Source organism: Polaromonas glacialis, from assembly GCF_000709345.1.
In the GTDB taxonomy this organism is placed as follows: domain Bacteria; phylum Pseudomonadota; class Gammaproteobacteria; order Burkholderiales; family Burkholderiaceae_C; genus Polaromonas; species Polaromonas glacialis.
In genome coordinates this window covers 1,488,080-1,543,968 of record NZ_KL448323.1, presented here as the reverse complement: position 1 = coordinate 1,543,968, position 55,889 = coordinate 1,488,080, and the positions used below count along the sequence as shown (strand labels likewise).

57 protein-coding genes and 1 pseudogene (2 of these 58 running past the window's edge) are annotated in these 55,889 nt (G+C 63.4%); 40 read left to right on the top strand and 18 right to left on the bottom strand.

Features of this window, described 5'->3' with window-relative positions; all coding sequences use genetic code 11:
• On the top strand, positions 1–1,143 hold the 3' portion of the coding sequence (locus tag EC86_RS0107725; protein WP_036771969.1) for an L-aspartate oxidase. Its footprint begins 594 nt before the window's first position; only the last 1,143 of its 1,737 coding nucleotides appear in the window; its start codon lies off the left edge, out of view; its stop codon occupies positions 1,141–1,143.
• A 117-nt stretch (positions 1,144–1,260) separates the two neighbouring features.
• The gene (locus EC86_RS0107720) at positions 1,261–2,010 is read left to right on the top strand and encodes a sulfite exporter TauE/SafE family protein (protein WP_029525092.1); all 750 of its coding nucleotides are present in this window, start codon (positions 1,261–1,263) and stop codon (positions 2,008–2,010) included.
• A 50-nt stretch (positions 2,011–2,060) separates the two neighbouring features.
• Here the strand turns inward: EC86_RS0107720 and EC86_RS0107715 are convergent, their stop codons facing one another.
• Positions 2,061–3,098: a LacI family DNA-binding transcriptional regulator gene (locus EC86_RS0107715; RefSeq protein ID WP_029525091.1), complete on the bottom strand. Its 1,038-nt coding sequence runs from the start codon at positions 3,096–3,098 to the stop codon at positions 2,061–2,063.
• 147 nt (positions 3,099–3,245) lie between these two features.
• Between EC86_RS0107715 and EC86_RS0107710 the strand changes: the two genes are divergently transcribed.
• From EC86_RS0107710 to sorU, 9 genes are all read left to right on the top strand, one after another.
• On the top strand, positions 3,246–4,082 hold the full coding sequence (locus EC86_RS0107710; RefSeq protein ID WP_036772926.1) for an ABC transporter permease: 837 nt from the start codon (positions 3,246–3,248) through the stop codon (positions 4,080–4,082).
• Positions 4,082–4,864 (top strand): ABC transporter permease, encoded by a 783-nt coding sequence (locus EC86_RS0107705; RefSeq protein WP_029525089.1) that lies wholly within the window; start codon positions 4,082–4,084, stop codon positions 4,862–4,864. Before EC86_RS0107710 ends, EC86_RS0107705 begins: the two co-directional genes overlap by 1 nt.
• Positions 4,865–4,913: 49 nt before the next feature.
• Positions 4,914–5,711, top strand: a complete 798-nt coding sequence (locus tag EC86_RS0107700) for an ABC transporter ATP-binding protein (RefSeq protein ID WP_029525088.1) — start codon at positions 4,914–4,916, stop codon at positions 5,709–5,711.
• Between the two features lie 45 nt (positions 5,712–5,756).
• Positions 5,757–6,806: an ABC transporter substrate-binding protein gene (locus EC86_RS0107695; protein WP_029525087.1), complete on the top strand. Its 1,050-nt coding sequence runs from the start codon at positions 5,757–5,759 to the stop codon at positions 6,804–6,806.
• Between the two features lie 120 nt (positions 6,807–6,926).
• Positions 6,927–8,240 (top strand): sulfopropanediol 3-dehydrogenase, encoded by a 1,314-nt coding sequence (gene hpsN / locus EC86_RS0107690; RefSeq protein WP_029525086.1) that lies wholly within the window; start codon positions 6,927–6,929, stop codon positions 8,238–8,240.
• Positions 8,237–9,004: an SDR family NAD(P)-dependent oxidoreductase gene (locus EC86_RS0107685; RefSeq protein ID WP_029525085.1), complete on the top strand. Its 768-nt coding sequence runs from the start codon at positions 8,237–8,239 to the stop codon at positions 9,002–9,004. The genes hpsN and EC86_RS0107685 overlap by 4 nt, the downstream gene beginning before the upstream one ends.
• Before the next feature lie 32 nt (positions 9,005–9,036).
• Entirely contained in the window at positions 9,037–10,038 is a 1,002-nt protein-coding gene (locus EC86_RS0107680) for an alcohol dehydrogenase catalytic domain-containing protein (protein ID WP_029525084.1), read from the top strand.
• A gap of 91 nt (positions 10,039–10,129) precedes the next feature.
• Entirely contained in the window at positions 10,130–11,335 is a 1,206-nt protein-coding gene (gene sorT / locus EC86_RS0107675; protein WP_029525083.1) for a SorT family sulfite dehydrogenase catalytic subunit, read from the top strand.
• On the top strand, positions 11,332–11,670 hold the full coding sequence (sorU, locus tag EC86_RS0107670) for a SorU family sulfite dehydrogenase c-type cytochrome subunit (protein WP_029525082.1): 339 nt from the start codon (positions 11,332–11,334) through the stop codon (positions 11,668–11,670). The genes sorT and sorU overlap by 4 nt, the downstream gene beginning before the upstream one ends.
• Before the next feature lie 154 nt (positions 11,671–11,824).
• Here sorU and EC86_RS0107665 read toward each other — a convergent pair whose 3' ends face one another.
• From EC86_RS0107665 to EC86_RS0107635, 7 genes are all read right to left on the bottom strand, one after another.
• Positions 11,825–12,535, bottom strand: coding sequence for a GntR family transcriptional regulator (locus EC86_RS0107665; protein WP_051675782.1), 711 nt, complete (start codon positions 12,533–12,535; stop codon positions 11,825–11,827).
• A 273-nt stretch (positions 12,536–12,808) separates the two neighbouring features.
• On the bottom strand, positions 12,809–13,831 hold the full coding sequence (locus tag EC86_RS0107660) for a YeiH family protein (protein WP_029525080.1): 1,023 nt from the start codon (positions 13,829–13,831) through the stop codon (positions 12,809–12,811).
• A gap of 19 nt (positions 13,832–13,850) precedes the next feature.
• On the bottom strand, positions 13,851–14,846 hold the full coding sequence (locus EC86_RS0107655) for an Ldh family oxidoreductase (RefSeq protein ID WP_029525079.1): 996 nt from the start codon (positions 14,844–14,846) through the stop codon (positions 13,851–13,853).
• Positions 14,847–14,851: 5 nt separating this feature from the next.
• Complete coding sequence (locus EC86_RS0107650; RefSeq protein WP_029525078.1) at positions 14,852–15,781, bottom strand: hydroxyacid dehydrogenase; 930 nt, start codon at positions 15,779–15,781, stop codon at positions 14,852–14,854.
• Positions 15,782–15,793: 12 nt separating this feature from the next.
• Complete coding sequence (locus EC86_RS0107645) at positions 15,794–16,774, bottom strand: Bug family tripartite tricarboxylate transporter substrate binding protein (protein WP_029525077.1); 981 nt, start codon at positions 16,772–16,774, stop codon at positions 15,794–15,796.
• Between the two features lie 149 nt (positions 16,775–16,923).
• Positions 16,924–18,099 carry a UxaA family hydrolase gene (locus EC86_RS0107640; protein WP_029525076.1) on the bottom strand — a complete coding sequence of 392 codons (1,176 nt, stop codon included), beginning with the start codon at positions 18,097–18,099 and terminating at the stop codon, positions 16,924–16,926.
• 52 nt (positions 18,100–18,151) lie between these two features.
• A complete protein-coding gene (locus tag EC86_RS0107635; RefSeq protein ID WP_029525075.1) occupies positions 18,152–18,433 on the bottom strand; it encodes a UxaA family hydrolase in 282 nt (93 codons plus the stop codon).
• A gap of 421 nt (positions 18,434–18,854) precedes the next feature.
• Here EC86_RS0107635 and pcaD point away from each other — a divergent pair, with 421 nt between their 5' ends.
• Positions 18,855–19,625, top strand: a complete 771-nt coding sequence (gene pcaD, locus EC86_RS0107630; protein ID WP_029525074.1) for a 3-oxoadipate enol-lactonase — start codon at positions 18,855–18,857, stop codon at positions 19,623–19,625.
• 34 nt (positions 19,626–19,659) lie between these two features.
• Here the strand turns inward: pcaD and cynR are convergent, their stop codons facing one another.
• Positions 19,660–20,538 (bottom strand): transcriptional regulator CynR, encoded by an 879-nt coding sequence (cynR, locus tag EC86_RS0107625; RefSeq protein WP_029525073.1) that lies wholly within the window; start codon positions 20,536–20,538, stop codon positions 19,660–19,662.
• Positions 20,539–20,662: 124 nt separating this feature from the next.
• On the opposite strand from cynR, the gene EC86_RS0107620 reads away from it, so the two are divergent.
• The 5 genes from EC86_RS0107620 to EC86_RS0107600 all read left to right on the top strand — a co-directional run bounded on the left by EC86_RS0107620 (position 20,663) and on the right by EC86_RS0107600 (position 24,959).
• The gene (locus tag EC86_RS0107620) at positions 20,663–21,847 is read left to right on the top strand and encodes a muconate cycloisomerase family protein (RefSeq protein ID WP_029525072.1); all 1,185 of its coding nucleotides are present in this window, start codon (positions 20,663–20,665) and stop codon (positions 21,845–21,847) included.
• Between the two features lie 11 nt (positions 21,848–21,858).
• The gene (gene catC, locus EC86_RS0107615; protein WP_029525071.1) at positions 21,859–22,137 is read left to right on the top strand and encodes a muconolactone Delta-isomerase; all 279 of its coding nucleotides are present in this window, start codon (positions 21,859–21,861) and stop codon (positions 22,135–22,137) included.
• A 41-nt stretch (positions 22,138–22,178) separates the two neighbouring features.
• The gene (locus tag EC86_RS0107610; RefSeq protein ID WP_029525070.1) at positions 22,179–23,162 is read left to right on the top strand and encodes a tripartite tricarboxylate transporter substrate binding protein; all 984 of its coding nucleotides are present in this window, start codon (positions 22,179–22,181) and stop codon (positions 23,160–23,162) included.
• A gap of 73 nt (positions 23,163–23,235) precedes the next feature.
• Positions 23,236–24,156: a dioxygenase family protein gene (locus EC86_RS0107605; RefSeq protein WP_029525069.1), complete on the top strand. Its 921-nt coding sequence runs from the start codon at positions 23,236–23,238 to the stop codon at positions 24,154–24,156.
• 344 nt (positions 24,157–24,500) lie between these two features.
• Positions 24,501–24,959, top strand: coding sequence for a bacteriohemerythrin (locus tag EC86_RS0107600; protein ID WP_029525068.1), 459 nt, complete (start codon positions 24,501–24,503; stop codon positions 24,957–24,959).
• A gap of 160 nt (positions 24,960–25,119) precedes the next feature.
• Here the strand turns inward: EC86_RS0107600 and EC86_RS0107595 are convergent, their stop codons facing one another.
• Positions 25,120–26,061, bottom strand: coding sequence for a LysR family transcriptional regulator (locus tag EC86_RS0107595; RefSeq protein ID WP_029525067.1), 942 nt, complete (start codon positions 26,059–26,061; stop codon positions 25,120–25,122).
• 426 nt (positions 26,062–26,487) lie between these two features.
• Between EC86_RS0107595 and benA the strand changes: the two genes are divergently transcribed.
• The 9 genes from benA to pcaF all read left to right on the top strand — a co-directional run bounded on the left by benA (position 26,488) and on the right by pcaF (position 35,789).
• On the top strand, positions 26,488–27,852 hold the full coding sequence (gene benA / locus EC86_RS0107585; protein ID WP_029525066.1) for a benzoate 1,2-dioxygenase large subunit: 1,365 nt from the start codon (positions 26,488–26,490) through the stop codon (positions 27,850–27,852).
• Positions 27,853–27,882: 30 nt separating this feature from the next.
• Positions 27,883–28,371, top strand: coding sequence for a benzoate 1,2-dioxygenase small subunit (gene benB / locus EC86_RS0107580; protein WP_029525065.1), 489 nt, complete (start codon positions 27,883–27,885; stop codon positions 28,369–28,371).
• Between the two features lie 18 nt (positions 28,372–28,389).
• Positions 28,390–29,397, top strand: coding sequence for a benzoate 1,2-dioxygenase electron transfer component BenC (gene benC / locus EC86_RS0107575; RefSeq protein WP_029525064.1), 1,008 nt, complete (start codon positions 28,390–28,392; stop codon positions 29,395–29,397).
• Between the two features lie 37 nt (positions 29,398–29,434).
• Complete coding sequence (locus tag EC86_RS0107570) at positions 29,435–30,214, top strand: 1,6-dihydroxycyclohexa-2,4-diene-1-carboxylate dehydrogenase (protein WP_029525063.1); 780 nt, start codon at positions 29,435–29,437, stop codon at positions 30,212–30,214.
• A 76-nt stretch (positions 30,215–30,290) separates the two neighbouring features.
• Positions 30,291–31,655: an MFS transporter gene (locus tag EC86_RS0107565; protein ID WP_029525062.1), complete on the top strand. Its 1,365-nt coding sequence runs from the start codon at positions 30,291–30,293 to the stop codon at positions 31,653–31,655.
• Positions 31,656–31,851: 196 nt separating this feature from the next.
• On the top strand, positions 31,852–33,033 hold the full coding sequence (locus EC86_RS0107560) for a benzoate/H(+) symporter BenE family transporter (protein WP_029525061.1): 1,182 nt from the start codon (positions 31,852–31,854) through the stop codon (positions 33,031–33,033).
• Between the two features lie 146 nt (positions 33,034–33,179).
• Complete coding sequence (locus EC86_RS0107555) at positions 33,180–33,896, top strand: 3-oxoacid CoA-transferase subunit A (RefSeq protein ID WP_029525060.1); 717 nt, start codon at positions 33,180–33,182, stop codon at positions 33,894–33,896.
• A 14-nt stretch (positions 33,897–33,910) separates the two neighbouring features.
• Positions 33,911–34,555, top strand: coding sequence for a 3-oxoacid CoA-transferase subunit B (locus EC86_RS0107550; protein WP_029525059.1), 645 nt, complete (start codon positions 33,911–33,913; stop codon positions 34,553–34,555).
• 31 nt (positions 34,556–34,586) lie between these two features.
• Entirely contained in the window at positions 34,587–35,789 is a 1,203-nt protein-coding gene (pcaF, locus tag EC86_RS0107545; protein WP_029525058.1) for a 3-oxoadipyl-CoA thiolase, read from the top strand.
• A 141-nt stretch (positions 35,790–35,930) separates the two neighbouring features.
• Here the strand turns inward: pcaF and EC86_RS0107540 are convergent, their stop codons facing one another.
• From EC86_RS0107540 to EC86_RS0107510, 7 genes are all read right to left on the bottom strand, one after another.
• Entirely contained in the window at positions 35,931–36,887 is a 957-nt protein-coding gene (locus tag EC86_RS0107540) for a Gfo/Idh/MocA family oxidoreductase (protein ID WP_029525057.1), read from the bottom strand.
• Entirely contained in the window at positions 36,888–37,805 is a 918-nt protein-coding gene (locus EC86_RS0107535; protein ID WP_029525056.1) for a class III extradiol dioxygenase subunit beta, read from the bottom strand.
• A complete protein-coding gene (gene ligA / locus EC86_RS0107530) occupies positions 37,806–38,249 on the bottom strand; it encodes a protocatechuate 4,5-dioxygenase subunit alpha (RefSeq protein WP_029525055.1) in 444 nt (147 codons plus the stop codon).
• 68 nt (positions 38,250–38,317) lie between these two features.
• Positions 38,318–39,232 carry an amidohydrolase family protein gene (locus EC86_RS0107525; protein ID WP_029525054.1) on the bottom strand — a complete coding sequence of 305 codons (915 nt, stop codon included), beginning with the start codon at positions 39,230–39,232 and terminating at the stop codon, positions 38,318–38,320.
• 37 nt (positions 39,233–39,269) lie between these two features.
• Complete coding sequence (ligK, locus tag EC86_RS0107520; RefSeq protein WP_408633916.1) at positions 39,270–39,953, bottom strand: 4-carboxy-4-hydroxy-2-oxoadipate aldolase/oxaloacetate decarboxylase; 684 nt, start codon at positions 39,951–39,953, stop codon at positions 39,270–39,272.
• A 23-nt stretch (positions 39,954–39,976) separates the two neighbouring features.
• Positions 39,977–41,005: an amidohydrolase family protein gene (locus tag EC86_RS0107515; protein ID WP_029525052.1), complete on the bottom strand. Its 1,029-nt coding sequence runs from the start codon at positions 41,003–41,005 to the stop codon at positions 39,977–39,979.
• A gap of 124 nt (positions 41,006–41,129) precedes the next feature.
• Positions 41,130–41,819 carry a substrate-binding domain-containing protein gene (locus EC86_RS0107510; protein ID WP_029525051.1) on the bottom strand — a complete coding sequence of 230 codons (690 nt, stop codon included), beginning with the start codon at positions 41,817–41,819 and terminating at the stop codon, positions 41,130–41,132.
• A gap of 135 nt (positions 41,820–41,954) precedes the next feature.
• On the opposite strand from EC86_RS0107510, the gene EC86_RS0107505 reads away from it, so the two are divergent.
• The 11 genes and pseudogenes from EC86_RS0107505 (at position 41,955) to EC86_RS0107455 (ending at position 52,253) form a co-directional block, all read left to right on the top strand.
• Positions 41,955–42,866, top strand: a complete 912-nt coding sequence (locus EC86_RS0107505; RefSeq protein WP_029525050.1) for a LysR substrate-binding domain-containing protein — start codon at positions 41,955–41,957, stop codon at positions 42,864–42,866.
• 118 nt (positions 42,867–42,984) lie between these two features.
• Positions 42,985–43,092, top strand: a pseudogene (gene aroE, locus EC86_RS28670) (shikimate dehydrogenase); the annotation flags it as partial.
• A 40-nt stretch (positions 43,093–43,132) separates the two neighbouring features.
• A complete protein-coding gene (locus tag EC86_RS0107495; RefSeq protein ID WP_029525049.1) occupies positions 43,133–43,867 on the top strand; it encodes a TetR/AcrR family transcriptional regulator in 735 nt (244 codons plus the stop codon).
• 111 nt (positions 43,868–43,978) lie between these two features.
• Complete coding sequence (locus EC86_RS0107490; protein ID WP_029525048.1) at positions 43,979–44,515, top strand: TRAP transporter small permease; 537 nt, start codon at positions 43,979–43,981, stop codon at positions 44,513–44,515.
• Between the two features lie 18 nt (positions 44,516–44,533).
• Positions 44,534–45,814 (top strand): TRAP transporter large permease subunit, encoded by a 1,281-nt coding sequence (locus EC86_RS0107485; RefSeq protein WP_029525047.1) that lies wholly within the window; start codon positions 44,534–44,536, stop codon positions 45,812–45,814.
• Between the two features lie 101 nt (positions 45,815–45,915).
• Positions 45,916–46,923 carry a TRAP transporter substrate-binding protein gene (locus tag EC86_RS0107480; protein ID WP_029525046.1) on the top strand — a complete coding sequence of 336 codons (1,008 nt, stop codon included), beginning with the start codon at positions 45,916–45,918 and terminating at the stop codon, positions 46,921–46,923.
• Positions 46,924–47,017: 94 nt separating this feature from the next.
• Positions 47,018–47,467 (top strand): type II 3-dehydroquinate dehydratase, encoded by a 450-nt coding sequence (aroQ, locus tag EC86_RS0107475; RefSeq protein WP_029525045.1) that lies wholly within the window; start codon positions 47,018–47,020, stop codon positions 47,465–47,467.
• 33 nt (positions 47,468–47,500) lie between these two features.
• The gene (locus EC86_RS0107470) at positions 47,501–49,417 is read left to right on the top strand and encodes a bifunctional sugar phosphate isomerase/epimerase/4-hydroxyphenylpyruvate dioxygenase family protein (protein WP_029525044.1); all 1,917 of its coding nucleotides are present in this window, start codon (positions 47,501–47,503) and stop codon (positions 49,415–49,417) included.
• Between the two features lie 79 nt (positions 49,418–49,496).
• Positions 49,497–50,330, top strand: coding sequence for a shikimate dehydrogenase family protein (locus EC86_RS0107465; protein ID WP_029525043.1), 834 nt, complete (start codon positions 49,497–49,499; stop codon positions 50,328–50,330).
• A gap of 100 nt (positions 50,331–50,430) precedes the next feature.
• Positions 50,431–51,339 (top strand): 4-hydroxyphenylpyruvate dioxygenase, encoded by a 909-nt coding sequence (locus tag EC86_RS0107460; protein ID WP_029525042.1) that lies wholly within the window; start codon positions 50,431–50,433, stop codon positions 51,337–51,339.
• A 20-nt stretch (positions 51,340–51,359) separates the two neighbouring features.
• Complete coding sequence (locus tag EC86_RS0107455) at positions 51,360–52,253, top strand: sugar phosphate isomerase/epimerase family protein (RefSeq protein ID WP_029525041.1); 894 nt, start codon at positions 51,360–51,362, stop codon at positions 52,251–52,253.
• Between the two features lie 68 nt (positions 52,254–52,321).
• On the opposite strand, the gene EC86_RS0107450 is transcribed toward EC86_RS0107455, so the two are convergent.
• Positions 52,322–53,161 carry an IclR family transcriptional regulator domain-containing protein gene (locus EC86_RS0107450; RefSeq protein WP_029525040.1) on the bottom strand — a complete coding sequence of 280 codons (840 nt, stop codon included), beginning with the start codon at positions 53,159–53,161 and terminating at the stop codon, positions 52,322–52,324.
• Between the two features lie 152 nt (positions 53,162–53,313).
• On the opposite strand from EC86_RS0107450, the gene pobA reads away from it, so the two are divergent.
• From pobA to EC86_RS0107435, 3 genes are all read left to right on the top strand, one after another.
• Complete coding sequence (gene pobA, locus EC86_RS0107445; RefSeq protein WP_029525039.1) at positions 53,314–54,498, top strand: 4-hydroxybenzoate 3-monooxygenase; 1,185 nt, start codon at positions 53,314–53,316, stop codon at positions 54,496–54,498.
• A 245-nt stretch (positions 54,499–54,743) separates the two neighbouring features.
• Positions 54,744–55,526, top strand: coding sequence for a GntR family transcriptional regulator (locus tag EC86_RS0107440; protein ID WP_051675781.1), 783 nt, complete (start codon positions 54,744–54,746; stop codon positions 55,524–55,526).
• A gap of 64 nt (positions 55,527–55,590) precedes the next feature.
• Positions 55,591–55,889, top strand: partial view of an ABC transporter substrate-binding protein gene (locus EC86_RS0107435; protein ID WP_029525037.1) — the 5' portion only. 874 nt of this gene lie beyond the right edge of the window; only the first 299 of its 1,173 coding nucleotides appear in the window; it begins with the start codon at positions 55,591–55,593; its stop codon lies off the right edge, out of view.

Genomic DNA, 55,889 nt, shown 5'->3' with positions numbered 1-55,889 from the left:
GGCGGCGGCCCGACCATGTACAAATACCACACCCCCTCGGGCGACAAGTCCTGCGACGGCCTGGCCATGGCGCTGCGGGCCGGTCTGCCGGTCCGCGACATGGAAATGGTGCAGTTCCACCCCACGGGCCTGCTCGCCGGCACCGGCACCCGCATGACCGGCACCGTGCTGGAAGAGGGCCTGCGCGGCGCGGGCGGCTACCTGCTCAATGGCGACGGCAAGCGCTTCATGGACCGCTACGACCCCCGGCTTGAACGCGCCACGCGCGACATCGTGTCGCGCTCCATTTTTTCCGAGATGCGGGCCGGCCGCACGTCGCCCAACGGCGGCGTGTACATCCAGATGTCGCACCTGGGGACCGAGAACGTACGCAAGCAGTTCAAGGGCATGGTCGAGCGTTGCGGCGACTGCGGCTTTGACCTGGCGGGCGGCCTGGTGGAAGTGGTGCCGACGGCCCACTACATGATGGGCGGCGTAGTGTTCAAGGCCGACTGCACCACGGCGCTGACCGGGCTGTTTGCCGCTGGCGAGGACACCGGCGGTGTGCACGGCGCGAACCGGCTCGGAGGCAACGGCGTGGCCAATTCCACCGTGTTCGGCGGCATTGCCGGCGACAGCATGGCTGCCTGGGTCAAAAGACAGGGCCGCCTGCGCGACCCGGATGAAGCGTCCATCGCGCAAAGCGTTGCCTGGCATCTGGCGCCGTTCGCCCATCCGCCCGGCAACCTGGAATCGATTCGCGAAGCGCTGTTCGACTGCATGTGGCAGGACGTTGGCATCTTGCGCACCGCCGAAGGCTTGCAGCGCGCCCTGGTCACGCTGGCTGAACTGGATGCGCGGCTCTCCAGCACCGGCGTGGCCGACGGCGACCGCGCCTTCAACCTGAGCTGGCAAGACTGGCTCAATCTCCAGAGCCTGATTGCCGTGAGTCGTGTGATTGCCACCTCCGCACTGGCCCGCGAAGATTCACGCGGTGCGCACTTTCGGGAAGACCATCCCCACACCGGAGAGCTGGCAAGCTCCAGCTACATCACCGTGACCCAGGCGGGGCAAATGCTGTCGATGCGCCGTGAGCCGGTGCATTTCACCCGCGTCGTGCCTGGACAGACCATCCTGGATGAAGTGCTGGACGTTGTTCGGTGAGGGACGTCGAACAGTGGCCCGGATGCTGAACGCGTTTGTGCGCACGTGCATGGATATCTGCTTCAAACGCGTGGCGGTATCTGGCATGCGCTCGGCTGGGTGCAGTGCGGGCGGCGCATGCTAGACCTTCCCTGGATCACCCTGCTGAGTGCTGCCGCGATCGTGACGGTCGCCTATACGGTCTACGGCCTTACTGGATTTGGCGCGGCCATCATTGCCATTCCGCTGCTGGCGCACTTTTTCCCGCTGCGGTTTGCCGTGCCCATGATGCTGGTGTTTGATCTTTTTGCCGGCCTCTTGCTGGGTTTGAAAAACCGCAAGCACCTGGACCGGCGAGAGTTGCTGCGCCTGCTGCCATTTTTGCTGCTGGGCATGGCGGTCGGGGTGACCGTGCTGGTGCATGCCAGCGAACGGTGGTTGCTGCTGGTGCTGGGCGTTTTCGTGCTGGGATATGCCAGCTGGAGCCTGTTGAGCAAGGCCGTGCCCGTGCCGGTGTCGCCAGGGTGGGCCGTGCCCGCCGGCATGATTGGCGGCGCATTCACGGCGCTGTATGGCACGGGCGGACCGGTTTACATGATCTACCTGGCAAGGCGCCTGCCTGACAAAACGGTGATGCGGGCGACCATTGGCGTGCTGATTTTCGGAACGGCCCTGGTTCGCCTGGTGCTTTTCACCGGCAGCGGTTTTTACCGCCAGCAAGGGCTGCTGCCGCTAGCGTTTGCGCTGCTTCCCTGCGCCCTGCTGGGCTACGTGGCCGGCAGCCACCTGCATGCGCACATGCCCGCAAAGCGCGCGGTACAGGCCGTGTGGCTGCTGTTGATTGCAGGCAGTTCAAGCCTGATTTGGCGCGGACTGAACCTGTCATGAGAGGTACATCGCGCATGACGCGCCTTGTGGGTGATGGCGCCTTCCGTTTTTCAACCGGGCCTGCCTGCAGGAGCCGGTCCGGTGGACTGGCGCACCACGAGCGCCACGTCGATTTTCGTGCTGCGCTGCAAGGGCTCACCCCGGATGGCTGCTACCAGCCGGTCTGCGGCCGTGCTCCACATCGATTCAGTGGGCACTTGCACGGTGCTCAAGGCCGGCTGGAGGTGGCGAGCCATCTCCAGATCGTCAAAACCCACGATGGACAGATCGTGCGGAACCTGCAGGCCCAGGCTGGCTGCCTCCAGCATGGCGCCAAACGCCAGCACGTCGTTGCCGCAGATCACCGCCGTGGGCGCCGGCTCATGGGCCATCAACTGGCGCAGTCCCTGGCGCGCATCGGCCAGCGCGTAGGCGCGTTCCACCAGGCGCTCGGGGGGCAGGTCCAGTCCTGCCGACTGCATTGTCCTGCGCACGCCTTCGACGCGCTGCAGCGCACGGTCGTTAAATTGCGTTACGCCGGCGAGCATGGCGATGTGGCGGTGTCCCAGGTCGATCAGATATTGCGTCGCCTGGGCCATGGCCGCGACGTTGTCAAACCCGACGCTGATGTGCTTGCCGTCAGGCTCATGCACCATCACATGAACACAAGGCAGGTTGCGCTGCTGCATGAAACGCAGCAACTCAGGGTGCTGGCACAAGCCGCACAGCACCAGCGCATCGGTGCCCCGAGTCACCAGGTTGATGGCCTGGCGCATCTCGCTGGTCGCGTCATAGCCGCTGGTGGCAATCAGCAGCTGGATGTCCGACTGCGCCAGCCGGCGCTGGAGCGCATCAATCGCTGCGGCAAAGATGGCGTTGTCCACGGTCGGAAACACCGCGCCCACCGTGCCGGAACGGCGCAGCATCAGCGCGCGTGCGCCGGCGTGCGGGACATAGCCCAGGCGCGACACTGCCGCATTGACCTTCTTGCGCAAGGCTTCGCTGACCGATTCCGGGCGGTTCAGGGCGCGTGACACCGTGGCGGTCGAAACGCCCGCCATGCGCGCGACATCGTCCGTGGTGGGGTGGTTGTTTTCAGGAGTAGTCATAGGTTCAGAATGTACGCGCTTACAGGGTGTGCTTTCGTGGCTGAAACCCCGGGTTAACACTGATAATTTAACGATTTATACCAATTGACAGATTTTAGTGTGATGCCAAATAATGTAAGCGCTTACAAGTCAACAAAGGAGAGTTTGGTGACAACTGCGAAAACCGTTCACCCCCTGGCCGCCAGCGGCCTGAATCGCACGGGTGCGCGCCTGCATCCGGTCGCACGGGGGCTCTTGCAGGTCATGGCAGCGCTGTCCGGGCTGCTGCTGGTCTGGTGGCTGCTGACCGATGCCACCGGGTTGATTTCGAACATGCGGTTTCCTGCTCCGGCTGAAACGCTGGCGGCCTGGAAGCAAATCGTGTTTGACGGCTACAGCAATGCCCGCTGGCATGAGCATGTACTGCGCAGCGTGCGGCTGGTGACCATGGGATTCGTGGTGGCTTCCACCTTGGGCGTGGTGCTTGGACTGGCGATGGGCGCAAGCCGCACGGTGGAGGCGCTGGCAAATCCGGTTTTCCTGTTCCTGCGTCCCATTCCACCGCTGGCCTGGATTCCGCTCGCCATTGTCTGGCTGGGACTGGGCGACGCTGCCAAGGTGATGGTGATTTTCGTTGCGGCCTTTGTGCCGTCGGTCATCAACACCTTCAGCGGCGTGCGGCAGATCGACCAGCCCTTGCTCGAAGCCAGCGCCATGCTCGACATCAAGGGCTGGCGCTACTGGAAAGAAGTCCTGATTCCCGGTGCGCTGCCCAGCATCTTCACCGGTCTGCGGCTGTCGCTGCAGGCTTCCTGGACCACGCTTGTCGCCGCAGAACTGGTGGGCGCGATTGCCGGCCTGGGCCAGATCCTGAACCAAGGCTCGCAAGACATCTACCCGCCCATGATCCTGGTCGGGATGATCAGCGTGGCCCTGTGCGGCTGGCTGATGACGCTGGCCCTGGGCTGGCTTGAGAAAAAGGCAATGCCCTGGAGGACGCTGTAATGCTGCAGCCACCTTTGCCGCCCGTCCGGTTCTGGGCACTGAGCGCTGCGGGCGCCGCCGGTTTTATCTTCCTGTGGTCCGCTATGGCCCTGTCCGGCTGGGTACCGCATGCCTTTTTGCCCGCACCCTGGGAAATCATCGAGCGGCTGATTCAGCTGACCCGCGAGCCGTTTGCCGGCTACACCTTGCAAGTCCATCTGCTTTCCAGCCTGCAGCGGTTTGCCATGGGCTTTACCCTCGCGGTGATGGTCGGCATCCCTTTGGGGCTCGTGATGGCCTGGTTTGCCTGGGTTGACAGGATCGTGGGGCCCTTGTTTGAAGCCGTGCGCTTTGTGGCGCCGATTGCCTGGGTGCCGTTCGCTGCGCTCTGGTTTGGCACCGGCATCGGCGGGCCGGTGCTGATCATTTTCATGGGCGCGCTGCCGCCAGTGCTGATCAACACCTACCGCGGCGCCAAATACGTGGACCGCAAATACATCGAAGCCTCCAGCATGCTGGGCGCAGGGCCATGGCGGGGCATTACCCAGGTCATGCTGCCGGCGGCCGTGCCTTCCATCGTCGCGGGCCTGCGCATCTCGGCCGGCTTGGCCTGGCAGTCGCTGGTGGGCGCCGAACTGATCGTGGCGTCCAGCGGCGTGGGCTACCTGATGGTCAAGGGCCAGGCGGGCCTTTCCACGGCTACCGTGATGAGCGGAATGATTGCCATCGGCCTGGTCGGCCTGGTCATCGACGTGCTGCTGCGCCGCCTGCAGCAGACCATTGAAACACGCCGCGGCCTGTGAGCCCGGCCGGTACACCCTCCGAGTCAACAACAGTCAACAAAGGATGCTTATGGCCAACATTCAATTCAACAATGTCGAGCGAACCTTCAGCCAGGGGGGCCAGGACTTTGTTGCGCTCAAAGGTGTCAATCTGGAAGTGGGCGACCGCGAGTTCGTGGCCATCGTCGGGCCTTCAGGCTGCGGCAAGACCACCTGCATGCGCATGGCGGCCGGCCTGGAGCATCCGACAGGCGGCGAGGTGATGGTGGACAGCGAAGTGGTGAGGCGGCCCGGACCGGACCGGGCGGTGGTGTTTCAGCAATTTGCCCTTTTTCCCTGGAAATCCGTTTGGGACAATATTGAATTTGGTTTGCTTTCCCTGGGCATTGACTCGGCAGAGAGGAAAAAGCGCATTGAGCAGTACATCGACCTGATGGGCCTGAAGGGCTACGAAAAGGCCTTTCCCCACCAGCTGTCGGGCGGCATGCAGCAGCGGGTGGCCATTGCCCGGGCCTATGTGCTGGACCCCAAGGTATTGCTCATGGACGAGCCTTTTGGCGCGCTCGACGCGCAGACCCGTGTCGTGATGCAGGAAGAACTGGTGCGCCTGGCGCGCCGCCATCCCCGTACCGTGCTTTTCATCACCCATGCGGTGGAGGAGGCGGTTTACCTGGCCGATCGTGTGGTGGTGATGTCGCGCCGGCCCGGCACGATTCGGGAAATCATCGACATCAAGTCCGTCCGTGTAGCTGAAGGCTGGGACAGCTTGCCGTGCATCGAAGACGTGATGGACCAGCCTTCGTTCGTTCACCTGCGCACGCATATCTGGAAACTGCTGCGCGAGCAGCATGCTGGCGCCGTTCACTGAGTATCAATTTTTCATTGGCCATTCATAAAACTTCAGGAAACTCCCATGACAACCTTTTTGCGCAACATCTTGCTGAGTGCCGTTGTCGCCAGCACCAGTCTGAGCGCCCAGGCCCAGGCACCACTGACCGAAATCAAGGTCAGCTACCAGCCGGCCCTGTACTGGGCATTGCCCTTTTATGTGGCGACAGAAAAGAACTGGTGGGCCGAGTTAGGCCTCAAGCCGGTGTTCAGCATTTTTCCTGCTGGTGTTCCGCAAATGGCGGCATCAGCAGCCAAATCATGGGATGTGGGTGCTACCGGCTCAGTTCCGGCGGTGCTGGGTCATGTGCGTTTTGGCATCAAGACCATCGGCCTGACCAATGACGAGTCGGACGCCAATGCCTTGATGGTCAGCAAGGCCGTGGCAGACCAGATCACCAAGAACCCGGCTTCAATGAAGGGCCAGACCATCTTGCTCACCAGCAACTCCACCGGCGATTTCGCGGTCCAGTCGTGCCTGAAGAAATACGGCCTGACCAAACAGGACGTGATGATGAAAAACATGGGGCAGGCCGAAATCATCTCGGCGCTGGCATCGGGCGGCGCCAACCTGGCCGGGCTATGGGCGCCCAATACCTATGCGGTCGAGGAAAAAGCAGGTGCGGTCCAGCTTTGCTCGGGCAAGGACGGCGGCGCGATCGTCCCGGGCGCGCTGATTGCGCGCGGTGAATATGCAGAACAAAAACCAGAGGAGGTGGCCAAGTTTTTGTCGGTCTACCTGCGGGCCTGGTCGTGGATGAATGCCAACCGGCCAGAGGCGATTGCGATGATGCGAAAGTTCTACGAGCAGGGCGGTGTGAACATCACCGACGCGTCGCTGCAAAAAGAATTTGCAAAGCGCCCGACCTTTAACCTGGAGCAGCAGCTGGCCCGCATGGACCGCAGCCGTGGAAGTTCCGACATGGATGCCTGGTTTGGAGAGATTTCCACGTTCATGCGTGGCACTGGCGCCATCAACACCGTGCCGCAGGGCAGCGAATACATAACCGATGCCTATATGAAGCGCGTCAACGCCGACCCCAAACTGCGCGAATTTGCCAACCGGACCAAATAAATCCACAGCAAGCACCAGAACGTCTGGCATTGATGGGCTTCCTTTTTCAATTTTTCACTTGCAAGCCCTTTCACGCGTGCCGCAAGCAATGCTTTTTTATACATTCCAAAGGAGATGGACATGACCGTGAGCTATTTGAAAAAAGCCGACAAGACCCCCGAAACCGAAACGGCCAGCGCCCAGCAGGTCGTCACCACCATGCTGGCGGAGATCGGCGCCAAGGGCGAGGCGGCGGTGCGCGCCTATGCAAGCCAGCTGGACCAGTGGCAAGGCGACATCGTCGTCACACGCGACGAGATTGATCGCCGTAGCGCCGAGGTGCCCGCCCAGGTGCGCCAAGACATCGATTTCGCCATCAGGCAGGTCAGCGCCTTTGCGCTGGCGCAGCGACAGTCGCTGCAGGAATTCTCGGTGGGCCTGCATCCGGGCGTGACGGCCGGCCAGCGCGTGTTGCCTGTCAATGTGGCGGGGTGCTATGCCCCTGCCGGGCGCTATGCGCATATCGCTTCGGCCTACATGGGCGTGGCCACTGCCCGGGCGGCTGGCGTGAAGACCATCATTGCCTGCTCGGGCCCGTTTCGCGGCGGGCCCATGCATCCTTATCTGCTGTACGCCTTTGACCGGGCCGGTGCCGACGTCATCATGACCTTGGGCGGGGTCCAGGCCATTGCCTCCATGGCCTATGGCCTTTTCACCGGAAAGCCTGCCGATGTCATCGTCGGACCCGGCAATAAATTCGTTGCCGAAGCCAAGCGCACCTTGTTTGGCAAGGTCGGGATCGATGTTTTTGCCGGCCCGTCGGAAGTGGCGGTCATAGCCGACGACAGCGCCGATCCGGCCCTGGTCGCCAGCGACCTGGTGGGCCAGGCGGAGCATGGCCACGAATCGCCTGCCTGGCTGTTCACCACGTCCCGGGCACTGGCCGAACAGGTCATGCAAATGGTGCCGGCGCTCATCGAAAAATTGCCTCCCACGGCCCGCGATGCCGCCGCCTGCGCCTGGCGCGATTACGGCGAAGTGATGGTGTGTGACACCCGCGAGGAAGTGGCAGCGCTGTCAGACCGCTATGCCAGCGAGCACCTGGAAGTGCATACCCGCGACCTGGACTGGTGGCTGGCCAACCTGACGTCCTACGGCTCGCTGTTCCTGGGTGAGGAAACCACGGTGGCGTTCGGCGACAAGGCCAGCGGGCCCAACCATGTGTTGCCCACCAAGGGCGCCGCCCGGTATTCGGGAGGCCTGTCGGTGCACAAATTCATGAAGACCCTGACCTGGCAGCGCATGACGCGCGAAGGCGCCCGCGATATCGGCGAAGTCACTGCCCGAATTTCGCGGCTCGAAGGCATGGAAGCCCATGCCCGCACGGCCGATGACCGGCTGGCCAAGTATTTCCCTGGCGTCTCGTTCGAGTTGGGCGAGCCTGTGTCGGTATGAAGATCGCTCAGCTGTTCGACCTGTCGGGCCGGCGCGCGCTGGTCACCGGCGGCAATTCCGGCATCGGCGAAGCAATGGCGCGTGCGCTGGGCTTGGCGGGCGCGCAGGTGCTGCTGATGGCGCGGCGCCAGCCCGAGCTCGATTTGGCTGCCGCCCGACTGAGCGCCGAGGGGGTTGCCGTCACCGCCCTGGCGGCCAACCTGGCCAACCCCACCGAGGCACGGCAGGCGGCCCTGGCCGCCCAGGATTTGCTGGGCGGCGTCGATATCCTCGTGAATGCTGCCGGCATCAACATGCGCCAGACCTTTATGGAAGTCACGCCCGAGAGCTGGACGACCCAGTTGGCCTTGCACCTGGCTGCGCCTTTCTTCCTGACACAGGCACTCGCGCCGGCCATGAAGGCGCGTGGCTGGGGCCGCATCATCAACATTGCATCGCTGCAAAGCTGGCGCGCCTTTGCCAACAGCGCACCCTACGGCGCGGGCAAGGGCGGCGTGGTGCAACTGACCCGGGCCATTGCCCAGGAATGGTCGCCCCACGGCATCACCTGCAATGCCCTGGGGCCGGGATTTTTCCCGACCGCGCTCACCGCCGCCGTGTTCGACAACCCCGAACTGGCCCAGCGAAATGCGGCGCAAACCTGTGTCGGTCGCAATGGGGAGCTAACCGACCTGTATGGCGCCACCGTGTTTCTGGCCAGCCAGGCCAGTGCCTACATCACCGGCCAGACGCTGATGGTCGATGGCGGTTTCACGGCGCGTTAACTCCTGTTAACTCCTCCAAAAGGATGAATCCTATGAAAGCGCTTGTCTATACACAGCCCAATGAACTGCAGCTCCAGGAACGCCCCCGGCCCGAACTGGTGGCGGGCGAAGTGGTGCTGAAAATCGATGCGGTCGGCATCTGCGGCTCCGACATGCACGCCTGGCATGGGCATGACCCAAGGCGCAAGCCGGGGCTGGTGCTGGGCCACGAGTTCGTTGGCACGGTGGCCGAGTCGGCTGCTGTCGGCTTTGAGCCGGGCACGCGCTTTACCGGCAACCCGCTGATCACCTGCGGCATTTGCGACTATTGCGTGCAGGGCCGCAACAACCTGTGCATCAACCGCACCATGGTCGGCATGACCCGGCCCGGCGCCTATGCCGAGTACATGAGCATTCCGGCGGCCTCGCTGATCGCCATGCCGCAGGACATGCTTGACGTGGCAGCAGCTCTTACCGAGCCGGCCGCCACGGCCTGGCACGCCGTCAACCTGTCGCTGCGCGTGCTTCCAAGGCCTGTTCATGAATGCCGGGTACTGGTGATTGGCGGCGGCGCCATCGGGATGCTGGCTGCCTTGCTGCTCAAGCACCTGGGCGTGGTGCGGCTCACCCTGAGCGAGCCCAATGCCCTGCGCCGCGAAGCCGTGCAGCGCCATGCCAGCTGCGACACCCTGGACCCCCGCGAACAGGCGCCTGGCGAAAACGAGTACGACTATGTACTCGATGCCGTGGGCGCCAAAGTCACCCGCCAGCAGGCGTTTGCTGCCATCCGGCCCGGCGGCGTGATCATGCATGTGGGCCTGCAGGACTGGTCCAGTGAAATCGACATGCGCAAGCTGACGCTTTCAGAAATCACGCTGCTGGGCACCTACACCTACACCACCGCCGACCTGCGCGCCACCGTAGCCGCCCTGCACGCGGGCGTATTCGGTGACCTGGCCTGGGTCGAGCAGCGGCCGCTGGCCCAAGGCCAGCGTACCTTCCAGGACCTTGACGAGGGGCTTTCCGCATCGGCCAAGATCGTCCTGCGCCCCTGATTGACGGTCGCCAATGCGGCACTCGCGGGGATAACCAGCAGCGCTTATCGCCCCCTCGCAGTATTTCAGATCAACAACCACAGGAGACAAAATGCAGCAACAACCCCAATCCTTGCCACGACGCCACATGCTGGCTGGCAGTGCAGTCGCGCTGGCCAGCGTCGGGCTGGCCAGCTTTACGCGAGGCGCCGTGGCCCAGGCCGCCCCCAAACCAATGCCCGCCTATGTGAGCTGGAAAGAGCCTTCGAACTTCATCGTCCACAGCAACACTACCATTGAAACCAGACGCAGCGCCTTTGGCACAAGCGTCATCACGCCTTCTGAGCAGCTCTACATTCGCAACAACCTGCCCGCACCCGACAGCGCCATCGTGACCGACCGGGATGCCTGGGAGATCGCGGTCGAAGGCGTCAAGAACCCCCGCAAACTGAGCCTGCGCGAACTCAAGACCCTGGGCGTCGAGACCACTGCCATGGTGCTGCAGTGCTCTGGCAATGGTCGCGGTTACTTCCCCAGCAAGCCCAGCGGCACGCCCTGGCAGGTCGGCGCCGCAGGCTGCGTGATCTGGAGTGGGGTGCCTGTACGGTTGGTAGCCCAGGCATTGGGCGGCGTGGGCGAAGGCATGAAATACATGACAGGGACCGGCGGTGAAAAATTGCCTGAAGGACTCGATCCCAAAAGCGTGATCGTCGAGCGTTCGGTACCCACATCGGCCATGGCCGATGCCTTGCTGGCGTGGGAGATGAATGGTCAGCCCATTCCCCTGGCGCATGGCGGTCCGTTGCGCCTGATCGTGCCTGGCTATACCGGTGTCAACAACATCAAATACATCAAGGAACTGGCGTTTACCGCCAAGGAGACCGATGCCCGCATCATGTCGCACGGCTACCGGCTCTCACCGCCCGGCGCCAAGGGCGACCCAAGCCAGCCTTCCGTTCAGGAAATGTCCGTCAAATCCTGGATCAATTCGCCCAATGCCGACCAAGGGCCTGTCAAGGCCGGGACGGTACAGATTCTGGGCGTGGCGTTTGGGGGCTTGAACGCTGTAGCCAAAGTCGAAGTGTCGCTCGACGGCGGAAAATCCTGGGCATCGGGCCGCTTTGTGGGGCCGGATCTGGGGAAATACGCTTGGCGACAGTTTGTCTTCGTCGCCAAGATGCCTGCTGGAGAATTCACGCTGGCCAGCCGTGCCACGGACAGTGCCGGCAATGTGCAGCCCGAGCAGCGCGTGGAAAATGCCGGCGGCTTCAACAACACCAGCTGGGCCGATCACGCGGTGAAGGTGACGGTCGCATGAAACCGCTTTATCTGCTGGCCGCATCAGCCTGCCTGGGAACCGGTGCATGGATGCCCGCGGCTGCTGCCGACGACACCGCGCAACTTGAACTGGGCAAGAAGCTGTTCACCCAGCTGGCAGTTCCCGCCTGTGCGCTTTGCCATACGCTCAAGGACGCCGGAACAGAAGGCGCTGTCGGCCCCGTGCTTGACGAACTCCAGCCGGATGCCACGCGGGTGGCGACTGCGCTGCGCAATGGCATTGGGCAAATGCCTTCTTACAAAACATCGCTGAGCGAGGCACAAATACAGGCCATTTCGAGCTATGTCGCCAAGGCCAGCGGCGCCACCAAGTAAACCAACCCGCCCAGACACATTGGGTCTGGGCGATATTTTTCGACAAGCCTATTGCTTTTTTGCTTCAAGGGCTCCGGTAGCCACTACAAAATAGATAGCAAATTGCGCACGCAGTCATTGGGCTGGAGTCGCATTTCATGCTTTAATTTCATTCTCAGGCAGCATCGCGCATGCGCGAAACATAGTCGACATCGCGCGTGTCGACTACGGAAATCCGGAATTCGGCAGGCTTGCGGTCAAAGGTATAAGCCACGCGTTCGATGCGCAGCACCGGCATGCCGGCAGGCAGGTTCAGCAAACGGGCGCTCTCCAGGCTGACCAGTTCGGCGCGTACCCGTTCGTCGGCCTCCACGATCGTGATGCCGAAGGCTGACTGGTAAAGCCCGTAAATGGTGGCCGTCCGCTTGGTAAAAACGTCCTCGGTGAGGCCGGGAAACATGGTGGCCGCGATGACGATATGGTCATGAATGACGGGCCGGCCCTTGAGCAGCAGCACGTTGTCGATACAAAACACCGACTGGGTACCATGCAGGCCAAGTGCCTGCGCTTCTTCGCGCGTGGCGCGGGACCGGGTGAACGTGTGCAGGCGCACCTGCGGGAACTCGCTGACGCCGTCACGTCCGGCAATCTTGAAGAACTGGAACATGAACCGCTCGCGGTCCATCTTGCCGACAAAGGTGCCGCGTCCCTGCTGGCGCACCAGCACATGCTCGGCCACCAGTTCGTCCACCGCGCGCCGCACGGTGCCGATGGACACGTTGAAGCGCCGGGCAAGATCGGTTTCATTGGGCAGCGCCGCACCGGGCGCGGCAACGCCGGACTGAATGTCTGCAATCAACTGCCGCTTGACTTGACGGTACAGCACGGTCAGCGCCTCCCGTTTGAAACCATGACGAACTCGCCGCGCGCCACCAGGGCGATGCCTCCTGCAGCCAGGGAGCGGCTGGACTTTGAGCCGGCGTTCATGAAGTCAATGGAGCGAAATGCTCTGGGCTGGCTGCTTTTTTTTTCACGATGGGGATTTGCTCATGGGTGGTTGCGCTGGAGAGCCAGCGCTGTCTCCGCGCCAAGCGGTGAACAAGTCCTGAAGACTGTGCTGGCCGGGCTGATTGTAAAAGCCCTTGTTGCGCCCGCTTTTTCAGTGCGCTCCCAGTTTCAGCACCATGATGGCCGCCAGCACGAAGGTGGCGATCACCGCCGTTTCGGTCACCAGCATCACCACAGGCTGCCAGCCGAGCTTTTGCAGGTCTTCGAAGCTGGTCTTCACGCCCGCAGCGGAAATGGCGATCACCAGGCACCAGCGCGAAATGTCGTTGGCCGACTGCACGACAGCCGCCGGCACCATGCCGGTGCTGGCCACCAGCACCAGAACGATGAAGCCGATCAGGAAAGTGGGCACCAGCGGCACCTTGTCCCTTACCGAGCCTTCCTCTATCGCCGCCTCGGGGTTCTGGCGGTAGGCAAAGGCGATCAGCAGCACCACCGGCATCAGCAGCACGACGCGAAACAGCTTGACCACCGTGGCCGCATCGCCGGCTTCCTGGCCCATCATCATGCCGGCGGCCACCACCTGCGCCACGTCATGGATGGTGCCGCCCAGGAAAATGCCCGACTGCACCGGCGACAGATCGAGCAGATGCATGAAGAACGGGTAGAGCACCATGGCGGTGGTCGACAGCACGGTCACGCCCACCACGGCCAGCAGGGTGAAACGCTCGTTTTCCTTTGTCTGGGGAAGCACCGAAGAAATGGCCATGGCCGCCGACGCGCCGCAGATGCCAACCGAACCGCCGGACAGGATGCCTTCCTCGATGGGGCGCTTGAGCCAGCGCGCCAGCAGCAGGCCCGAACCGATCGTGAGGGCGACGGCCAGCACCAGCACCACGCCCACGCTCATGCCCAGTTGCGAGACCTGGCCCAGCGTGATGCGGATGCCCAGCAGCGCGACCCCCACCCGCAGCACCGTCTTGGCGCAGAAGTTGATGCCGATCCGGGTGCTTTCCTGCAATGACAAAAAATGCAGCGACAGCCCGATCAGCAAGGCATAAAGCAGTTGCGGGCCGCCGTAGTGTTCCGACAAAAAAGTGGCCGACAACGCGATCACGGCGCAGATCAGCGCGCCAGGGACGCACCCTTTGAAGTAGCTTCGGCTCAATTCCATCAGGTTCTTCGAGGTCGGTTCAGGTCAAGGCGTGGATCGCATCGAGGGTCGCCTGGGCCACGTCGATGCCCGAAGCATCGGCCCTGGCCATGAGGTCGAACCGGCGCTGGCCGGGCAACCGCACGCCCTCGTCCACCAGCATGGCCGACAGCAGGGCTTCGATCCGCTCGCTGTAGACGGCGGAGCCGCCCAGCGCACCCGGATCGATGACGATGAAAGCCTGGCCCAGCCGGGGCTGGTTGCCTTCATCGACAAAAAAGGTGTCAGCCTCGGCGCCAAAGTGCGCACCGGTCAGCGTGGTCACCAGCAATTCGACCATCAGGGCCAGCATCGCGCCCTTCACGCCGCCCATCGGCAGCATCGAGCCTTCCATGCCTTTTTTCGGGTCGGTGGTCGGGTTGCCGTCGGCGTCCAGCGCCCAGCCCAGCGGAATGGATTCGCCTTTTTTGGCCGCCACCATCAATTTTCCGCGCGCTACCTCGGACAGCGACAGGTCGATGCTGAGCGGATTTTTGCCTTCACGCGGGAAGATGGCCGCAATCGGGTTGGTGCCGAAAATCGGCCGCTTGCCGCCCGCCGCCGGCATGGCCGCCGGCGAGTTGCCGCAGGCAATGCCGACCATGCCGGCGCCGGCCACGGCGTCCAGGTGGTAGGAGGCCATGCCGAAGTGGTGGCTGTTGGTGACTGCGGCAATCGCAATGCCGGTCTGCGACGCACGCCGGATGGCTTCGTCGATGGCCATGCGGCAGGCCGGGAAGGCAAAACCGTTGCCGGCATCGATCAGCACGGCGCTGGCGCGCTGGTTCCTGATCACCGGCACGGCATCGCCGACCACGCGCCCCGCCTTGAGATGGCCGACATACATGGTGACGCGCGACAGGCCATGCGACGGCAGGCCGCTGGCTTCGGCGGCCACCAGGGCCAGGGCCGTGGCGCTGGCCTGCGCGGGCGAGGCGCCGGCTTGGGTCAGCGCGGCTTGCACCAGGGTATTGAGTTCTTCGTACGAGTGCAGCATGGGGGTCAGGCTTTCAGGGCGCGGGCCACGGCGGCCGCAATCAGGGTGGAAACGCGCACATTGGACTCGGCGGTGACGCCGGCCACATGCGGCGTGAGTATGGCATTCGGGCAGCCTTCCCAGGGCGTGCCGGCGCCCAGCGGCTCGGGCTCGAATACGTCGAACGCCGCGCCGCCCAGACAGCCTTCGCGCAAGGCGGCAGCCACCGCCGCTTCATCGGCAATGCCGCCGCGCGAGGTGTTGATCACGACGGCGCCGCGCTTCATCTGCGCAATGCGCTGTGCCGACAGCAGGTTGGCCGTGCCGGGCGTCAGCGGCACATGCAGGCTGACCACGTCGGCCTGCGCGATGAGTTCTTCGAGCGACGCGCATTGCACGCCGGTTTCCTGCCACACCGGGCTGCCTGGCGCGAGCATCGGGTCGTGCGCCATCACGCGCATGCCCAGGCCCTGCGCCAGCCGGGCCGTCAGCCGGCCAATGCCGCCAAAGCCGACCAGCCCCAGGCAGGTGCCTGAAATCTCGCGTCCGTTAGACAGCGCCGCCCGGGGCCATTGGCCGCTGGCAACGGTCTCGCTGGACAAATAGACGCCGCGCAGCAGCACCATCGCGGTGCCGATCACGTACTCGGCGACGGCCAAGGCGTTCGCGCCGGTGGCGGGAATTACCTGCATGCCGCGCGCTTCGCAGGCGGCCACGTCGATGTTGTCCAGACCCACGCCGAGCCGGCCAATGACTGTGGCCCGGGCGCAGGCTGCCAGTAATTCGCCGCGAATCTGGGTGCGATTGCGCACGATCACGGCATCGGCATCAGGCACTTCGACCATCAGGCGGGCCGCATCGTCCACCAGCCTGGGGTCGTAGACGACGTTGAACGCCGTGCGCAGCGAAGCGACGGCCGCTTCGTCCATGAACTCGGTAATGACAATTTTTTTCATGCTGGGTGCGCCTTAGCCGGCCTGGATGTTGCGGACCTTGACGATCTCGCGCCAGCGCGCCACGTCTTTCTTGATCAGTTCGCCAAATTCGGCCGGGCCCAGGCCCGTGGGCGTGAAGCCCATGGACGCCACGCGGTCCGCGACTTCCCTGGACTTGACCGACCGGATGGCTTCGGCCGAGACTTTGTCGATGATGGCCTTGGGCGTGCCGGCCGGCATCATCAGGCCGGTCCAGTTTTCCAGTTCAACGCCGGGCAGGCCGGCTTCGGCAAACGTTGGCACGTCGGGCAGCAGCGGATGGCGCTTGGCCGATGTCACGGCCAGTGCGCGCAGCTTGCCGGCCTTCACGTAGGTCGAGCATTCGGGCAGGTTGGAAACGATGAAATCGAGCTGCGAGCCCAGCAGGTCGTTGAGCGATGGCGCGCCGCCCTTGTATGGGATGTGCGAAACGTCGATCTTGGCATTGAGCGCCAGCAGTTCCAGGCCCAGATGGGGCGGTGTGCCATTGCCGCTGGAGCCGGCATTGAGCCGCTTGGCGCGGGCCTGCACCAGAAAATCGGCCAGCGTCCTGGCGGGGTTACTTTCATTCACGACCAGCACCAGCGGGCTGGTGGCCAGGTGGGCCACAGGCGCGAGGTTTTTTTCAAGGCTGTAGGGCAGGTTGGTGAACAGCGACTGGTTGACGGCATGGGCCAGCGTGATGGCCAGCCAGGTGTAGCCGTCGGGCGCAGACTTGGCGGCCAGGTCGGCGCCCAGGTTGGCGCTGGCACCGGCGCGGTTGTCCACCAAAACGGATTGCTTGAGCGCCATGCCGGCATTGAGCGCGATCAGTCGTGCCATCACGTCGGTCAGGCCGCCCGGCGGAAACGGAACGATGTAGCGGATCGGCTTGGATGGATAGGCGCCCGAGTCCTGGGCCAAAGAGAGGGAGGGAACAAGCGACACGGCCGCAGCCGATGCAATCGCGTGAAGGGCAAAACGCCGTGTGATCATTCAAATCTCCGTAGGTTGGGTTGGCTCTGTTTCCAATACAGGCATGCACAGCGGCGCTTCGCGCGCGCATGCACGACGTTTGCAAGTAACCTTGAAATGCCCTGCTGCGGCCTGGGCCGCAGCAGGAAAGCGCAGTCAGCGCGTGGCGCTCAGGCGCTTTCGAACAGGCGGGTCATCACGAATTCGCGGTGGCCCAGCGCCTCGGCCGAGGTGAAGCGGCCGTTGACGGTCTGCATCATCATGTCGAGCAGCGCGTCGCCGGCGGCATCCATGGTTTGTTCGCGCTGCAGCAGGCCGGAGCAGTCCACGTCGATGTGCTCGCTCATCAGTCGCACGGTGCGCGGGTTGGCGCAGATCTTGATGACCGGCACGATGGCATTGCCGATGACGTTGCCCTGGCCGGTGGGGAAGAGATGCACCGCAAAGCCCGAGGCGGCGCACAGCGTGACCATTTCTGCAGCGGCGGACGATGAGTCCATGAACCACAGGCCTGGCTTGTCGGGCATCTCAGCCTTGCCAAGCACGCCGTCGACCATGCATTTCTTGCCGATTTTCTGGATGTTGCCCAATGCCTTTTCCTCAATGGTCGTCAGGCCGCCGGCGATGTTGCCCTTGGTCGGCTGCGAGTCCGACAGGTCGGTCGTGGCGTGGCGCTTGATCATGGCCTGGTAGTCGTCGAACATCTTCATGAAGTCGGTGCGGACCTTCTCGGTGCGGCATCGAGCGGCCACCAGGTGTTCGCCGCCGGTCAGCTCGGAGGTTTCGCCGAAGACCAGCGTGGTGCCCAGGTCGTACAGCTTGTCAAAAGCATTGCCCACCGTCGGGTTCGCGCCGCAGCCCGACGTGGTGTCGGATTCGCCGCATTTGGTCGATACCCACAGGTCAGAGATTGGGCATTCGACGCGGAACAGGCTGGTCGCGTGCTGGATCATCTTCTTGGCGGCCTGCGACGCCTTCATGATGGTTTCGTGGTCGCCATGGCCTTCGATGCCGAAGCCGACCACCGGCTTGCCGGTGGCGGCAATGCCGTCCACCACCTGCTTGGTCCAGCTGTCCTCGATGCCGATCACCACCACGGCGGCGACGTTGGGGTTGGAACCGGCGCCGATCAGCGTGCGGAAATGCAGCTCCAAGTCGGCGCCGAATTGCAGGCGGCCATAAGGGTGCGGAATCGCCATGGTGCCCTTGACCGCGTGGGCAACGGCCTCGGCTGCGGCGTTGGACAGGTCGTCCAGCGGAAGGATGATGACGTGGTTGCGCACGCCGACGCGGCCGTTTTCGCGGCGGTAGCCCCAGAAAGTCGTGTTTTTGTCGATGATGGACATGAGAGAAAACCTTGAATGGAATTGAATGGGCGGAAGGACGGGCGGCGGCGATTTACCAGCGCTTGGTCTTGATGTTGTGGACGTGGGCATGGTCGCCAATGGCGATGGGCGCCACGACCTTGCCGATGTCGGTGCCGTATTTCATGACGGTGTCGCCCGCAGCCATGTCCTTGACCGCCACCTTGTGGCCGATCGGGATGGCCGCATTGGCCTTGATGGTGATGGTGCGGTCATCGTCCAGAATCAGGGCGGTCATGTCCTGGCCGGCCTGGATGCCTTCGACAACAACGACAGCGACGCTGTCTTTTTCTTCGTGCAATACGCAATGGATCACTGAAATTCTCCTTGAGTGGATGAGCAATCGAGGGACCGGGTCCCGTTAATCTGAAAGGTCGCGACAGCATTTGTCTGCCAGATAAATATAGATCATCTATATGACTCGGTGACTAGGGTTATCCCCATGGTTGGTGTCAAAATGCATTTTTTGTCTTTTCGGCTATGCCGTGAGCAATACAGCTATGCGTTCCAAGGAAGGGTAGGCATAAGGATTCGTTCGTAAATGAGTGAGACCGCCCGCAAACTTTCGCCAGGCTTGCGTTTCAGTGATTTGAGATATGCCTTTTGGTTTAACAAACTACCGCTAATTTTGAAACCCGTTTTTTGCTGGTACAGCCCAGTCTGCAAGCGTCCAGGGGGGTCGATGGGCGGACAAACAGGCACAATACCGACCTTTTTAAACCAGCAGGAACACACGCATGCCGCAACTTCATTTCGTGAAACAAGGCCAAGGCCCCTTGGTTGTATTGAGCCATGCCCTGGGCTGCGACCTGACCATGTGGGACGGCGTGGCCGCCGCGCTGCAGGATCGTTACACGGTGCTGCGCTATGACCACCGTGGCCATGGCCGCTCTGCCGCCGCCGCTGGCGCCTACACCATTGACGACCTGGCCGACGACGCAGCCGGCCTGATTCGGGCGCAAGCCACCGACCCGGTGCATTTCGTCGGCCTGTCCCTGGGCGGCATGACCGCCCAGGCACTGGGGGCGCGCCACCCGCAATTAGTACGTAGCCTCGTCATTGCCAACTCGGCCAGTCATTACGACGATGCTGCACGGGCCATGTGGCAAGCGCGCATCGACACCGTGCTTGCCCAGGGCGTGGCGCCGATTGCCGAAGGCGCCATGCAGCGCTGGTTCACGCCGGAGTTTCGCGCTGATGCGAACGGCGGCAGCGCCCGCGTGGCCGCCCTGCGCGCGGTGCTCGAAGCCACCGCGCCCGGTCCTTACGCCGCTGCCTGCGCTGCCGTGATGCAGATCGACCTGGATGCCGGAAACGCCCGCATCACCTGCCCGACGCTGGTCGTCGCCGGCAGCCGTGACGAGGCCACGCCGCCCGCCATGTCGCATGCGATTGCCCGAGGCATTGCGGGCGCGCAGTTGCGCAGTCTGGACGCTGCGCACCTGAGCGCGGTGGAGCAGCCCGAAGCCTTTGCACGGCTGTTGACTGATTTCTGGAGCGGGCTTTAAGCAAATCAGCACCGGCCGCCTGTGCCGCGACGCTTCAGCGCAGCGGCGTGGTGAGCAGCAGGGCGGCAAAGGCCCGCGCCGCCGCGCTGCGCGAAGCACCGCGCCGCCACAAAATTCCCGCATGGCGCACCATCTGCGGCTCGGTCAGCGCGATGGCATGCAGATCCGGCGCCTGCCGCGCGGCGCGTTCGGGCACGATGCTCGCCAGATCGCTGTGGCGGCACACGCCCAGCAAGGCTTCCACCGAGTCCATCTCCACCCTGACCGTCGGCGCCACGCCGGCCTGACGCAGGCTGGCGTCAATGAGCCGGCGCGTGGCAAAGCTGCGCGGCAGCAGCGCCAGCGGCAGGTTCGCCAGCGCCTTCATGGCCAGGCTGCGCCGCCTCGCCAAGGGATGCAAGGCGCCTACCACCAGCAGCATGCGCTCGTCGAAAAGCGGCTCGGTCTCGATCTCCTCGTGTTCGGTCGGGTGAAAGGCAATGCCCAGGTCCAGCTCGCCGCGCAGCAGCAAGGCCTCAATCGAGCCTGCGCGCAAGTCGCGCACCTCCACCATCACGCCGGGGTGCGCCTGGCTGAAGGCTGCCACCGTGGCCGGCACCACCGTGTTCAGGAAAGTCGGAAACGCACCCACCGTCAGCTTGCCGGACTGCAGCCCGCTCAGGTCGGCCAGCGCCATGCGGCCGGCCTCTATTTCCTTCAGCGCCCGGGTGGCATAGACGCGAAATTCGGCCCCGGCTTGCGACAGCTTCAGACCCCGACCCAGCCGGTCGAACAGGGTCACGTTCAGCTCCTGCTCCAGCTGGCGCAGGCCGTGCGACAGCGTGGACTGGGTCACGAACAGGTTTTGTGCCGATTGCGTCAGGTGCTCGGTCTGGGCAATGTCGAGAAAGTAGCGGAGCTGGCGGATTTCCATCCTTTTATCGTACTTCAATCGTTCGGTTTCATCGAACGATTTGTGCCAAATAAATCATTGGAAGCGGGTCTTGTTTGCCCTTAATCTTCAGCTGTTTTCCACTTTTGAAGCAAGGGTCACTTCCATGACGAGACGTTTTCCGATTGAGCGCATCGAGGCGCGGATTTTGGACATTCCCACCATCCGTCCGCACAAGCTGTCGTTTGGCTCAATCAGCCGCCAGAGTCCCGTCATTGTCCAGCTCTGGCTGGCCAACGGCGCTTGCGGCTTCGGCGAGGCGGCCACTATTGGCGGGCCGTCGTGGAACGAAGAGTCACCCGAAGGCATCCAGCATGCCATCAGCGCCTACCTTGCGCCCGCGCTGCTCGGCCAGGACGGCGCCTGCTTTGAACCCGCGCTGACCCGCATGGACCTGGCCTGCAAGGGCAACGCCTTTGCCAAGAGCGCCGTGGAAATGGCGCTGATCGATGCCGTGGCGCGCTCGTTGAGTCTGCCAGCCTGGCAACTGCTGGGCGGCAAGCGCCACCAGAGCCTGCCCCTGGCCTGGACGCTGGCCAGCGGCGACGTGGCCCGCGACCTCGAAGAAGCCCAGCTGCGCCTGGAGCAAAAGCGCCACCGCATCTTCAAGATGAAGATCGGCGCCCGAAGCCCGGCGCAAGACGTGGCCCATGTGTCGCAAATAGCGCGCGGCCTCGAAGGCCGGGCCACGCTGACGGTCGATGTCAACCAGGCCTGGGACGGCAGCACCGCGCGCCGCTACCTGCCGCAACTGATCGATGCCGGGGTGACCCTGATCGAGCAACCCGTGGCCAGGTGGAACGTCGAGGCGCTCAAAATCCTCACGGCCACACTGGGCGACCGCGCCAGCATCATGGCCGACGAGACCGTCTGCACCCCGCAGGACGCGATGCTGCTGGCGCGCGCCCAGGCCTGCCACGTGTTTTCGCTCAAGGTGGCCAAGCATGGCGGCCTGCTGCGCACGCGCCAGGTGGCGGCCGTGGCCGACGCGGCCGACATCGGGTGGTACGGCGGCACCATGCTGGAAACCTCCATCGGCAGCGCGGCCGCCGCGCACCTGTTTTCCACGCTGGGAACGCAGCACCACGGCTGCGAGCTGTTTGGCCCGCAGCTGCTGGTGGACGACCTCGTCACCGAACGCATGGCGATCTGCGACTACGAACTGCAGCTGCCTGACGGCCCCGGCTTTGGCGTCGAGGTGGACATGGCCCAGCTCAACCGTTTTGACCGCGCCCGCACCGGACTGACATCAGTCCATATCGACCTCGGCCAACGTGCCGCCACTTTTTAAGGAGCTACCCCATGCTGTTTTTAGTTCGTATGGATGTGAACATCCCGCGTGATCTGCCTCTTGACGAGGCCAACGAGATCAAGGCTAGAGAAAAAGCCTATTCACAGGACCTGCAGCGCGACGGCCGCTGGAAGAGCATCTGGCGCGTGGTGGGTGAATACGCCAACTACAGCATTTTCGACGTGTCGTCCAACGACGAGCTGCACCAGCTGCTGCAAGGCCTGCCGCTGTTCCCGTTCATGAAGATCGACGTGACGCCGTTGGCCGCCCACCTCTCGGCCATTGCCTGAGCTTTACACCGCATTACAAAAAAATCCACGGAGACAAGGCCTTGAAAACTCAACTGCTCACCCTGCTGGCCGCAGGCCTCGCCCTGGCCGCCGCGCCTGCTGCCCACGCGCAGGCTGCCGGCGTCGACTGGCCCAGCAAACCAATCCGCTGGATCGTTCCCTTCCCCCCAGGCGGCGCCATGGACGCGATTGCCCGCACGCTCGGCGAGAAAGCCGGCAAGACACTGGGCCAGCCCTTCGTCATCGAGAACAAGCCCGGCGCGGGCGGCAACATCGGTGCCGATTTTGTCGCCAAGGCGCCCGCTGACGGCTACACATTGATGATCACCTCCATCGGCATGGCGACCAACAAGCCGCTGTACGGCAAGCTCAACTACGATCCGGTCAAGGACTTTGCCCCGGTGAGCCTGCTGGCCGTGGTGCCCAACGTGCTGGTGACCAATTCGACCCAGCCCGGCGTCAAGACCGTGGCCGATCTGGTGGCCGTCGCCAAAAAGGAGCCCGGCAAACTGACCTACGCCTCGGCCGGTAACGGCACCTCGATCCATCTGGCGGGGGAAGTGTTCACCTCCCTGGCAAAAATCGACATGCTGCACGTCCCCTACAAGGGCAGCGGCCCGGCCGTGGCGGACCTGCTCGGCGGCCAGGTCAACTACATGTTTGACAGCATCACCTCGGCCCGGCCCCACATCGAGTCGGGCAAGCTGCGCGCGCTGGGCGTGACCACCGCCAGGCGCTCCAGCGCCTTGCCCAATGTGCCCACGCTGGCCGAAGCCGGTGTGCCCGGCTACGAAGTGTCGCCCTGGTTTGCCGTGTTCATGCCGGCCGGAACGCCCAAGCCGGTGATCGCCAGGCTCAACGCCGCCTTGCTCGATGCCATGAAGCAGCCCGATGTGCGCGCCCGCTTTGAGACGATTGGCGCCGAACCCGTTGGTTCGACGCCCGACGAGCTGGCCGCGCACCTGACGCGCGAATCAGCCCGCTGGAGCAAGCTGATTGCCGAGCGCGGCATCAAGCTGGACTGAGTGCATTGCGCACAACAACCTTTTCCTTTTCCCCCCCGTTCCCACCATAAAACCACCCCCAGGAGATACCACCATGAATGAACTCAACCAAGCCCAATTGCTGGAACTGGTCAACACCAAGCAGATTGCGCAAGGCAATCCGCGCGTCCGCGCCCTGACCCAGCGCATCGTCACCGATCTGTTCAAGACCATTGACGAGATGGACGTCACGCCCGACGAATTCTGGAAGGCCGTGGACTGGCTGACCCGCCTGGGCCAGACCGGCCAGTTCGGCCTGATCACCGCCGGCCTGGGTTTTGACCGGCTGATCGACATCCGGCTGGACGAAGCCGATGAAAAAGCCGGCCGCGCCGCCGGCACGCCGCGCGCCATCGAAGGCCCGCTGTTCGTCGCCGGCGCCCCCACAACCCAGGTGGAAACCCGCCTGGACGAGGGCGAGCCCAAGGGTGAGATTTTCGTGATGGAAGGCCAGGTGCTGGACACTGACGGCCAGCCTGTGGCCAACGCCATGATGGACGTGTGGCATGCCAACGAAGTGGGCGGCTACTCGCACTTCTTCCCCGGCATGAAGCCCTACGAGTTGCGCCGCCGTATCGAGACCGATGCGCAAGGCAATTACCGTTTCCGCTCCTTCCTGCCACCAGGCTACGGCATTCCGCCGAACAGCCCCACCGCCGAGCTGTTTGAAGCGCTGGGCCGGCACGGCAAGCGTCCTGCGCACATCCACTTCCTGGTGGTCGCGCCCGGCCTGCGCACGCTGACCACCCAGGTCAACATTCCGGGCGACACCTACATCGACGACGACTTTGCCTTCGCCACCCGCGATGGGCTGATCATTGAACTGGAAAATGATGTCGCTCCGGCTGGCTACGAGTCGCTGGGCATCACGGCGCCGTTCACCCGTTCGCGCTTCAACTTCGTGATGCAAAAGGCCCTGAACGAAGACGAAACGTCGCCCGCCGCCCGCATGGCGCGCGTGACCGCCAACGCCTGAGTTTGAGCGCCCCACGAACCTCGGTTCGTTAAGCAGCTATGCCAACGCCGGCCAGAGGAGCTTTCCCTGGCCGGCGTTTGACCTGAGTGTGTTGCAGATGCGTTTCGGCGTGGCAATTTCAGGGTGTTGGCGCGAAATCACGTTGACGTGTACTCTCGGCGTTCAAGCGCCAGGCAGCTTTTGCTACTGAATTAATAGCTGCTTGCGCATACCAACTGTGCGCTAAAGGCCTATTTGATGCTTAAAGGTCGTTTGCTGCTAAAAACGAATGCGCTTTTAGTCTTCGCAGCGTTGGCCCGCCCATCTGCCTGTGTGTGTTTCCCCCCGTTTTGAAGGTGTTGACCATGGCGACTACCGAACCCCTCGATGCTTCCATTTCCCTGCAATGGAACGACCAGTTCCTGCTGGGCTACACGCCGATTGACGAGGTGCATCAGGAATTCGTTGACCTGATCGGCCTGATGCAGCGCGCAGAAGATGACGCGCTGCCGGCCTTGCTGGCGGAGTTTGCCATGCACCTGCGGCAGCACTTCGAGATGGAAAACGAATGGATGCTGACCACCGAATTCCCGCCCCGGGGATGCCACATGGACGAGCATGCGGCGGTGATGCAGTCGGTCGAGGAAGTGCAGGGCCTGCTGGCGCAAGGTGATGTGGCGATCTGCCGCGATCTGGTGGCGCAGCTGGCCCAGTGGTTCCCCCAGCACGCGGACCAGCTCGATTCGGCCCTGGCGCACTGGATGTTCAGCCGGACCATGGGCGGCAAGCCGGTGGTGCTCAGGCGCGGCTTGTCCCTGCGCTAGTGTCGCGTCAGGCGCAAACTGCCGGTTCTCGCTGGCCATCGCCGCGCATCGCCGCGTTGCAGCCCTTGCCAAGGCTTCAGCCCTGGCTGCGGTCTGCGCCTTGCGCTGCACGCCGCTGGCGACGCGATCTCCCGACACTATGTGCCTGACAGGGCACTGGTCAAGCCTCGGCGCCGGCAGGCGGCGGCGGGCTATCGGCCAGCAGTTTTTCAGCCGCCTGCGCGCGGTACACCTCGTCGATCAGCGAGCGCAGCAGCACGATGTCCTCCGACTGGTCGTTCAGCCGCGTACACATGATGATGGGCGAGACCGCGCTGGATTCGAGCAGCGGGCGGTACACCACCTCGTCGCGCCGCAGCCGCTGCGCGCTGGCAGGCACCACGCACACGCCCATGCCTGACGCGACCAGGCCCAGCGCAGTCTGCATTTCCTGCACCTCGTGGACTGTCATCGGCTCGACGCCCTTGTCACGAAACAGCGACAGCACCTGGTCGGCGTAGCTCGGCCGGGGCGAGCGCGGGTAAATCAGCAGCGTGTATGGCACGGCCGCCAGCAGGCTCAAGGGCGTGGCGGCGCCGGCCAGCGGATGCTCGGCCGGAATGGCGAGCACCAGCGGCTCTTCGCGCAGCACCTCGCGCTTGACGCGCGGATCGTCCAGCCGCAGCCGGCCAAAGCCCACGTCGATGCGCCCGGCGTTGAGCGCCTCGTTTTGTTCCACCGAGAGTTTTTCCACCAGCACCAGCTCGGTCTGCGGCTTGACGGCGCGAAACAGCCGGGCAATGCGCGGCAGCGCGCCGTACATGGTCGAGGGCACAAAGCCGATCACCAGCCGCCGCTCCACCTGGGCAATGCGCCGCGTCATGGTGACGGTCTCGTTGACCTGCTCCAGCAGGCGCACGGCGCGGGCATAAAAAAAGCGTCCCGCTTCGGTCAGCCGCAGCGGCCGGGCATCGCGTTCCAGCAGCTTCATGCCGATCTCGTCTTCAAGCTGCTGGATCTGCCGGCTCAGCGGCGGCTGCGAGATGTGCAGCCGCTCGGCTGCCCGGGTGAAGCTGCGTTCTTCGGCCACGGCCACGAAATACTTGAAGTGCCGAAAATCCATTGCATGCCTTTTAGGTATGAAGTAGGTCCAAAACGGTCTTGGATATCCGCGCCACTTTATTCCAGAATCGACCCAGGAACAAAAAAAACAGACCTTGCTGAAGTGCCGCCTGACCGGTTGCCTTCAGGGCACTGCCAACCCGCCACCCCTGGGTTGAAGCAATCGCCAAAGGTTCTTTCCCGCAAGGAAAGAGAGACAAGCAACAAGAAAATTGATCCATGCGGCGGCGAGTCGCCGCATCCAGTGCGTCTGTGTGGGCAATGCGAGGGTGGGTCGGAAGCCAGGGCTTGATTGCCTTGCGGCATTGTTTCCAGACCCCATCGCCTTGCATGCCGAAAACGCATAAATTTTTCCTGTGGCAATGCACCAATCAATGCATCGTTGCAGGGGTTCCATGCAAACGAGACAAGAACGGAGACTATTTTTATGAGCATCCCTACGCACACTTCCAGCGTCCAGAATCGACTCGATGGCATGCTGGTCGAAGACAAAGAGCAGCACATCTATCAGCTCAATCGCGCCGCCTTCACCGATCCCGAGCTGTTCGAGCTGGAGGTCAAGCACCTGTTTGAAGCCAACTGGATCTACCTGGCCCACGAAAGCCAGATTCCGGACAACAACGACTATTTCACGACCTATATCGGCCGCCAGCCCATCGTGATCACGCGCAACAAGCAGGGCCAGCTCAACGCCCTCATCAACGCCTGTTCGCACCGGGGCGCCACGCTGGCCCGCCGCAAAAAGGGCAACAAGGCCAACTTCACCTGCACCTTCCACGGCTGGACCTTCAACAACAGCGGCAAGCTGCTCAAGGTCAAGGACGGCAACGACGCGGGCTACCCCGAGTCCTTCAACAAGGAAGGCAGCCATGACCTGAAGAAGATTGCGCGCTTTGAGAGCTACCGGGGTTTCCTGTTCGGCAGCCTGAACGACGATGTCAAGCCGCTGTCCGAATTCCTGGGCGAAGCCACCAAGATCATCGACATGATCGTGGACCAGTCGCCCGAGGGCCTGGAAGTGCTGCGCGGCGCATCCACCTACACCTACGACGGCAACTGGAAACTGCAGACCGAAAACGGCGCCGACGGCTACCACGTCAGCTCGGTGCACTGGAATTACGCGGCCACCACCAACCACCGCAAGCAAAGCGAAGCCGGCGACAACGTCAAGGCGATGGACGCGGGCAGCTGGGCCAAGCAGGGCGGCGGCTTTTATTCCTTCGAGCATGGCCACATGCTGCTGTGGACCAAGTGGGCCAACCCGGAAGACCGTCCGGCCTATGCCATCCGGGGCGAACTGGTTGAAAAATTCGGCCAGGCCCGCGCCGACTGGATGATCAACCACTCGCGCAACCTGTGCCTGTACCCCAACGTGTACCTGATGGACCAGTTCGGCTCGCAGATCCGCGTGCTGCGCCCGATCTCGGTGGACAAGACCGAAGTCACCATCTACTGCATCGCGCCCAAGGGCGAATCGGCCGAGGCGCGCACCCGCCGCGTGCGCCAGTACGAAGACTTCTTCAACGCCACCGGCATGGCCACGCCCGACGACCTGGAAGAGTTCCGCGCCTGCCAGCAAGGCTATGCCGGCATTGCCCTGCCCTGGAACGACATGTGCCGCGGCGCGACCCACTGGGTCGAAGGCGCCGATGCCGCCGCCCGGGAAATCGATTTGCACCCCACGCTCAGCGGCGTCAAGACCGAGGACGAGGGCCTGTACACCGAACAGCACCGCTACTGGCTCGAAGCCATGCAGCGCGCCGTTGGCGTCGTTGATTCCGAAAAAGCCTGAACACGCCTGAAAAAGACTGAGAGACAAGCCATGACCATGACGATTGACCAAGTTCAAGCCTTCCTCTACCGCGAAGCCCGTCTGCTCGACGACCGGCAGTGGGACGAGTGGCTGACCTGCTACGCGCCGGATGCCGAATTCTGGATGCCCGCCTGGGACGACGACGGCGAGATGACGCGCGACCCGCAATCCGAAATTTCGCTGATCTACTACGCCAACCGGGGCGGCCTGGAAGACCGGGTGTTCCGCATCAAGACCGAGCGTTCGGCCGCCAGCATGCCCGAGCCGCGCACCGGCCATCACCTCTCGAATGTCGAGATCGTGTCGCAGGACGGCAGCGAGGTGCAGGTGCGCTTCAACTGGCACACGCTGAGCTACCGCTACAGCATGACGGACAGCTACTTCGGCACCTCGCACTACACGCTTGATGTGTCAGGCGCGCAGCCGGTGATCAAGCGCAAGCGCGTCGTGCTGAAAAACGACTACATCCACCACGTCATCGACGTTTATCACATCTGAGTGGAAAGGAAAAACACTATGAGCCACCATATCGCGTTGCAGTTTGAAGACGGCGTGACCCGCTTCATAGACGCTTCCCCCCTTGAAACCGTCGCCGATGCGGCCTACCGCCAGGGCGTGAACCTGCCGCTGGACTGCCGCGATGGCGCCTGCGGCACCTGCAAGTGCTTTGCCGAGTCCGGCCAGTTCACGATGGGCGAGTACATCGACGACGCGCTGACCGAGGAAGAGGCCGCCGAAGGCTTCGTGCTGACCTGCCAGATGCGTGCGCAAAGCAATTGCGTCGTCCGCGTGCCGTCGTCGTCCAGCGTCTGCCGCACCCAGCAGGCCAGCTACGAAGCGGCCATCAGCGAGGTGCGCCAGCTCTCGCCCAGCACGATTTCCCTGTCGGTCCAGAGCGACGCGCTGAACAAGCTGGCTTTCCTGCCCGGCCAGTACGTCAACCTGCAGGTGCCCGGCAGCGCCCAGACCCGCGCCTATTCGTTCAGTTCGCTGATCAAGGACGGCCAGGTGTCCTTTTTGATCCGCAATGTGCCCGGCGGCCTGATGAGCAGCTACCTGACGGCCCTGGCCAAGCCTGGCGAGCGCATGACGCTGGCCGGCCCGCTGGGCAGCTTTTACCTGCGCGACATCAAGCGGCCGGTGCTGATGCTGGCCGGCGGCACCGGCCTGGCGCCCTTCACCGCCATGCTGGAGAAAATCGCCGAGCAGGGCAGCGCGCATCCGCTGCACCTGATTTATGGCGTGACGCACGACGCCGACCTGGTGGACATGGACAAGCTCGAAGCCTTTGCGGCCCGCATCCCGAACTTCACCTTTGCCGCCTGCGTGGCCAGCGCCGAGAGCCGCCAGCCGAAAAAAGGCTATGTGACGCAGCACATCGAGCCCGCCCACCTGCACGACGGCAATGTGGACATCTACCTGTGCGGCCCGCCGCCCATGGTCGAGGCGGTCAACCACTTCATCCGTGAACAAGGCATTCAGCCGGCGAGCTTTCACTACGAAAAATTCGCCGCCAGCGCCTGATTGCGCTGTTCATCCTTCCATTCTTCAAGAAGTCATCATGAATCCACGTTTTCACAACAAGGTCGCGGTGGTCACCGGCGCGGCCCAGGGCATTGGCCGCAGCGTGGCCTTGCGCCTGGCCGGCGAAGGCGCCCGCCTGGTGCTGGTTGACCGCTCCGATCTGGTCTATGAGCTGCGCGATGAACTGCTGGCTACGTCCACCGACTTGCTCGCGCTGACGGCCGACATGGAAAAAAGCGCCGACTGCCAGCAGGTCATGCAATCCGCCATCGAGCGCTTCGGCCGGCTGGACATCCTGATAAACAACGTCGGCGGCACCATCTGGGCCAAGCCGTTCGAGCATTACCAGGTGGACGAGATCGAGGCCGAAGTGCGCCGCTCGCTGTTCCCGACCCTGTGGTGCTGCCATGCGGCTTTGCCCCAGATGCTCAAACAGGCCAGCGGCGCGATTGTCAACGTGTCGTCGATTGCCACGCGCAGCCTCAACCGCGTGCCCTATGGCGCGGCCAAGGGCGGTGTCAATGCGCTGACGGCTTGTTTGGCGATGGAGACGGCCGAGCGTGGCGTGCGCGTCAATGCGGTCGCCACGGGCGGCACCGAGGCGCCGCCGCGCCGCATTCCGCGCAACGCGGCCGAGCAGACTCCGCAGGAAAAAGTCTGGTACCAGCAAATCATCGACCAGACCCTTTCGTCGAGCCTGATGAAGCGCTACGGCACGATTGACGAGCAGGTCAGCGCCATCTTGTTCCTCGCCTCCGACGAGGCTTCCTACATCACCGGCGTCACGATGCCGGTGGGCGGCGGCGATCTCGGCTGAGGCCATTTTTTCATCCACTTAAGCAGGACGCCAAGAATCCTGTCCCCTCAATATCCCTACAAGCGAGACAAATACCATGCGACAAATTGACGTTCACAAGCTGTCCGACGAGGCCCGATTCAATGGCTTTCACGGCAAGGTGCTGCTCTGGTGCGCCCTGATCATCATTTTTGACGGCTACGACCTGGCCGTGGCCGGAATCGCGCTGCCATCGATCATGAAGGAGATGGGCGTGACCGCCCAGAACGCCGGCTTCATGGTCAGCTCGGCCCTGTTCGGCATGATGTTCGGCGCCATTTTCCTGGGCACCATCGCCGACAAGATCGGCCGGCGCAAGGCGATTGCGATCTGCATTTTCCTGTTCAGCGTGTTCACCGCCGCCGCCGGTTTTACCGACAACCCCTACACGTTCAGCGCGATGCGCTTCCTGGCCGGCCTGGGCATTGGCGGCGTCATGCCCAACCTGGTGGCGCAGATGACCGAGTATTCACCCAAGAGGATTCGCTCCACGATGGTCACGCTGATGTTCAGCGGCTATGCCGTCGGCGGCATGCTGGCCGCCTTGCTGGGCAAGGGGCTGATCGAGTCCTACGGCTGGGCGTCCGTCTTCCTGGCCGCCGGTGTGCCGGTGCTGCTGATCCCGTTCATCCTGAAGTCGATGCCCGAGTCGATGCCCTTCCTGATCAAGGAAAACCGGCTGGACGAGTTGAAGAACATCGTCTCGCAGATGTCGCCCGGCTACCGGCCCCAGGCCGATGACCGCTTCGCGCTGCCCTCGGCGGACAAGGCCCAGGGCGCGCCGGTCGGCAAGCTGTTCCAGGACGGACGGGGTTTTAGCACCCTGATGTTCTGGATCACCTTCTTCATGTGCCTGTTCATGGTCTATGCGCTCAGTTCGTGGCTGACCAAGCTGATGGCGGGCGCCGGCTACAGCCTGGGTTCGGCGCTGACCTTCGTGCTGGTGCTGAACTTCGGCGCCATGATCGGCGCGGTCGGCGGCGGCTGGCTGGCCGACCGCTTCCACATCAAGTATGTGCTGGTGGGCATGTATGCGCTGGCGGCGGTGTCGATCACGCTGCTGGGCTTCAAGGTGCCGAACGAAGTGCTGTTCCTGCTGGTCGGGCTGACCGGTGCCTCGACGATTGGCACGCAGATCGTCACCTATGCCTATGCCGGCCAGTTCTACCCGATGGCGATCCGCTCGACCGGCATTGGCTGGGCGTCGGGCGTGGGCCGCAGTGGCGCCATCCTGGCGCCCATCGTGATCGGCACGCTGGTGGGCATGTCGCTGCCGCTGGAGCAGAACTTCATGGCCATTGCCATTCCCGCGGTGATCGCGATGATTGCCGCGTCGATGATCAACCACCGCCGCTCCGCATCGGCCAGCCATGACAGCGTGAGCGTGCTGACGCCTGCGGCTTCAGCGATGGCGGCCAAGTAAGCAGCAAGCGCTCCGGTTCTTGCGGACCCGGGCGAATTTTTTGAACCCGCAGGTAACTTTTAAGCATCAAATAGGTCTTTTCCGCAGTTCTGGTATGCGCAAGCAGCTATGAATTAAGTAGCAAAAAGCTGTCAGGCCCCTTGCGCGCCGTGATGGTGGGGTTGCAGCGGTGTTTGTGTTCGAGGGCAGCATTTTCATGAAAAAAGACTTTTCCCTGTCAGCCGTCACGGCAGGTTTCCTGGCCGTGCTGATTTCCTATGCCGGGCCGCTGGTGATCTTTTTCCAGGCCGGCCAAAGCGCCCACGTCTCGGCCGAAATGATGTCGTCCTGGGTCTGGGCCATCTCCATCGGCGCCGGGCTGTCGGGCATCTTGCTGAGCGGGTGGCTCAAGGTGCCGGTCATCACGGCCTGGTCCGCGCCGGGCACGGCCTTGCTGGTGACCTTGTTCCCCGCCATCACGCTGGAGCAGGCCGTCGGGGCCTACCTGGTGTCGGCGGTCATGATCTTCATCATTGGCGTGTCCGGTTATTTTGACAAGCTGGTGCAGGCCATCCCCAAGGGCATTGCCAGCGCCATGATGGCGGGCATCTTGTTCCAGTTCGGCGTCGGCGCGTTCCAGGCGGTCGGCGCCATGCCGGCATTGACCTTTGCCATGATCGGCACCTATCTGCTGTTCAGACGCTTGCTGCCGCGCTATTGCCTGGTGATCCTGCTGGTGGTCGGCCTGGCGCTGGCGGTGGCCGTCGAGGGCGTGAGCCTGGCTGGCGTCACCTGGACCCTGGCCCGCCCGGTGTTCATCAAGCCCGAGTGGACCTGGGGCGCCACCTTGAGCCTGGCGCTGCCGCTGGTGCTGGTCAGCGTGACGGGGCAGTTCCTGCCGGGCATGGCCATCTTGCGCAGTTCGGGCTACGGCACGCCGGCGCGTCCCATCATCATCACGACCAGCCTGGCCTCCCTTGGCGTGGCGTTTTTCGGCGGCATCACGATTGTGATCGCGGCCATCACGGCGGCGCTGTGTACCGGCAAGGATGCGCATGAAGACCCCAAAAAACGCTACGTGGCCGGCATTGCCAACGGCGTGTTTTACCTGGTGGGCGGCTGCTTTGCCGGCACCATCATCCTGTTTTTTGCGGCCTTGCCCAAGGAACTGATCGCCGTGCTGGCCGGGCTGGCCCTGCTGGGCGCGATTGGGGGCAGCGTGGCCGATGCCATGAACGACGCCAATCACCGGGAAGCATCGGTCATCACCTTTCTGGCCACCGCCTCAGGCATGTCGTTCTGGGGCCTGGGGTCGGCGTTCTGGGGCATGGTGATTGGCGTGGTGGCCTATTTGCTGCTGCACAAGCCATGGCTTGTGCCTGCAAAGGCGAGGCTTTGATGATGGCTTGAGGCGCAAGCTTCAATCTTTTTCGCGCTGCTTTTGTTCATCGGGTTGCAGCGCAGCAGCCGGGAAATGCTGCGCTTATGACGTACAAATAGCAGCTTGTCTTTTTCATGTAAAAACGTTTTCAGGAGACGCATCAAGTGATCAATAAAATTTCCGCCTCGATTGCCGAGGCCCTGGCGGATACGCCAGACGGCGCCACGGTGCTGATCGGTGGCTTCGGCACCGCCGGCATTCCCATCGAACTCATCGACGGGCTGATAGAGCAGGGCGCGCGCGACCTGACGGTGGTCAACAACAACGCCGGCAACGGCGACACCGGGCTGGCCGCGCTGCTCAAGACCGGGCGCGTGCGCAAGATCATCTGCAGCTTTCCGCGCCAGGCCGATTCTTTCGTGTTCGATGCGCTTTACCGCAGCGGCCAGATCGAACTCGAACTGGTGCCCCAGGGCAACCTGGCCGAGCGCCTGCGCGCCGCCGGCGCCGGCGTGGGTGCTTTCTTCACGCCCACCGGCTTTGGCACCGAGCTGGCCAGGAACGCCGACGGCAGCGCCAAGGAAACCCGCGTCATCGACGGCAAGCCGTATGTGCTGGAGTTCCCGATCTACGGCGACGTGGCCCTGATCAAGGCCGAAAGCGGCGACCGCTGGGGCAACCTGGTGTACCGCAAGGCGGCGCGCAACTTCGGCCCGGTGATGGCCACGGCCGCCAGGCGCACCATTGCCACCGTGCACCAGATTGTCGAACTTGGGGCGCTCGACCCCGAAGCCATCGTCACGCCGGGCATCCATGTGTCCAGGATTGTCAGGATTGACCACGTCGCCACCGAAGCCGGTGGTTTCAAGCAAGCCGCCTAAGCTGAAGAACCCCCATGAGCCACTACACCAAACGCACCAAGGACGAGCTGGCCAAGCGCGTCGCCCAGGACATCTTCGATGGCGCTTACGTCAACCTCGGCATCGGCATGCCGACCCAGGTCGCCAACCATATTCCTGCAGGCAGGGAAGTCGTGCTGCACAGCGAAAACGGCATCCTCGGCATGGGACCGGCGCCCGCTGCGGGCCAGGAAGACTTCGACTTGATCAACGCCGGCAAACAGCCCGTGACGCTGCTTGCCGGCGGCGCCTACTTTCACCATGCCGACAGCTTTGCCATGATGCGCGGCGGCCACCTGGACATTTGCGTGCTGGGCGCCTTTCAGGTGTCCAGCACGGGCGACCTGGCCAACTGGAGCACCGGCGAGCCCGGCTCCATTCCGGCCGTGGGCGGCGCCATGGACCTGGCCATCGGCGCCAAGCAGACCTGGGTCATGATGGATTTGCTGACCAAAAAAGGCGACAGCAAGGTGGTGCGCGAATGCACCTATCCGCTCACCGGCATTGGCTGCGTCAAGCGCATCTATTCCGAGCTGGCGACGCTCGAATGCACGCCGCAGGGCTTGACGCTCATCGACAAGGTCGAGGGGCTGGAGCTTGCCGAACTCGAACGCCTGCTGGGCCTGCCCATCCAGGCCTGAACCTGTACCACCCTCCAAGGAGAAAACCATGATGACCCAAGCTTTTATCTGCGACGCCATCCGCACCCCCTTTGGCCGCTACGGCGGCGCCCTGAGCAGCGTGCGCGCCGACGACCTGGGCGCCATTCCGATCCGGGCGCTGATGGCGCGCAACCCGAACGTGGACTGGCAGGTCCTCACCGACGTGATTCTGGGCTGCGCCAACCAGGCCGGCGAGGACAACCGCAACGTTGCCCGCATGAGCGCATTGCTCGCGGGCCTGCCGCCGGAAGTTCCCGGCGGCACGGTCAACCGCCTGTGCGGCTCCAGCCTGGATGCGCTGGGCACCGCCGCACGCGCCATCAAGTCGGGCGAGGCCGGTTTGATGATTGCCGGCGGCGTCGAGAGCATGAGCCGCGCCCCCTTCGTCATGCCCAAGGCCGAAAGCGCCTTCAGCCGCAGCAACGCGGTGTACGACACGACGATTGGCTGGCGCTTCGTCAACCAGCTGATGAAAGCGCAATACGGCGTGGACTCCATGCCCGAAACCGCCGAGAACGTGGCCGTGGACTTCAAGATCGAGCGCGAAGCGCAAGACCGCATGGCCATGAACAGCCAGCTGCGCGCCGTGGCCGCGCAACAGGCCGGCCACCTGGCGCGCGAGATCATCCAGGTGAGCATCCCGCAGAAAAAGGGCGATGCCATTGTGGTGGACACGGACGAGCACCCGCGCGCCACCAGCCTGGAAGCGCTGGCCCGGCTCAAGGGCGTGGTGCGCCCGGACGGCAGCGTGACCGCCGGCAATGCCAGCGGCGTCAACGACGGCGCCTGCGCCCTGTTGCTGGCCGATGAAGCCAGCGCCGCCAAAAACGGCCTGACGCCGCGCGCCCGCGTGGTCGGCATGGCGACTGCCGGTGTGGCGCCGCGCATCATGGGCATCGGTCCGGCGCCGGCGACCGAAAAAGTGCTGGCGCTCACGGGCCTGAAGCTCGAACAGCTCGATGTCATCGAGCTGAACGAAGCATTTGCCGCGCAAGGCCTGGCCGTGCTGCGCATGCTGGGTCTGCAAGACGACGACGAACGCGTCAACGCCTGGGGCGGCGCGATTGCCCTGGGCCACCCGCTGGGCGCGTCCGGTGCGCGCCTGGCGACCACGGCCATCAACCGCTTGCACGCCACGGGCGGACGTTACGCGCTGTGTACCATGTGCATCGGCGTGGGGCAGGGCATCGCGGTCATTCTTGAGCGGGTTTGACGCCAGCAGCCCCGCTGGCCTGCCCGATCGCATGGACCTGTTTGGCGCCAGCGAATGCGAGCGCTGCATTCGCCATGGCGGTTATTGCCAGTCAGGGCGATTTCGCTCATGGAGATGGACTGAACTGAACTGAAAACGGGTTTACCCGTTGAGCTGCTGCTCCAGCTGGTGCAGCACCTGGTAGCAGGCCAAGACCTTGCCGACGCTGGAATTGGGCTCGCGGCCTTCGCGGATGGCGGCGAAAAATTCGCGGTCCTGCAGCTCGATGCCGTTCATGCTGACGGCCACCTGGCTGACGTCGATCTTTTCTTCCTTGCCGGTGAACAGGTCGTCGTAGCGCGCCTGGTAGGTGGCCGTGTCGCCGATGTAGCGGAAGTGGGTGCCCAGCGGTCCGTCGTTGTTAAAGCTCAGGCTCAGCGTGCAGATGGCGCCGCTGGCGGCCTTGAGCTGGATCGACATGTCCATCGCAATGCCCAGCACCGGGTGGATCGGCCCCTGCACGGCGTTGGCCTGCACGATGGGGCTGTTGCACTGGTAGGCGAACAGGTCCACGGTGTGCGCGGCATGGTGCCACAGCAGGTGATCGGTCCAGCTGCGCGCCTGGCCGAGCGCATTGGTGTTGGTGCGGCGGAAAAAATAGGTCTGCACATCCATCTGCAGGATGTTGAACCTGCCGGCTGTGATCTGCTGGTTGACGTACTGGTGGCTGGGGTTGAAGCGCCGGGTGTGGCCGCACATGGCGACCAGGCCGGTCTGCTTTTGCAGCGCCACGACGTCCCCGGCGCCCTTGAGGGTGTCGGCCAGCGGAATTTCCACCTGTACATGCTTGCCGGCGCGCAGGCAGGCCAGGGTCTGCTCGGCATGCATCTGGGTTGGCGTGCAGAGGATGACGGCATCGACTTCCGGCAAGGCCAGCGCATCGGCCAGGTCGGTGGAGACATGCTTGATGCCGTATTTGTCAGCCACTTCCCGGGTCTTGTCCAGGTCGCGGCTGATCAGCGAGACGACTTCCACGCCGTCGATGTTCTTGATGCCGTCGAGGTGCTTGATGCCGAAGGCGCCCGCGCCCGCCAGGGCGACTTTGATGGTTTTGCTCATTTAGGTATTTTCCAGAATCAGGTGGCCGACGGCCGTGTTGGATGCGGGTACATGATAAAAACGATGCTTTACGCTGACTGGGTGTGCGCTGACAGCTACACTTTTCGTAGCACTTGGCGCTGCGGCGACTAGCGGCGCCGGGTCCACATCGTCCATTGCGCCACGCGCAATCAGCCACATGACGAGCTCGATGCCTTCGGAGCCGGCTTCGCGCACATAGTCGATGTGCGGCACGCTGGCCTGGCCTTCTGGGTCGGCAATCAGGCGGTCGAGGAAGGCGTTGTCGAATTCCCTGTTGATCAGCCCGGCGCGCGGACCCTGCAGCTGGTGGCTCATGCCGCCCGTGCCCCATATCTGCACGTTCAGCGGCTGGTCGAATGACTCGATCGCCTTGCGGATCGCCTTGCCCAGGTTGAAGCAGCGCCTGCCCGAAGGCACCGGATACTGCACCACATTGACGGCAAACGGAATCACCGGGCAGGGCCAGCGGAAATCGTCCGCCGGGGGCTGGCCGAACATGAGACTGAGCGGCACGCTCAAGCCGTGGTCCACGTCCATCTTGTTGACGATGGTCAGGTCGAAATCGTCCTGGATCACCGACTGCGCGATGTGCGCGGCCAGTTCCGGGTGGCCGATCACGGTGGGCACGGGGCGCGGCCCCCAGCCTTCGTCGGCCGGCTGGAACTCGGCCGCCGTGCCGATGGCGAAGGTCGGAATCATGTCCAGGCTGAAGGCTGTGGCGTGGTCGTTGTAGACCAGGAAAATGACGTCGGGCGGGTTGTCCTTGATCCACTGTTTCGAATACTCGTAGCCCTTGAACACGGGCTGCCAGTAGGGCTCGTTGCTTTTGCCCAGGTCCAGCGCGGCGCCGATGGCCGGGACATGGGAGGTGTAGACGCTGGCGGTGATCTTGGCCATTCAGGCGCTCGCTTTCTGGTTCGTTTTACCTTGCGGCTGGTGCTGGGCCTGCGCGTCGCCGTCCTCGCCGACAACGCGGTTGCCTTCGGCAGAGCGCCCGCCAGCGATCATCATGTCGCGGTATTCCTCTTCCGTCATGCCGGTCATGGAGCCGGCCATTTGCTGGAAGCTCTTGCCGTCGGTCGCGCCGATCTTGGCCAGAAAGTAAATGTTGCCGCCCAGGCTGATGCACTTGTTTAGATCGCGGGCCAGCACAGCCAGCTTCTGGTCTTCGGTCATGGCCCATTCGTCGAGGTAGGCGCGCTCGTCGGCCTTGAAGCGCTCGCGGTTCTCGGCCTTCATCAGCGACATGCAGAACTGGTTCAGGTGGTAGCCCTTGCGCGATTGATCGGCATCAAAAATCGTGGTGCCGGGAACGTCGAGGTAGTTTTTTTGAAGTGACATAAATTCCCTACAGTCAGTTGGGGACAGAGCAAAATTGCTGCGCAATTCTTGGTCTGTCCCACAAGGTTTCAGAATTCCTCTGGCCAGTACAGGCGCATCGGATTAGCGACCAGCAGTTTTTGCTGAAGTTCGGGTGTGGTGGCGATGTGCGGGATGAAATCGACCAGCAGGCCGTCGTCGGGCATGTGGTCTTTCAGGTTCGGGTGCGGCCAGTCGGTGCCCCACAGCACGCGATCCGGGAATTCCTCCACGATGCGCCTGGCGAACGGAATCACGTCGGTATAGGCGTTTTGCTCGCCACTCAAAGCCTTCGGGCCGGTCAGCGACAGGCGCTCGGGGCAGCTGACCTTGCTCCAGACGTTCGGGTGTTCGCGCATGAACTTGACGAACAGCGCGAACTCCGGGCCATCGACCGGCTGGCTGACGTCGGGGCGGCCCATGTGATCGACCACCACATCGGTCGGCAGGATGGTGAAGAAGTCCCACAGCTCGGGCAAATCAACCGCCTCGAAGTAGATCACCACATGCCAGCCCAGCGGCTTGATGCGGTTGGCGATTTCGATCAGCTCTTCCTTGGGCGTGAAATCGACCAGCCGCTTGACGAAATTGAAGCGCACGCCGCGCACGCCGGCGGCATGCATGGCCTGCAGTTCTTCATCGGTCACGCTGCGCTTGACGGTGGCCACGCCGCGCGCCTTGCCGCCCGAGTTGACCAGCGCATCGACCATGGCGCGGTTGTCGGCGCCGTGGCAGGTGGCCTGCACGATAACGTTACGCGCAAAGCCCAGGTGGTCGCGCAGCGCGTAGAGCTGGGCCTTGGACGCGTCGCAGGGCGTGTACTTGCGTTCGGGCGCAAAGGGAAACTCGGCGCCAGGGCCGAACACGTGGCAATGCGCATCCACGCTGCCGGCGGGCACCTGGAAGCGCGGTTTGCTCGGGCTGGCGTACCAGTCGAGCCAGCCGGGGGTTTTAGTGAATTCCATGGTTTTCTTTCGGTTTTATTTCGCCGCTGGAACTGCTTCAGTCGATGTACTTGAGGCCGGCTTTTTCCAGCGGCTCGCGCATCTTGTACATGTCCAGCCCCAGCACGCCGGCGGCGAACTTCTCGCGTTTTTCGCCTTCGAAGCTTTCACGCTTTTCGGCGGCGTCGGCGACTTCCTGGGCCATGGCGGCAGGAACCACGACAACACCGTCGGCATCGGCAATCACCACATCGCCCGGAAAGACCAGCGCGCCGGCGCAGATCACCGCAATGTTGACCGAGCCGAGTGTGGCCTTGATCGTGCCCTTGGCATGAATGGCGCGGCTGAACACCGGGAAACCCATCTTTTCCAGCTCGTCCACATCGCGCACGCCGGCGTCGATGATCAGGCCCATCGCGCCGCGCGCCTGGAAGGACGTGGCCAGCAGGTCGCCGAAAAAACCGTCGAAATTGTCTGTCGTGCAGGCGGCCACGGCCACATCGCCGGGCTGGAGTTGCTCGGCGGCGACATGCATCATCCAGTTGTCGCCGGGCTGCAGCAGGATGGTCACGGCCGTGCCGCAGATCTTCGCGCCCTTGTAGATCGGCCGCATATAGGGCTTCATCAGCCCGACGCGGCCCATGGCCTCGTGGATGGTGGCGACGCCGAATTTCGAGAGTTTTTCGACCGCCGCCTTGTCGGCGCGAACGATGTTGCGCTTGACGACGCCGAGTTGGTTCATGCTCATGTTTGTCTCCGTTTCAGTTATTGGTTCTTGGCCTTCAGGGCCGCGTCCAGGCGCGGGAACACCCGGCGGGCGTTACCTTCGTAAATCTGGAAGCGGTCGTCGGCGCTGAGAATCCTGGACGCTTCGATGTAGCGCTTGGTGTCGTCGTAGTAGTGGCCGGTCTGCGGGTCGATGCCGCGTACCGCGCCGATCATCTCGGACGCAAACAGCACGTTTTTCACCGGAATCACGGTGTTGAGCAGGTCGATGCCAGGCTGGTGATAAACGCAGGTGTCGAAAAAGATGTTGTTCAGCAGGTGCTCTTCGAGCAGTGGCTTTTTGAGTTCCTGCGCCAGGCCCCGAAAGCGTCCCCAGTGGTAGGGCACCGCGCCGCCGCCGTGTGGAATCAAAAAGCGCAGCGTCGGGAAGTCCTTGAACAGGTCGGACGTGAGGCACTGCATGAAGGCGGTGGTGTCGGCGTTCAGGTAATGCGCGCCGGTGGTGTGAAAGCACGCATTGCAAGAGGTGGACACATGGATCATCGCCGGGATGTCGTGTTCGACCATCTTTTCATAGATCGGGTACCAGCTTCGGTCGCTCAGCGGCGGGCTGGTCCAGTGCCCGCCCGACGGATCGGGGTTCAGGTTGATGCCGACATTGCCATATTCCTTGACACACTTTTCCAGCTCGGGAATGCAGCTGGCCGGGTCCACGCCGGGCGACTGCGGCAGCATCGCGGCCGGGATGAAATTGTCGGGGAACAGCTGCGCGACGCGAAAGCACAGCTCGTTGCAGATCGCCGCCCAGGTCGCGGACACGTTGAAGTCGCCGATGTGGTGCGCCATGAAGCTGGCGCGCGGGCTGAAGATGGTCAGGTCGCTGCCGCGCTCCTTCATCTTGGCCAGCTGGTTCAGCTCGATGGACTCGCGCAGCTCGTCGTCGCTGATCTTCAGGTCGCTGACCTTGGGGCTAAGCGACGGGTCCTTGATGCCGGCAATCTGGCGGTTGCGCCAGTCTTCCAGCGCCTTGGGCGCGGTGGTGTAGTGGCCGTGGCAGTCGATGATCATGGGGTCTCCTGGTTGCAAAAACAGTAAAAATTCTGGAAGCGCCATAAAAGTTTCAATCGGCAGGCACTTCGCCTTCGCTTGCGGCCATGGATCGAGCAGGAAAAGGAGCGCCGTCCCAAGCCCGTCAGGCGGGCTCCATGCCTTGGCGACGCTTGACCTCCATCGCCTCAGGGGAATTCATGTCGTCCAGCATGGCGCGCACGGCTGAGGCCATCGGCGAGCCGGTGCATACGCCGGCGGAAAAGGTGGTGATGATCTGGATCTCAGGCGGCAACGGGCCCAGCACCGTGATGCCTTCGAGGTTGATGAGTTCGCTGAACTGCTGAAAGCCCAGCTCGACCTCGCCGCGCGCCACCAGGCTGCCCACGGGAATGCCCGGCGGGGCCTGCACGATGCGGCCCTGAATCTCCCCGGCAATGCCCCAACGCTCGAACAATCTAGCCAGCGCCACGCCGCTGGGGCCGGTCGAATAGCTGATGCTGCGCGCGGCCAGCACAGCCTGTCGCAGCGCAGCTTCGGTCGAGATGTCGGGCTGGCGCGCCTCCGCGCGCACCGCCACCGCCACGCCCGAGCGGACCAGGTCCACTTTGGAGCCGGCCTGCACGCAGCCGGCAGCCACCAGCTTGTCGATCGCATCGGACGCCAGGATGACCACGTCAAAAGCCTCGCCAGCCTGAACGCGCCGCGCCGCATCGACCCCGCCCACCGATTCGATGGCCACGCGCCAGCCCGTGCGGCGCTGGAACGCATCCACCAACTCAGCCAGAACCTGGCGCATGGCCATGGAGGAGATACCTTTGATTTCGGTCTTCATGGCAGACAATTTAGTGAGCATTTCATCATCCCGTAATTGTCAGACGAAGACATGTGTTGCATAACGGGAGATATGTTCTAGCTGATATACCATCTTGGCATTACTCGAATTTAGCTATGCAAATTTAATCTCGGCATGGATTTAAAACAACTCGAATACTTTGTGCGCGTGGCCGAACTCGGCAGCTTTACCCGTGCGTCGATCGCGCTTGATGTGGCGCAACCGGCGCTCAGCCGGCAGGTGCGGCTTTTGGAGGTCGAACTGCGCCAGAGCCTGCTGGTGCGCAACGGTCGCGGCGCCACGCCCACCGAAGCCGGCAAGTTGCTGCTGGCGCATGGACGCGGCATTCTTCACCAGGTCGAGCGCGCGCGCGAAGAACTGGGCCGGGTGCGCGGTTCGCTGGCCGGCCGGGTCGCCATCGGCCTTCCGCCCACGCTGGCCCGGGTGCTGACCGTGCCACTGACGCGCGCTTTTCGCCAGCAACTGCCTGATGCCCAACTGTCCATCAGCGAAGGCCTGTCCACCGTGATGCAGGAATGGCTGCTCAACGGGCGGCTGGACATTGCAGCGCTCTACAACGCCCAGCCAGCCGCCGGCATCGAAATGACGCCCTTGATTGATGAAGACCTGCTCCTGGTGCAGGCCCGGCCACCCGGTTTGGCCGAAGATCCGCCGCCCGGGGCCATCGCGCTCAGGCAAGTGGCCAGGCTGCCGCTGGTCATTCCCAGCCGGCCAAACGCCATCCGCATGCATGTCGAAGCCGAAATGGCGGGCATTGGCTGCCGGCCCCTGATTGCGCTGGAGATCGATGGCGTATCGGCCATTCTTGACCTGGTGGCCGATGGCGCAGGCTGCGCCCTGTTGTCGCGCAATGCCGTTGCCAGTTCGGTAAGGCCTTCTGCGTTCACCACGCGCCCGGTTTGCGATCCGCCGCTGCGCACGCGGCTATCGCTGGTCAGCAGTTCATTGCGGCCCGCCACGCTGACGCAGCAGTCAACTTTGGCACTGATCCAAAGCATCGTAAAGGCTCGACTCGTTAGTTCATGACGCAACACTGGACAGGCCACGCGTGAAAAACACGCAAGTCCTTGTTCTGTCCTGGGAATTTCCAGACCGCGCGCAAAAATGCGCGCCTGAACCTGATGATTGTGGACACAACTACCACGGTGTCGGCATGCTGGCCGAACAGGCCGCCGAAGCTTTTGAGTGGTGGCGTGGCGTGCGGCCCGATACCCGAGTGGGGATCGAGAAACTGACCGTTGCGCCGGTCTGAGGAAACCGCCAAGCGGGCGCCAGCGGCCTATACTTTGCGAATGAACGAAACAGTACATTCGCTGCCGGCGAAAACCGCTTTAACTGCACGAAAAACCCGCACGCCAACGCGTGCAGCAAGTCCGGCAACGCTGCCGGCCGCCAGCGTGGCGCCATCGCGCACCAATGATCCGGCCCGCACCATGGCCGGCATCCTGGAAGTGGCGACCACCGAGTTTGCAGAGAAGGGCCTGAGCGGCGCGCGTATCGACGAGATCGCCGCCGCCACCAAGACCAGCAAGCGCATGATTTACTACTATTTCGGCAGCAAGGAAGGCCTGTACCTGGCCGTGCTGGAAGAGTCGTACCGGCGCATGCGCAACATCGAGGCAAAACTCAACCTGGACGACCTGCCGCCCGAGGACGCCTTGCGCCGCCTGGTCGGCTTCACCTTCGACCACCACCATGGCAACCAGGCCTACATCCGGCTGGTGATGTCGGAAAACATGGAGCGCGGCAGCTACCTGGCGCAGAGCAAGATCATCCAGGAGCTGAACGTGCCGGCCATCGGCGCCATCGACAAGCTGTACGCGCGCGGCGTGGTGCAGGGCGTGTTCCGGCCCGGCCTGGACACGATCGACATTCACGCCTCGATCTCGGCGCTGACGTTTTTCAACGTCTCGAACCAGCACACCTTCGGGCTGATCTTCAAGGGCGATACCCGCTCCGAACAGGCCCTGGCGGCGCGGCGCGACAGCATCATCGAGATGATCGTTCGCTTCATGCGCACGCCCTGACAGCGCTTGTCGCCGCGCGCCCGGCGATGTGATTTTTTTCCAGGCATAAGGGTTTTCACCCATAAATAAAACTAACCAGTTCGTACAAAATACGAGCCCAAGGAGACAACTATGCTTCAAAAACTCATCAACCACTACTGCCGGTTCCTGTCGTTCCTGATCGTGATCGCGCTGGCCGCCATGGTGGTGCTGGTGTTCACCAACGTGTTCCTGCGCTATGCCTTTAACTCGGGGATCACGGTGTCCGAAGAGCTGTCGCGCTGGCTGTTTGTATGGCTGACCTTCATGGGCGCCATCGTCGCGCTCAACGAGCACGGCCACCTGGGCACCGACTTTCTGGTCGGCAGGCTGCCGCTGTGGGGCAAGAAGCTGTGCCTGGGAATCGGCCATGTGCTGATGCTCTACATGGCGTGGCTGATCTTTCAGGGCACGCTGGCGCAGGTCAGGATCAACTGGGACTCGACCAGCGCGGCCATGGAGGTGTCGATGGCGATCTTCTACGGCTGCGGCCTGGTGTTTGCGGTGTCGGCCGCCGTCATTTTGCTCAATGAGCTGTGGCGCCTGGTGACCGGTCGGCTGACCGAAAGCGACCTGGCCATCCGCGAATCTGACGACATGCCGCACGGCGACCCTAAACCCCTGCCCTGAGCCCCACAAGGAACCACCATGACCATCTTTATCTTTCTGGGTTCGCTGCTGGGCGCCATGGCGCTGGGCATTCCCATCGCCTTTTCACTGCTGCTGTGCGGTGCCGCCCTGATGTGGCACATGGACATGTTCGACGCGCAGATCCTGGCGCAAAACGTCATCAACGGCGCCGACAGCTTTCCGCTGCTGGCCGTGCCCTTCTTCATGCTCGCCGGCGAGATCATGAACGCTGGCGGCATCTCGAGGCGCATCGTCGCCTTTGCCATGACGCTGGTCGGCCACGTCAAGGGCGGACTCGGCTATGTGGCGATCGTGGCGGCGGTGCTGATGGCCGCGCTGTCGGGTTCAGCCGTGGCCGACGCCGCTGCGCTGTCAGCCCTGCTGCTGCCCATGATGGTGGCTGCCGGCCATGACAAGGCTCGCTCGGCCGGCCTGCTGGCATCGGCGAGCATCATCGCGCCAGTGATTCCGCCGAGCATCGGCTTCGTGATTTTCGGCGTGGCCGCCAATGTGTCGATTTCCAAGCTGTTCCTGGCCGGCATCTTCCCGGGCATCCTGCTGGCCGTGTCGCTGGTCGGCACCTGGTGGTGGGTGGCCCGCAAGGAGCAGGTCAAGACGCCGCCGCGCAAGAGCCGCGCCGAGGTGCTGGTGGCGCTGAAGGACGCGACCTTTGCCCTGGTGCTGCCGGTGATCGTGGTGGTGGGCCTGAAGTTCGGCGTGTTCACGCCGACCGAGGCGGCGGTTGTCGCTGCCGTCTACGCGCTGGTGGTGTCCACCTTCATCTACAAGGAGCTGAAGTTCGGCCAGCTCTACCACCTGTTCCTGGCCGCCGCCAAGACGACTGCCGTCATCATGTTCCTGGTGGCTGCCGCCATGGTCTCGGCCTGGCTGATCACCGTGGCGCAGCTGCCCGATGAAATCGTCGCCCTGCTGCAGCCGCTGCTCGACAGCCCCAAGCTGCTGATGTTTGCCATCATGGTGCTGGTGATGCTGGTCGGCGCGGCCATGGACATGACGCCCACCATCCTGATCCTGACGCCGGTACTGATGCCCATCGTCAAGGCCGCCGGCATCGACCCGGTGTATTTTGGCGTGCTGTTCATCATCAACAATGCCATCGGCCTGATCACGCCGCCGGTCGGCACGGTGCTCAACACCGTCGCCGGCGTCGGCAAGATCGGCATGGACGAGGTGACGCGGGGCGTGTGGCCCTTCATGATTGCCCAGTTCACCATCATGTTCCTGATGGTGCTGTTCCCGCAGCTGGTCATGGTGCCCGCCAGCTGGTTCATCAACTGACAGGTTGCGCTTTTTTCGTACGGGACGTGCCTGGTACGCCATGCTCCCGAGCCTTACCTTGTTTGCGTACTGTGACCCTTCCATTCCATCAGGAGACAACCATGAAACGCATGATGATTAAAACGCTGGTAGCCGCCGCTGCCCTGGCCGCTTTCGGCATGGCCAGCGCGCAGGACATCAAGGAGCGGACCATCAAGTTCGCTACCCAGAATCCCAAGGGCCACCCCATCGTGACCGGCATGGAAAAGTTTGCCGAGGTCGTCAAGGCCAAGTCCGGCGGCAAGATCAAGGTCAACATCTTCCCGGGCGGCGTGCTCGGCGGCGATGCGCCCAATGTGTCGGCCCTGCAGGGCGGCACGCTGGAGATGGTCAGCATGAATTCGGGCATCCTGGCCAGCCAGGTCAAGGAATTCGCGATTTACGATTTCCCCTTCCAGTTCGCCAATGCCAGGGAAGCCGACTTCGTGGTCGATGGCCCGTTCGGCAAGATGATGCATGACAAGCTGCAGGAAAAAGGCATGATCGGCCTGACCTATTTCGAGCTGGGCTTTCGCAACATGACCAACAGCAAGCGGCCCATCAACAAGCTCGAAGACTTCGCCGGCCTGAAGATCCGCGTGATCCCGAACCCGATCAACCTGGACTGGGTCAAGGCGCTGGATGCCAACCCGACGCCCATGGCCTTCCCCGAGGTGTATGCCGCGCTCGAAGCCAAGGCGCTGGACGGCCAGGAAAACCCGCTGAACGTGATTCTGGCGAACAAGTTCGCCGAAGTGCAAAAGCACCTGACGATCACCAACCACGTCTACAACCCGCAGTCGGTCATCATCAGCAAGAAGTTCTGGGACACGCTCTCAAGCGCGGAAAAGAAGATCATCACCGACGCCGCGCTTGAAGCCACCAAGGCCCAGCGCCAGGCCTCGCGCGATGCCGCCGGCGGCACGCTGGACCAGCTCAAGAAGGCTGGCATGCAGGTGACCGAGCTGCCGCCCGCTGAAATCGCCCGGCTGCGCGACAAGATGCGCCCGGTGATTGCCAAGTATGCGGTGTCCGTGGGCCAGGACACGGTCAAGGCGATGCAGGATGAGCTGGCCAAGGTTCGCAAGTAAGCTGGCCCGGCACCTGACCCCACTCACCCGCTGCGGCCAGTCCGTACGGGTGAGGGACGCCTTTTTTTTCCTCTACTCATCGCAGGACAACCCCATGAAAATCCTCACGCTCAACGGCGTCAACCTGAACATGTTCGGCAAGCGCGACCCCAAGCAGTACGGCACCACCACGCTGGCCGAGATCGACGCCAGCCTGGCGGCGCTGGGCCAGGAACTGTGCACGGAAGTCGAATGCTTCCAGACCAACATCGAAGGCGAGATGTGCGAGCGCATCCACCGCGCGCATGGCGAAGGCGTGGACGCGGTGCTGATCAATGCCGGCGCCTGGACGCACTACAGCTACGGCATCCGCGATGCGCTGGCGATTTTGAAGTGCCCCATCGTCGAGGTGCATATGTCCAATATCCATGCACGCGAGCCGTTTCGCCATGTGTCGGTGCTGGCCGACATCGTGCGCGGCCAGATCTGCGGCTTTGGCGCCGACAGCTACCTGCTGGCGCTGCGCGCTGCCGTGTCGGCGGTACAGTCCGCCGCCAAGGCTTGACGCTTTCCAACCCGTTCCCAAGCGATCAACACCATGCGCCATTCAATCGCCACCGTCTCTTTGTCCGGAATGCTGCGCGAAAAGCTGCAGGCCGCTGCGGCGGCGGGCTTCGATGGCGTGGAAATTTTCGAAAACGACCTGCTGCAGTTCCCCGGCTCGCCGCGCGAGGTGCGCCAGATCTGCCGGGACCTGGGGCTGAGCATCGACCTGTTCCAGCCGTTTCGCGACTTCGACGCGGCTACGCCGGCGCAGCTGGCGCGCAACCTGGAGCGCGCCGAACGCAAATTCGACGTGATGCACGAACTCGGCACCTCGATGATCCTGGTCTGTTCCAGCGTGCAGCCCGACGCCCTGGGCGAAATTGCCCAGTTGGCCGAACAGTTCCATCAGCTGGCCGAGCGTGCCGGGCGGCGCGGCATGTTCATTGCCTACGAGGCGCTGGCCTGGGGCAGCCAGGTCAGGCGCTTTTCGCAGGTCTGGGAGGTGGTCAGGCGCGTCAACCATCCGAACCTGGGCATGACGCTGGACAGCTTTCACACGCTGGCGCTGCGCGACGACCCGTTGCCGATTGCGCAGCTGCCCGGCGACAAGATCTTTTTTGTCCAGCTGGCCGATGCGCCGTGGGTGAACACCGACGTCCTGAGCCACAGCAGGCACTACCGCTGCTTTCCCGGCCAGGGCGAGCTGGAGATCACGAAATTCACCCGCGCCGTGATTGACGCGGGCTACACCGGACCGCTGTCGCTGGAAGTCTTCAACGACGAATTCCGCGCCGCGCCGGCCCGGGCCAATGCGGTCGATGCCAAGCGCTCGCTGCTGTGGCTCGAAGACCAGGTGCGGCAAAGCCAGGCCCGCGATGGCGTGCCCTGCAAGATGCCGCTGTTCGCGCCGCCGCCCGCGCCCTTGCTCACCGGCTGGGCGTTTGTCGAGTTCGCCGTCGATCCGGCGGCAGGCAGCCGGCTGCAAGCCTGGCTGGAGGCCAGCGGCTTTCGGCGCATCGGCCGGCACCGCTCGAAAAAGGTCGATCTGTATGGCCAGGGCGAGGTGCGCATCATCGTCAACCTGGAAGAGGACTCGCTTGCCCGCACGCATTTCGAGTTGCACGGCACCTCGGCCTGCGCCGTGGCGCTGGCGACCAGCGATGTCGCCGGTTCGCTGGCGCGGGCAGAGGCCTTGCAGTGCCCGCATGTGAACGGCCGCGTGGGCGACAAGGAACTGACCATTCCGGCGGTGCGCGCGCCCGACGGCAGCCTGGTCTATTTCTGCGAAACGCCGCAGGCGGGCCGCTATGCCTTCGAAGCCGACTTTGCAATGGACGATTCCGAGCTGCGCGGCGGCGTGCTGGGTGACAGCGCCCGCTTCGACCACCTCGTGCAGGCCGTTCCGGCCGGCCAGGTCGAGCCCTGGGTGCTGTTTCACCGCGCGGTGCTGGGCCTGGTGCCCGAGCGCAACGTGGTGATGCATGACCCCTACGGCATCATCAGGAGCCGCGAGATCGAGTCCGGCGACCGGGCGGTGCGGACCTCCATCACCGTGTCCGAGCGCGACAACACCTCGGTGTCCCGGGCCGTGTCGAGCTTTCGGGGCGCGGGCGTGCAGCAGACCGCGCTGGCCGTTCCCGACCTGGTCGCGACGGCGCGCGCCTTGATGGGGCAGGGCGCGCCGCTGCTGCCGATTCCGGGCAACTACTACGATGACCTGGCGGCGCGCTACGACATCGACGCCGCGCTGCTGGCGGCGCTGCGCGAACTCGGCATCCTGTACGACCGCGAACCGAACGGCGGAGAGCTGCTGCAGCTCTACCTCACGCCCTTCGACGACCGTTTTCACTTCGAGCTGGTCGAACGCCGCAACGGGTATTCGGGTTACGGGGCGTCTAACTCGCCATTCCGCCTGGCTGCCATGGAGCAGTGGCGCCAGGCGCGCAGCGACGCCCCGCACCGGCCCTGAGCGCCGCAAGCACCTTTCATTGCCCGTCCAGTGCCAATCCAAATTGACGCTCGGCGGGCGCATATCCAGAGAAAAAATCATGATCAACGGCAACACCGAACTCATTGCCCACATCGGCTTCCCCACGCATGCTTTCAAGGCGCCGATGATCTACAACCCGTACTTCGAGCACATCGGCGTGAATGCCCGGGTCATGCCCATGGGCTGCCAGAGCGCCGACTACCCGGCCTTCCTGCGCGCCGTGTTCACGCTGACCAATATTCGCGGCGCCTTGATTACCATGCCGCACAAGGTCACGACCCTCGGACTGCTCGACCGCGTCACCCCGACCGTCGAAGTGGCCGGTTCGTGCAATGCGGTGCGGCGCGGCGCCGACGGCAAGCTCGAAGGCAACATGTTTGACGGCGAAGGCTTTGTGCGCGGCGTGCTGCGCAAGGGCTTGCGGCTGGACGGCGCGCGCGCGCTGGTGGTCGGCTGCGGCGGCGTCGGCTCGGCGATTGCCGCGTCGCTGGCCGCCAGCGGCATTGGCGCGATCAGCCTGTACGACATGCACACCGCGTCCTGCGAAAGCCTGGCCGGGCGGCTGAAAAAGCATTACCCCCTGCTCGACGTGTACACCGGCTCGAACGACCCGGCCGGCTTCGACCTGGTGGTCAACGCCACGCCGATGGGAATGAACGAGGGGGATGCGCTGCCGATGGACATCTCGCGCCTTGCTCCGACCACCTTCGTCGGCGAGGTCGTCATGCGCACCGAGATGACCGCGTTCCTCACCGCCGCGCAGGAGCGCGGCTGCCCGGTGCAGGTCGGCTCGGACATGCTGTTCGAGCAGATTCCGGCCTACCTGGAATTTTTCGGTTTCCCGACCACCACCGCCGACGTGCTGCGTTCACTCGCCGCGCTCAATTACTGACATCATGGAAACCGGCGGTCGGGCCAGCCTGGCCACCCGCTGGCGCCATTGACGCCAGAAACGCAATGACAGGCTTCAACCATTGAACAGGATCGCGACCATGAGCAACCCGACCCAGACCCCCGCCGCCGCGCCAGACCGCGAAGCGATTGCCCCGGCGCCGAACCCGCTGGGGCTCGACGGCATCGAGTTCATCGAATACGCCACGGCCAAGCCGCAGGCGCTGGGCCAGGTGCTGGAGATGATGGGCTTTCGCCCCATCGCCCGGCACCGTTCGCGCGAGGTGATGCTCTACCGCCAGGGCGGCATGAACGTCATCGTCGACGCGCACATTCCCGCCTTGCCCGGCGCTGGTGCGCCGGGCGACAAGCCGGTGCTTGCCGCCGTGGCGCTGCGCGTGCGCGATGCCGCCGCCGCGCATGCCCACGCGCTGGAAAAAGGCGCCTGGGCGGTGCCGCCGCGCGTCGAGGTCATGGAGCTGAACATCCCGGCCATCCACGGCGTCGGCACGAGCCGCATCTACTTTATTGACCGCTACGCCCAGTTCTCCATCTACGACGTGGACTTTGTCCCGATTCCGACGGTGGACCAGCATCCGCCGGAAGTGGCCGGGCTGCATTTTTTCGGCCTGGTGCAGTACATCGGCACCGACCGCAGCGACGACTGGACCGAGTTCTACCGCGAGCTGCTCGGCTTTGTCGAACTGCCCGCCGGCCAGCGCTTTGGCATCTTGCCCAAGGGGCGCATCCTGCGCAGCCCGTGCCCGGCAGGCTCGACGTTTTACCTGCAGCTGATCGAGCCCGACGCCAGCGTGCTGGAGGTCGAAGGTGAGGAAAGCCTGCAGCGCATCGGCCTGGGCTGCCCGGACGTGCTCGCCGCCGTGGCAGAACTTGGCCAGCGCGGCGTGGAATTCATCGAGTCGCGCGGCGTGCACACCGAAGGGCGCGGAGCACTGACCCGCACCTGGATGGGCAGCGTCAGCTTCGAGCTGGTCCACAACGCACGCTGATTCAGGCAGGAGAACGCATCATGACCCACTACAGCGGCAACATCGGCGACTTCGGCATGGACACGATCTCGCTGGCCGGGCCTCTTGAGGCCAAGCTCCAGGCCGTGCGCGATGCCGGATTTGGCCAGATCATGCTGGCCGCGCGCGACCTGGTCGGCCACCCCGGCGGCCTGGACGCGGCGGTCGCGGCGGTCAAGGCCAGCGGCCTGCGCGTCACCGGCTTTCAGGTGCTGCGCGATTTTGAAGGCCTGTCGGGCCACCTGCACGCCTACAAGATCGACATTGCCAAGGCGATGCTGGAGATGTGCGCGGCCCTAAGCTGCCGGCTGCTGCTGGTGTGCTCGTCCACCTCGGTGCATGCCAGCGGCGACTCGGGAGCGATTGTGAAGGACTTGCGCAAGCTGGCGATTCTGGCCATTCCGATGAACATCAAGATCGCCTACGAAGCGCTGTCCTGGGGCCGCACCGTGAGCGAGTTCCCGCAGGCCTGGGACCTCATCTGCCAGGCCGACATGCCCAACCTGGGGCTGGGCCTGGACTCTTTTCACCTGTTCGCCACCCAGACTTCGCTCGATGAGCTGGAGATGCTGGACCCGCAGAAGATTTTCCTGGTGCAGCTGGCGGACTTCATGTGGCTGGACATCAAGTCGGTGCAGGAGCGCATTGACACGGCGCGGCATTTCCGGGTGTTTCCGGGCGAGGGCGTGCACAGCGAGGCATTGGCCGCGCTGGTGGGCCGGCTGCACGCGCTGGGCTACCGGGGCGACTACAGCTTCGAGGTGTTCAACGACGACTACCAGCAGATGCCGCTGCCCACGGTGACCCGTCGTGCCTGGCGTGCCGCGCAATGGCTGGGCGAGGAGGTACTGCGCCGCTCGGTGCCGCTGCCCAACCAGATCCGGCTCAAGCGCTGAACGGGCGGCAAAGCGCCATGCAACCGAACAGCGTCTCGCTACAGGCATGGACGCTCCCAGCAGTTTTTCTACACCAGCGGCCGCAACTCACGCGCCGCGTCGAGCAGCAGCGACAGCAGGTCACGCCGGTTTTCGCCAGCCAGCCGCTGCGGCGTTGTGACGACGTTGAGCGCTGCCACGGTGCGCCCCTGCATGTCGCGCAGTGGAACAGCCAAGGCATGCACGCCCAACTCATGCGCTTCGGCGGCAAGGCAAAAATCATCGAGCCGCGCCCGTTCGACCAGCATCTTGAGCTTGCGGGCGTCGGTGGTGGTATGCACGGTCAGCCGAGGCAGTCCGCCGCTGTCTAGCCGGGCCTTCAGCCAGGCATTGAATTCGGTTTTGGACTTGGCGGCCAGCAGCACCTGCCCGGTCGAGGTCGCATGCGCTGGCAGCCGCGCGCCCAGGTGCAGCCCGTAGGCAAGCACCGCGGCGACAGGCGCTTTGTCATCCGGCGAACGTCTCCATTCGAAGCCGCTGCGCGCGACGATGACCACCTCGTCGCCATCGAGCACCGCCGCCGAGAACGATTCTCTTGCCTGCACCGCCAGCCGGTTCAGCATCGGCTGCACCGCGCGCGGCAAACGCGCTGTAGCCAGGTAACTGCCCGAAAACCGCAGCACCTTGGTTGAAAGCCAGAAAAAGCCGCCGTCTGTCTCCAGGTAGCCCAGATGGGCCAGCGTCAGCAAATGGCGGCGCGCAGCTGCCCGTGTCAGACCTGTCCGCTCGGCTGCCAGCGTGGCATTGAGCCGTTGGCGCTGGGTATCGAAACTCTCCAGCACTGCCATGCCCCGGGCCATACCGTCGATCCGGTCGGCTTTGGCGATGGGAAAAGCGCCGGCGGTGCGAATGGGTAGGCTCGCAATCATTGCGCGATCATCGCACAATAGTCTCTTTCATCGCGCAAAGTGCCTGACGGGTGCTGGCGATGCTGGGCAAAGAGACCTAAGCTTCAGGCCATGGATTGCGCCGGGATGGTTTTGAGACAGCCGGTTTTTCAAAACAAGACAAAGGAGACACAATGCGCACTCAGGTTGTAATTGTGGGCGGCGGCCCGGCCGGGAATTTGCTGGGGCAACTGCTCTACAAAGCAGGCATTGACGCTGTCATCCTGGAACGCCAGACAGGCGACTATGTGCTGGGCCGCATCCGCGCCGGCGTTCTCGAGCAGGTCAGCATGGATCTGATGGACGAGGTCGGCGTGGGCAAGCGCATGCATGCCGAGGGGCTGGTCCATGGTGGCTTTGACATGCTGTTCAAGGGCGAGCGCCACCGCATTGACATGAACCGGCTCACCGGCGGCAAGAACGTCATGGTGTATGGACAGACCGAAGTTACGCGCGACCTGATGGACGCGCGGCAGGCAGCAGGCCTGGCCACAGTTTATGAAGCGGACAATGTGACCGTGCATGACTTTGACACCGCCACGCCCCGGGTGCGTTATCAAAAAGATGGCCAGTCGCATGAAATCGAATGCGACTTCATTGCGGGCTGCGATGGCTTTCATGGTGTATGCCGTGCGAGCGTGCCGCGCGGCGCCATCCGGGAATTCGAAAAAGTCTACCCCTTCGGCTGGCTCGGCATCCTGTCCGAAACCCCGCCGGTGCATGATGAGCTTATCTATGCCAACAGCCCGCGCGGCTTTGCACTGTGCTCGCAGCGAAGCCGTACTCGCAGCCGCTACTACCTGCAGGTGCCGCTGACAGCCAAGGTCAGTGACTGGTCCGATGAAGCCTTCTGGCAGGAGTTGCGCCTGCGACTTGACATGGAAGCGCGCGAGAAACTGGTGACCGGCCCATCGATTGAAAAAAGCATCGCCCCGCTGCGAAGCTTCGTCACCGAGCCGATGCGCTTTGGCCGAATGTTCCTGACGGGTGACGCGGCCCATATCGTGCCGCCCACCGGCGCCAAGGGACTGAACCTGGCGGCCACCGATGTGAAATACCTCTCAAACGCCCTGATCGAGTTCTATCAGGAAAAAAGCGAAGTTGGCATTGATAACTACTCGGAACGCTGCCTGCGCCGCGTGTGGCGCGCCGGGCGCTTTTCCTGGTGGTTTACCAGCCTGATGCACCGTTTCCCTGAAAACGGCGAAATCGGACAGAAGTTCCAGGAAGCTGAACTGGACTACCTCATCAACTCCGAGGCAGGCGCGCTTTCTGTGGCGGAGAACTATGTCGGGCTGCCGCTGAATTTTGGCGAGTAGCGTGGCGCGTCCATAGTGGCCGGATCACGATGCCGCCATCAGTCTTTACGCCAAATAAGCCGTGATCCCAATGGGAGGCTTCACTGGCTGCAGGCAGTAAGCCCCGATGCCTGCGGTGAGATTGACATGCTTACCGGGAATTTGTTTTCTTTTCGATCTTCATTGAATACATATTCTTAAGTACATACCCCAATAACATCGATATTTCGCCAGTTCTAGGCAAAAAATGTATACATTACGTATTTATGAGCCGGCAAAATCATCTGAACAACCTGACGACCGATCTACCTGAAGAAGGCAGCTCGCAAGTGGTCAAGGTGCAAATCAGGCTACGCGAAATGATTTTGGCTGGCGAATTGTCGGGCGGGACGCGTATTGCCGAACTATCGATTGTTGAAAAGCTCGGTGTTTCGCGCACGCCCATTCGCGCCGCGCTGATGCGGCTGGAACTCGAAGGCCTGCTGCAGGCGCTGCCTAACGGCGGCTATGCGGTGCGCACTTTCTCTGAACGCGACGTGGCCGATGCCATCGAGTTGCGCGGCACCATCGAGGGCATGGCCGCGCGGCTGGCCGCCGAGCGCGGCGTGGCGCCGGTCGTGCTGGCCGAAGCACGGGAATGTCTGCATCGGATCGATGAATTGCTGAGCGAGGTGGCGCTGAACGACGACGCCTTTTCGCGCTACGTGGTGCTGAATGAGCAGTTCCATGGTCTGCTTGGCGAATTGTCGGGCAGCGCGTTCATGGGCCGCGAGCTGGAGCGCGTGGCCAGCCTGCCGTTCGCATCGCCTTCGGCCTTCGTGGTCGTGCAGGCCAACTCGCCGCAGTCGCGCGACATGCTCGTCGTGGCGCAGGACCAGCATTGCCAGGTGCTCGACGCAATTGAAAACCGCGAGGGCGCGCGCGCCGAAGCCATCATGCGCGAGCATTCCCGCCTGGCGCAGCGCAACCTGCGCGAGGCGGTGCGCAACCCACGCCACGGCCAGATGCCCGGCGTGGGGTTGATACGCAAGCGCAGCAGAAACGAGTGAAAGCACTCTTGCCAGCGCCGGGCAACCGGCAACCATAAAACTTCATATCCAGGAGACAACAACCATGCAAAAACGCCACTTCCTTCACGCCATCGCCCTCGCCACCGTGGCATTCACCGCTACCGGCGCCATCGCTCAGGACAACACCTTCAAGATCGGCCTGATCCTGCCGATGACCGGCCAGCAGGCCACCACCGGCCGGCAGATCGAGGCCGCTGCCCGCCTGTACATGGCGCAGCACGGCGACACCGTGGCCGGCAAGAAGATCCAGCTGATCGTGAAGGACGACACCTCGTTGCCCGACGCGACGCGCCGCCTGGCGCAGGAACTGGTGGTCAATGACAAGGTCAATGTGCTGGCCGG

Excerpts from the sequence above, each read along its gene's own strand:
- EC86_RS0107720 (WP_029525092.1), top strand. The coding sequence starts at position 1,261 with ATGCTAGACCTTCCCTGGATCACCCTGCTGAGTGCTGCCGCGATCGTG.
- EC86_RS0107715 (WP_029525091.1), bottom strand. The coding sequence starts at position 3,098 with ATGACTACTCCTGAAAACAACCACCCCACCACGGACGATGTCGCGCGC.
- EC86_RS0107705 (WP_029525089.1), top strand. The coding sequence starts at position 4,082 with ATGCTGCAGCCACCTTTGCCGCCCGTCCGGTTCTGGGCACTGAGCGCT.
- EC86_RS0107700 (WP_029525088.1), top strand. The coding sequence starts at position 4,914 with ATGGCCAACATTCAATTCAACAATGTCGAGCGAACCTTCAGCCAGGGG.
- EC86_RS0107695 (WP_029525087.1), top strand. The coding sequence starts at position 5,757 with ATGACAACCTTTTTGCGCAACATCTTGCTGAGTGCCGTTGTCGCCAGC.
- hpsN (WP_029525086.1), top strand. The coding sequence starts at position 6,927 with ATGACCGTGAGCTATTTGAAAAAAGCCGACAAGACCCCCGAAACCGAA.
- EC86_RS0107685 (WP_029525085.1), top strand. The coding sequence starts at position 8,237 with ATGAAGATCGCTCAGCTGTTCGACCTGTCGGGCCGGCGCGCGCTGGTC.
- EC86_RS0107680 (WP_029525084.1), top strand. The coding sequence starts at position 9,037 with ATGAAAGCGCTTGTCTATACACAGCCCAATGAACTGCAGCTCCAGGAA.
- sorT (WP_029525083.1), top strand. The coding sequence starts at position 10,130 with ATGCAGCAACAACCCCAATCCTTGCCACGACGCCACATGCTGGCTGGC.
- sorU (WP_029525082.1), top strand. The coding sequence starts at position 11,332 with ATGAAACCGCTTTATCTGCTGGCCGCATCAGCCTGCCTGGGAACCGGT.
- EC86_RS0107660 (WP_029525080.1), bottom strand. The coding sequence starts at position 13,831 with ATGGAATTGAGCCGAAGCTACTTCAAAGGGTGCGTCCCTGGCGCGCTG.
- EC86_RS0107655 (WP_029525079.1), bottom strand. The coding sequence starts at position 14,846 with ATGCTGCACTCGTACGAAGAACTCAATACCCTGGTGCAAGCCGCGCTG.
- EC86_RS0107650 (WP_029525078.1), bottom strand. The coding sequence starts at position 15,781 with ATGAAAAAAATTGTCATTACCGAGTTCATGGACGAAGCGGCCGTCGCT.
- EC86_RS0107645 (WP_029525077.1), bottom strand. The coding sequence starts at position 16,774 with ATGATCACACGGCGTTTTGCCCTTCACGCGATTGCATCGGCTGCGGCC.
- EC86_RS0107640 (WP_029525076.1), bottom strand. The coding sequence starts at position 18,099 with ATGTCCATCATCGACAAAAACACGACTTTCTGGGGCTACCGCCGCGAA.
- pcaD (WP_029525074.1), top strand. The coding sequence starts at position 18,855 with ATGCCGCAACTTCATTTCGTGAAACAAGGCCAAGGCCCCTTGGTTGTA.
- cynR (WP_029525073.1), bottom strand. The coding sequence starts at position 20,538 with ATGGAAATCCGCCAGCTCCGCTACTTTCTCGACATTGCCCAGACCGAG.
- EC86_RS0107620 (WP_029525072.1), top strand. The coding sequence starts at position 20,663 with ATGACGAGACGTTTTCCGATTGAGCGCATCGAGGCGCGGATTTTGGAC.
- catC (WP_029525071.1), top strand. The coding sequence starts at position 21,859 with ATGCTGTTTTTAGTTCGTATGGATGTGAACATCCCGCGTGATCTGCCT.
- EC86_RS0107605 (WP_029525069.1), top strand. The coding sequence starts at position 23,236 with ATGAATGAACTCAACCAAGCCCAATTGCTGGAACTGGTCAACACCAAG.
- EC86_RS0107600 (WP_029525068.1), top strand. The coding sequence starts at position 24,501 with ATGGCGACTACCGAACCCCTCGATGCTTCCATTTCCCTGCAATGGAAC.
- EC86_RS0107595 (WP_029525067.1), bottom strand. The coding sequence starts at position 26,061 with ATGGATTTTCGGCACTTCAAGTATTTCGTGGCCGTGGCCGAAGAACGC.
- benA (WP_029525066.1), top strand. The coding sequence starts at position 26,488 with ATGAGCATCCCTACGCACACTTCCAGCGTCCAGAATCGACTCGATGGC.
- benB (WP_029525065.1), top strand. The coding sequence starts at position 27,883 with ATGACCATGACGATTGACCAAGTTCAAGCCTTCCTCTACCGCGAAGCC.
- benC (WP_029525064.1), top strand. The coding sequence starts at position 28,390 with ATGAGCCACCATATCGCGTTGCAGTTTGAAGACGGCGTGACCCGCTTC.
- EC86_RS0107570 (WP_029525063.1), top strand. The coding sequence starts at position 29,435 with ATGAATCCACGTTTTCACAACAAGGTCGCGGTGGTCACCGGCGCGGCC.
- EC86_RS0107565 (WP_029525062.1), top strand. The coding sequence starts at position 30,291 with ATGCGACAAATTGACGTTCACAAGCTGTCCGACGAGGCCCGATTCAAT.
- EC86_RS0107560 (WP_029525061.1), top strand. The coding sequence starts at position 31,852 with ATGAAAAAAGACTTTTCCCTGTCAGCCGTCACGGCAGGTTTCCTGGCC.
- EC86_RS0107550 (WP_029525059.1), top strand. The coding sequence starts at position 33,911 with ATGAGCCACTACACCAAACGCACCAAGGACGAGCTGGCCAAGCGCGTC.
- pcaF (WP_029525058.1), top strand. The coding sequence starts at position 34,587 with ATGACCCAAGCTTTTATCTGCGACGCCATCCGCACCCCCTTTGGCCGC.
- EC86_RS0107540 (WP_029525057.1), bottom strand. The coding sequence starts at position 36,887 with ATGAGCAAAACCATCAAAGTCGCCCTGGCGGGCGCGGGCGCCTTCGGC.
- EC86_RS0107535 (WP_029525056.1), bottom strand. The coding sequence starts at position 37,805 with ATGGCCAAGATCACCGCCAGCGTCTACACCTCCCATGTCCCGGCCATC.
- ligA (WP_029525055.1), bottom strand. The coding sequence starts at position 38,249 with ATGTCACTTCAAAAAAACTACCTCGACGTTCCCGGCACCACGATTTTT.
- EC86_RS0107525 (WP_029525054.1), bottom strand. The coding sequence starts at position 39,232 with ATGGAATTCACTAAAACCCCCGGCTGGCTCGACTGGTACGCCAGCCCG.
- ligK (WP_408633916.1), bottom strand. The coding sequence starts at position 39,953 with ATGAACCAACTCGGCGTCGTCAAGCGCAACATCGTTCGCGCCGACAAG.
- EC86_RS0107515 (WP_029525052.1), bottom strand. The coding sequence starts at position 41,005 with ATGATCATCGACTGCCACGGCCACTACACCACCGCGCCCAAGGCGCTG.
- EC86_RS0107510 (WP_029525051.1), bottom strand. The coding sequence starts at position 41,819 with ATGAAGACCGAAATCAAAGGTATCTCCTCCATGGCCATGCGCCAGGTT.
- EC86_RS0107505 (WP_029525050.1), top strand. The coding sequence starts at position 41,955 with ATGGATTTAAAACAACTCGAATACTTTGTGCGCGTGGCCGAACTCGGC.
- EC86_RS0107495 (WP_029525049.1), top strand. The coding sequence starts at position 43,133 with ATGAACGAAACAGTACATTCGCTGCCGGCGAAAACCGCTTTAACTGCA.
- EC86_RS0107490 (WP_029525048.1), top strand. The coding sequence starts at position 43,979 with ATGCTTCAAAAACTCATCAACCACTACTGCCGGTTCCTGTCGTTCCTG.
- EC86_RS0107485 (WP_029525047.1), top strand. The coding sequence starts at position 44,534 with ATGACCATCTTTATCTTTCTGGGTTCGCTGCTGGGCGCCATGGCGCTG.
- EC86_RS0107480 (WP_029525046.1), top strand. The coding sequence starts at position 45,916 with ATGAAACGCATGATGATTAAAACGCTGGTAGCCGCCGCTGCCCTGGCC.
- aroQ (WP_029525045.1), top strand. The coding sequence starts at position 47,018 with ATGAAAATCCTCACGCTCAACGGCGTCAACCTGAACATGTTCGGCAAG.
- EC86_RS0107470 (WP_029525044.1), top strand. The coding sequence starts at position 47,501 with ATGCGCCATTCAATCGCCACCGTCTCTTTGTCCGGAATGCTGCGCGAA.
- EC86_RS0107465 (WP_029525043.1), top strand. The coding sequence starts at position 49,497 with ATGATCAACGGCAACACCGAACTCATTGCCCACATCGGCTTCCCCACG.
- EC86_RS0107460 (WP_029525042.1), top strand. The coding sequence starts at position 50,431 with ATGAGCAACCCGACCCAGACCCCCGCCGCCGCGCCAGACCGCGAAGCG.
- EC86_RS0107455 (WP_029525041.1), top strand. The coding sequence starts at position 51,360 with ATGACCCACTACAGCGGCAACATCGGCGACTTCGGCATGGACACGATC.
- EC86_RS0107450 (WP_029525040.1), bottom strand. The coding sequence starts at position 53,161 with ATGATTGCGAGCCTACCCATTCGCACCGCCGGCGCTTTTCCCATCGCC.
- pobA (WP_029525039.1), top strand. The coding sequence starts at position 53,314 with ATGCGCACTCAGGTTGTAATTGTGGGCGGCGGCCCGGCCGGGAATTTG.
- EC86_RS0107440 (WP_051675781.1), top strand. The coding sequence starts at position 54,744 with ATGAGCCGGCAAAATCATCTGAACAACCTGACGACCGATCTACCTGAA.